The 57,671-nt window shown below is 70.0% G+C and carries 47 protein-coding genes; 29 read left to right on the forward strand and 18 right to left on the reverse strand.

The genetic code is table 11. From position 1 onward, the window contains the following. Positions 1-1,098: 1,098 nt before the first annotated feature. Positions 1,099-2,157: a DUF6215 domain-containing protein gene (locus ACZ7M3_RS05545; protein ID WP_472061062.1), complete on the forward strand. Its 1,059-nt coding sequence runs from the start codon at positions 1,099-1,101 to the stop codon at positions 2,155-2,157. A gap of 104 nt (positions 2,158-2,261) precedes the next feature. On the opposite strand, the gene ACZ7M3_RS05550 is transcribed toward ACZ7M3_RS05545, so the two are convergent. The 3 genes from ACZ7M3_RS05550 to ACZ7M3_RS05560 all read right to left on the reverse strand — a co-directional run bounded on the left by ACZ7M3_RS05550 (position 2,262) and on the right by ACZ7M3_RS05560 (position 3,454). Then, positions 2,262-2,471, reverse strand: coding sequence for a hypothetical protein (locus ACZ7M3_RS05550; protein ID WP_472061064.1), 210 nt, complete (start codon positions 2,469-2,471; stop codon positions 2,262-2,264). Positions 2,472-3,059: 588 nt separating this feature from the next. Then, a complete protein-coding gene (locus ACZ7M3_RS05555) occupies positions 3,060-3,206 on the reverse strand; it encodes a hypothetical protein (protein ID WP_472061066.1) in 147 nt (48 codons plus the stop codon). Next, positions 3,203-3,454 (reverse strand): hypothetical protein, encoded by a 252-nt coding sequence (locus ACZ7M3_RS05560; RefSeq protein WP_472061068.1) that lies wholly within the window; start codon positions 3,452-3,454, stop codon positions 3,203-3,205. Before ACZ7M3_RS05560 ends, ACZ7M3_RS05555 begins: the two co-directional genes overlap by 4 nt. 657 nt (positions 3,455-4,111) lie before the next feature. Between ACZ7M3_RS05560 and ACZ7M3_RS05565 the strand changes: the two genes are divergently transcribed. Then, positions 4,112-4,876, forward strand: a complete 765-nt coding sequence (locus ACZ7M3_RS05565) for a hypothetical protein (RefSeq protein ID WP_472061070.1) — start codon at positions 4,112-4,114, stop codon at positions 4,874-4,876. A gap of 180 nt (positions 4,877-5,056) precedes the next feature. Here ACZ7M3_RS05565 and ACZ7M3_RS05570 read toward each other — a convergent pair whose 3' ends face one another. Both ACZ7M3_RS05570 and ACZ7M3_RS05575 read right to left on the reverse strand, forming a co-directional pair. Beyond that, on the reverse strand, positions 5,057-5,440 hold the full coding sequence (locus ACZ7M3_RS05570) for a CAP domain-containing protein (protein WP_472061072.1): 384 nt from the start codon (positions 5,438-5,440) through the stop codon (positions 5,057-5,059). A gap of 499 nt (positions 5,441-5,939) precedes the next feature. Beyond that, positions 5,940-6,779, reverse strand: coding sequence for a patatin-like phospholipase family protein (locus ACZ7M3_RS05575; protein WP_472061074.1), 840 nt, complete (start codon positions 6,777-6,779; stop codon positions 5,940-5,942). 219 nt (positions 6,780-6,998) lie between these two features. On the opposite strand from ACZ7M3_RS05575, the gene ACZ7M3_RS05580 reads away from it, so the two are divergent. The 8 genes from ACZ7M3_RS05580 (at position 6,999) to ACZ7M3_RS05615 (ending at position 23,024) form a co-directional block, all read left to right on the forward strand. Next, a complete protein-coding gene (locus tag ACZ7M3_RS05580; protein WP_472061076.1) occupies positions 6,999-8,639 on the forward strand; it encodes a M1 family metallopeptidase in 1,641 nt (546 codons plus the stop codon). Positions 8,640-9,005: 366 nt separating this feature from the next. Then, complete coding sequence (locus ACZ7M3_RS05585; RefSeq protein ID WP_472061078.1) at positions 9,006-10,964, forward strand: N-acetylmuramoyl-L-alanine amidase; 1,959 nt, start codon at positions 9,006-9,008, stop codon at positions 10,962-10,964. 749 nt (positions 10,965-11,713) lie between these two features. Then, positions 11,714-14,296, forward strand: coding sequence for a Pls/PosA family non-ribosomal peptide synthetase (locus ACZ7M3_RS05590; RefSeq protein WP_472061080.1), 2,583 nt, complete (start codon positions 11,714-11,716; stop codon positions 14,294-14,296). After that, the gene (locus ACZ7M3_RS05595; RefSeq protein WP_472061082.1) at positions 14,293-17,541 is read left to right on the forward strand and encodes a non-ribosomal peptide synthetase; all 3,249 of its coding nucleotides are present in this window, start codon (positions 14,293-14,295) and stop codon (positions 17,539-17,541) included. The genes ACZ7M3_RS05590 and ACZ7M3_RS05595 overlap by 4 nt, the downstream gene beginning before the upstream one ends. A 120-nt stretch (positions 17,542-17,661) precedes the next feature. Beyond that, entirely contained in the window at positions 17,662-18,666 is a 1,005-nt protein-coding gene (locus ACZ7M3_RS05600) for a TauD/TfdA family dioxygenase (RefSeq protein WP_472061084.1), read from the forward strand. Continuing rightward, a complete protein-coding gene (sbnB, locus tag ACZ7M3_RS05605) occupies positions 18,663-19,745 on the forward strand; it encodes a 2,3-diaminopropionate biosynthesis protein SbnB (RefSeq protein ID WP_472061086.1) in 1,083 nt (360 codons plus the stop codon). Before ACZ7M3_RS05600 ends, sbnB begins: the two co-directional genes overlap by 4 nt. 157 nt (positions 19,746-19,902) lie before the next feature. Then, complete coding sequence (gene sbnA, locus ACZ7M3_RS05610; RefSeq protein ID WP_472061088.1) at positions 19,903-21,003, forward strand: 2,3-diaminopropionate biosynthesis protein SbnA; 1,101 nt, start codon at positions 19,903-19,905, stop codon at positions 21,001-21,003. A gap of 260 nt (positions 21,004-21,263) precedes the next feature. Beyond that, positions 21,264-23,024, forward strand: coding sequence for a beta-ketoacyl-[acyl-carrier-protein] synthase family protein (locus tag ACZ7M3_RS05615; protein ID WP_472061090.1), 1,761 nt, complete (start codon positions 21,264-21,266; stop codon positions 23,022-23,024). A 62-nt stretch (positions 23,025-23,086) separates the two neighbouring features. On the opposite strand, the gene ku is transcribed toward ACZ7M3_RS05615, so the two are convergent. Further along, entirely contained in the window at positions 23,087-24,181 is a 1,095-nt protein-coding gene (gene ku / locus ACZ7M3_RS05620; protein WP_472061092.1) for a non-homologous end joining protein Ku, read from the reverse strand. A gap of 214 nt (positions 24,182-24,395) precedes the next feature. Between ku and ligD the strand changes: the two genes are divergently transcribed. Next, positions 24,396-25,262, forward strand: a complete 867-nt coding sequence (gene ligD / locus ACZ7M3_RS05625) for a non-homologous end-joining DNA ligase (protein ID WP_472061094.1) — start codon at positions 24,396-24,398, stop codon at positions 25,260-25,262. Positions 25,263-25,617: 355 nt separating this feature from the next. Here ligD and ACZ7M3_RS05630 read toward each other — a convergent pair whose 3' ends face one another. Continuing rightward, positions 25,618-26,421, reverse strand: a complete 804-nt coding sequence (locus tag ACZ7M3_RS05630) for a nuclease-related domain-containing protein (RefSeq protein ID WP_472061096.1) — start codon at positions 26,419-26,421, stop codon at positions 25,618-25,620. Positions 26,422-26,518: 97 nt separating this feature from the next. On the opposite strand from ACZ7M3_RS05630, the gene ACZ7M3_RS05635 reads away from it, so the two are divergent. From ACZ7M3_RS05635 to ACZ7M3_RS05670, 8 genes are all read left to right on the forward strand, one after another. Continuing rightward, positions 26,519-27,025, forward strand: a complete 507-nt coding sequence (locus ACZ7M3_RS05635; RefSeq protein ID WP_452963681.1) for a protein-tyrosine phosphatase family protein — start codon at positions 26,519-26,521, stop codon at positions 27,023-27,025. 175 nt (positions 27,026-27,200) lie between these two features. Next, a complete protein-coding gene (locus tag ACZ7M3_RS05640; RefSeq protein WP_472061098.1) occupies positions 27,201-28,031 on the forward strand; it encodes a hypothetical protein in 831 nt (276 codons plus the stop codon). Continuing rightward, the gene (locus ACZ7M3_RS05645) at positions 28,028-29,365 is read left to right on the forward strand and encodes an ATP-binding protein (protein WP_472061100.1); all 1,338 of its coding nucleotides are present in this window, start codon (positions 28,028-28,030) and stop codon (positions 29,363-29,365) included. The genes ACZ7M3_RS05640 and ACZ7M3_RS05645 overlap by 4 nt, the downstream gene beginning before the upstream one ends. A gap of 101 nt (positions 29,366-29,466) precedes the next feature. Further along, a complete protein-coding gene (locus ACZ7M3_RS05650; protein ID WP_472061102.1) occupies positions 29,467-29,988 on the forward strand; it encodes an SH3 domain-containing protein in 522 nt (173 codons plus the stop codon). An 80-nt stretch (positions 29,989-30,068) separates the two neighbouring features. Further along, positions 30,069-31,463: an FtsW/RodA/SpoVE family cell cycle protein gene (locus tag ACZ7M3_RS05655; protein ID WP_472061104.1), complete on the forward strand. Its 1,395-nt coding sequence runs from the start codon at positions 30,069-30,071 to the stop codon at positions 31,461-31,463. Next, complete coding sequence (locus ACZ7M3_RS05660; RefSeq protein WP_472061106.1) at positions 31,460-32,914, forward strand: penicillin-binding transpeptidase domain-containing protein; 1,455 nt, start codon at positions 31,460-31,462, stop codon at positions 32,912-32,914. Before ACZ7M3_RS05655 ends, ACZ7M3_RS05660 begins: the two co-directional genes overlap by 4 nt. A 131-nt stretch (positions 32,915-33,045) precedes the next feature. Further along, positions 33,046-34,116 carry a permease gene (locus ACZ7M3_RS05665; RefSeq protein ID WP_452963586.1) on the forward strand — a complete coding sequence of 357 codons (1,071 nt, stop codon included), beginning with the start codon at positions 33,046-33,048 and terminating at the stop codon, positions 34,114-34,116. Then, positions 34,113-34,838 (forward strand): TIGR03943 family putative permease subunit, encoded by a 726-nt coding sequence (locus ACZ7M3_RS05670; protein ID WP_355308585.1) that lies wholly within the window; start codon positions 34,113-34,115, stop codon positions 34,836-34,838. The genes ACZ7M3_RS05665 and ACZ7M3_RS05670 overlap by 4 nt, the downstream gene beginning before the upstream one ends. An 18-nt stretch (positions 34,839-34,856) precedes the next feature. Here ACZ7M3_RS05670 and ACZ7M3_RS05675 read toward each other — a convergent pair whose 3' ends face one another. Both ACZ7M3_RS05675 and ACZ7M3_RS05680 read right to left on the reverse strand, forming a co-directional pair. Beyond that, positions 34,857-35,765, reverse strand: a complete 909-nt coding sequence (locus ACZ7M3_RS05675) for an ADP-ribosylglycohydrolase family protein (protein ID WP_472061108.1) — start codon at positions 35,763-35,765, stop codon at positions 34,857-34,859. A 69-nt stretch (positions 35,766-35,834) separates the two neighbouring features. Then, complete coding sequence (locus tag ACZ7M3_RS05680; RefSeq protein ID WP_472061110.1) at positions 35,835-36,941, reverse strand: ferritin-like domain-containing protein; 1,107 nt, start codon at positions 36,939-36,941, stop codon at positions 35,835-35,837. A 150-nt stretch (positions 36,942-37,091) separates the two neighbouring features. Here ACZ7M3_RS05680 and ACZ7M3_RS05685 point away from each other — a divergent pair, with 150 nt between their 5' ends. The 4 genes from ACZ7M3_RS05685 (at position 37,092) to ACZ7M3_RS05700 (ending at position 40,480) form a co-directional block, all read left to right on the forward strand. After that, positions 37,092-38,021, forward strand: a complete 930-nt coding sequence (locus tag ACZ7M3_RS05685; RefSeq protein ID WP_472062157.1) for an AurF N-oxygenase family protein — start codon at positions 37,092-37,094, stop codon at positions 38,019-38,021. A 208-nt stretch (positions 38,022-38,229) separates the two neighbouring features. Further along, positions 38,230-38,955, forward strand: a complete 726-nt coding sequence (locus tag ACZ7M3_RS05690; protein ID WP_472061112.1) for a TetR/AcrR family transcriptional regulator — start codon at positions 38,230-38,232, stop codon at positions 38,953-38,955. A 25-nt stretch (positions 38,956-38,980) separates the two neighbouring features. Further along, positions 38,981-39,289, forward strand: coding sequence for a hypothetical protein (locus ACZ7M3_RS05695; protein ID WP_472061114.1), 309 nt, complete (start codon positions 38,981-38,983; stop codon positions 39,287-39,289). Positions 39,290-39,391: 102 nt separating this feature from the next. Next, positions 39,392-40,480, forward strand: a complete 1,089-nt coding sequence (locus tag ACZ7M3_RS05700) for a C40 family peptidase (RefSeq protein ID WP_472061116.1) — start codon at positions 39,392-39,394, stop codon at positions 40,478-40,480. A gap of 69 nt (positions 40,481-40,549) precedes the next feature. Here the strand turns inward: ACZ7M3_RS05700 and ACZ7M3_RS05705 are convergent, their stop codons facing one another. From ACZ7M3_RS05705 to ACZ7M3_RS05725, 5 genes are read right to left on the reverse strand one after another with little or no spacing between them, the layout of a single operon-like run. After that, positions 40,550-41,803, reverse strand: a complete 1,254-nt coding sequence (locus ACZ7M3_RS05705) for a styrene monooxygenase/indole monooxygenase family protein (protein ID WP_472061118.1) — start codon at positions 41,801-41,803, stop codon at positions 40,550-40,552. A 24-nt stretch (positions 41,804-41,827) separates the two neighbouring features. Next, the gene (locus ACZ7M3_RS05710; protein WP_079174117.1) at positions 41,828-42,502 is read right to left on the reverse strand and encodes a GTP-binding protein; all 675 of its coding nucleotides are present in this window, start codon (positions 42,500-42,502) and stop codon (positions 41,828-41,830) included. Then, positions 42,483-42,890, reverse strand: coding sequence for a DUF742 domain-containing protein (locus ACZ7M3_RS05715; protein WP_261688515.1), 408 nt, complete (start codon positions 42,888-42,890; stop codon positions 42,483-42,485). Before ACZ7M3_RS05715 ends, ACZ7M3_RS05710 begins: the two co-directional genes overlap by 20 nt. Beyond that, a complete protein-coding gene (locus ACZ7M3_RS05720; RefSeq protein ID WP_054236699.1) occupies positions 42,887-43,390 on the reverse strand; it encodes a roadblock/LC7 domain-containing protein in 504 nt (167 codons plus the stop codon). The genes ACZ7M3_RS05715 and ACZ7M3_RS05720 overlap by 4 nt, the downstream gene beginning before the upstream one ends. Then, positions 43,387-46,218, reverse strand: a complete 2,832-nt coding sequence (locus ACZ7M3_RS05725; protein WP_472061120.1) for a sensor histidine kinase — start codon at positions 46,216-46,218, stop codon at positions 43,387-43,389. Before ACZ7M3_RS05725 ends, ACZ7M3_RS05720 begins: the two co-directional genes overlap by 4 nt. A 393-nt stretch (positions 46,219-46,611) precedes the next feature. Between ACZ7M3_RS05725 and ACZ7M3_RS05730 the strand changes: the two genes are divergently transcribed. Beyond that, entirely contained in the window at positions 46,612-47,400 is a 789-nt protein-coding gene (locus ACZ7M3_RS05730; RefSeq protein ID WP_472061122.1) for a protein phosphatase 2C domain-containing protein, read from the forward strand. A gap of 36 nt (positions 47,401-47,436) precedes the next feature. On the opposite strand, the gene ACZ7M3_RS05735 is transcribed toward ACZ7M3_RS05730, so the two are convergent. Both ACZ7M3_RS05735 and ACZ7M3_RS05740 read right to left on the reverse strand, forming a co-directional pair. Then, positions 47,437-47,868 (reverse strand): MarR family winged helix-turn-helix transcriptional regulator, encoded by a 432-nt coding sequence (locus ACZ7M3_RS05735; RefSeq protein WP_095852635.1) that lies wholly within the window; start codon positions 47,866-47,868, stop codon positions 47,437-47,439. A 12-nt stretch (positions 47,869-47,880) separates the two neighbouring features. Beyond that, positions 47,881-48,399, reverse strand: coding sequence for a MarR family winged helix-turn-helix transcriptional regulator (locus ACZ7M3_RS05740; protein WP_472061124.1), 519 nt, complete (start codon positions 48,397-48,399; stop codon positions 47,881-47,883). 289 nt (positions 48,400-48,688) lie between these two features. Here ACZ7M3_RS05740 and ACZ7M3_RS05745 point away from each other — a divergent pair, with 289 nt between their 5' ends. After that, complete coding sequence (locus ACZ7M3_RS05745) at positions 48,689-49,516, forward strand: lysozyme (protein ID WP_472061126.1); 828 nt, start codon at positions 48,689-48,691, stop codon at positions 49,514-49,516. A gap of 186 nt (positions 49,517-49,702) precedes the next feature. Here the strand turns inward: ACZ7M3_RS05745 and lon are convergent, their stop codons facing one another. Together lon and ACZ7M3_RS05755 are read right to left on the reverse strand one after the other, a co-directional pair. Further along, a complete protein-coding gene (gene lon / locus ACZ7M3_RS05750) occupies positions 49,703-52,120 on the reverse strand; it encodes an endopeptidase La (RefSeq protein WP_393012451.1) in 2,418 nt (805 codons plus the stop codon). Between the two features lie 669 nt (positions 52,121-52,789). Then, positions 52,790-53,722, reverse strand: a complete 933-nt coding sequence (locus ACZ7M3_RS05755; protein ID WP_472061128.1) for a rhomboid-like protein — start codon at positions 53,720-53,722, stop codon at positions 52,790-52,792. 155 nt (positions 53,723-53,877) lie between these two features. Between ACZ7M3_RS05755 and ACZ7M3_RS05760 the strand changes: the two genes are divergently transcribed. The 4 genes from ACZ7M3_RS05760 (at position 53,878) to ACZ7M3_RS05775 (ending at position 57,641) form a co-directional block, all read left to right on the forward strand. Then, the gene (locus ACZ7M3_RS05760) at positions 53,878-54,204 is read left to right on the forward strand and encodes an MFS transporter (RefSeq protein ID WP_472061129.1); all 327 of its coding nucleotides are present in this window, start codon (positions 53,878-53,880) and stop codon (positions 54,202-54,204) included. A gap of 197 nt (positions 54,205-54,401) precedes the next feature. Next, the gene (locus ACZ7M3_RS05765) at positions 54,402-56,057 is read left to right on the forward strand and encodes a glycoside hydrolase family 3 protein (protein WP_472061131.1); all 1,656 of its coding nucleotides are present in this window, start codon (positions 54,402-54,404) and stop codon (positions 56,055-56,057) included. A 55-nt stretch (positions 56,058-56,112) separates the two neighbouring features. Continuing rightward, positions 56,113-56,790, forward strand: coding sequence for a spermine/spermidine synthase domain-containing protein (locus ACZ7M3_RS05770; RefSeq protein ID WP_472061133.1), 678 nt, complete (start codon positions 56,113-56,115; stop codon positions 56,788-56,790). A gap of 113 nt (positions 56,791-56,903) precedes the next feature. Further along, positions 56,904-57,641 (forward strand): response regulator transcription factor, encoded by a 738-nt coding sequence (locus tag ACZ7M3_RS05775; protein WP_054236710.1) that lies wholly within the window; start codon positions 56,904-56,906, stop codon positions 57,639-57,641. The last annotated feature ends 30 nt before the right edge of the window (positions 57,642-57,671 follow it).

Consider the following 57,671-nt stretch of genomic DNA (forward strand, 5'->3'; position numbering starts at 1 on the left):
CGATGGTGTACCGGGGCGGCCGCAGACGGATCGGCGAGCGACCAGCGGGCCCCGTTCTGGCACACGGCACCGTGCTGCGAGCGAACTTACAAGGCAGATGTCTCCGCAATGCACGAGCGCCCTCCCGGACCGTCCTGGGGCCGTGGAGGAGCACTCAACGATGGCCGACGTCGACAACTGCCAACAGCTCAGCAGCAGGTCAGAGCATAGACATGCCAAGCGCCCCGCCCTGGCGAGCTTCCTTCGAGTGCGACGTCCAGTTTGCATAGATCCGGCGCAGGTTCACCGCATGCAGTGATTTCACCCTGCGCGTACAGGGGACTGCTGCTTGTCGTGTGAAAAGGCTCAGACTGGGAGAACTTCGCGCGGCGACTTGCTGACGCCCACCACGACCTCACTTTTGCCGTCAGGACGAGCGTCCGCGACAGCGAGGCCGGTTGCACCCAAGGAAAGAACAGTGGCGGCGACAGCAGCGAATACGCTCCTGTTTAATCGATGCACTGATACCCCTCCACGCCTCTGTGGCAAGTCGCGACTTGCGACTTATCGTGACGTCATCATTTCCGCAGCGAGATAGAGCTATGCGGGAACCGAGCATGACTGTGATCACGATCCGTTGATGGAATCTTTACTGAGCGTGATACATCTGAGTAGAGATGATGGCCGTGTCTGGCATCGGGTAGAGCCCGCTTCCGCACTTGTTTGTTAACCCCCACCCGCGCCAGCCCCATGGCCTGCAACAACAGGATGGAAAGTTTGGGGTCGGTTTTCGCGCCAGTGGTCCGGAGTTGCATCACGAACCGAAGGGCGAGCCTCGCAGGGCCCCGACATGCCTCCGACACACTCCATGTCGCTCGCGCCCCTTGACGGGCTCCGCGGGCGTGCCGTGGGTGTCCGAGCCCAGGGCAGTGAAGCTCAGGGCAGTGGAGTGGTCCAGAACATCAGGCAGCTTTGGCTCAGCCCTTGCACCCGCTGTCGTCCCGACAGCCGATCCCGGGATCGTCGGCTTGGCGTCTCTTGCTTCGGCAGGCCCTGCTCGTGCCCGGAACTGTGGCTTCCATCATGGCGGATGTGATCTTGTCCTGGTGAGATCGGCGGATGCTCGGTTTCCTCCTCCGTCTCCTGCCGTTCTGGGTCCGCGAGCCCCTGCTCATCGCGGTGGGGTCTGTTCTCGGCGTACGCATCATGTATCTCGCCGTCCGCGATCACGATCGGGTCGCGGCCGGTCTCGGCGTGGTGTTCCTCGTGTTCACCGCAATACGCGTCTACGCGGTGATCCGGGCCCTGCGCGCACGCCGGAACCCGAGTGCGGCAGCCTCCGCAGACGGGGCGGCGGTCGATGCTGCCGCCCAGCTCCAGCCTCAGCCACAGGCCCAGGCCCAAGCCCAGCCTCAGCCACAGGCCCAAGCCCAGGCCCAGGCCGGAACCGGGCCGCGTCCCGGCCCGGGCACTCCGGAGAAGGATCACAACGCATGGGGCCAGGCCTTCGCGGCCGTGGCCGTGTTCGGGGCGCTCGCGGCCGCGCTGTGGCTGGCCCCACGCTTCACGCCGTCCGACGACAACACCGCCCGGCCCGCCTCGTGTTCGGGCGGGGCACACGAGGAGCTTCCGAAGGCCTACAAGGACACGCCCCGGCCTGTGACCGGTGAAGAGCTGTGCAAGGCGCTCAACCGGCCAGAGCTGGCCAAGCTCCTTGGAACGCCCGAAGAGACCGCGACCACTGCTTCCAGCAGCAACAACACCGCTCCTCTGACTGATGGGAAGGTCGCCGAACCGGAGGCCGAGGTCAAGTTCGACACGTACACCGTGAATTTCTCGGCCACTTACAACAAGCTGTCGATCGACCAGTACGTGAAGCTGATGAAGTTCGGGGATGAGAGGGACATCAAGGCGCTTACGGTTCTCGGTCGGCGCGCGGTCCTCGCCTCGGATCACACCATGAAACTCGAGATCAATCTCGGGAGTGGCGGATCCGGCGGACCGGTCGAAGAAGGCCCCCTCGCCAGAACGCTGTCCGTGGCCCTGGACCGTAATGACCGAGGCGGCTACTGCGAAATCACCGTGTGGAGCACGTCCGGAGCCCTCCCGAACGACAGTGCTCTCCTCGACATCGCCGAGAAGGTTCTTCCGAGGATCCCCGAACGACCTGTCCGATGAGACGCCGAAAGCATCTCGGCGAAAAGATCGGTCCAGTCGCGCCGCCGGCGACGGCATCAGTCCAGTTCAGCTGCGCGGCCTCGAGATCGAAAGGAATCGGGGGCTTACCTCTTGGTGATGCAGGTATGCCGCAGGTCGTACGGCCGCCGGCCGAGCGGGGAAGCCGCCTTGTCCGGGGGGAGAACGATCGGCCGGGCCTTCTGCCAGACGCGCCAGTAGCTGGAAATTCCGAGCACGTCTCCGCGCTCGTTCTGGAAGATCCTGCCGTCCTTGGCCTTGCCGAACTCCTTGATATGCGCGCGAAGGATTGCCACCAGCAGGGGCCGTGCGGGGGCCGGTCTATCTGAGTTGACCTCGCGGGCTTTCAAGCCCCGCTTGTCGTGGCGCTTCCCCAAGTCGGTCCACCTCTTGGCGGACAGTCCCACCAGCGGTGCGGAGTTGGGCACCTTGCGCCTGATTGACCAGGACTCTGGGGTCCACCCCATCATTGCCCTTTGCGCCGCTGCGTTTCTCTCCCGCCAGTGGATTCGCGTCCAGGTAGCCCGCCTCGATCACTGTGTTGAAACCCCGGCGGCGACGCTTGTACGTCTCTGACGCTGCTGGCGTGTCGTCCAGCTTGAAGGAGAGCCGGTGTTGAACGTCTCGCGCCACTTTCGGGTCCGTCAGGGACGACAGCGTCCATGAGCGGGCCGAAAGCCATGTGCAGGCGGCTTGCAGTTCGGGCGGCGGCTCTTCACCCTGTTGACCTTCCACACGCGTACATCGGTGGAGAGGACGCAGCTTGGCTTCCCGGCCGCGGACGGACGTCCACGGCCGTGGGCGCCTGGGACCTCGCTGAGCTTGCGGCTCACACGGCATCCTTCAGAGACGAAATCCATCGCTCTGGTTCCGAGCGGCGGAGGTCAGTTCCTTCCATGCTGGTCAACAGTGAGCGAGGGGCCGGGCAGCTCGGACACCTCCGGGGTGCCCTGTGTCTGGGTTCGGGTGTCCGGGTAGTAGCGGCCGCCGGCGTCTTCGATGAGCCGGCCTGCCTCGGTGTGGTCGGTCACGGGGCCGTCCAGCAAGTGCCGGGCGCCGGAGGCGGTTGGCATCTGAGGGCGTATTCAGCTTCGTCGCCGTCGCGGCCGGTGACGTGCAGGATGCCGTCCGCCTGCCCGCGCAGCCCGGCGGGCGCCTGCTGGCTTCCCAGGAGCTTGCGCCAGGACTTGCCGACCTTGGGCGGTCCGGCGAGCAGGCTGACGTCTTCGGCGAGGATGCCGGACACGGGCCATTTCGGCTCAGGGAAGTCCGCGGCCATGAGCTGATCAGCCGTCCACGCGAACGAGCCCTCGCCTACCTGACAACCGGCACGGCCTACCAACTCACCCTGCACGACGAGAACACGCGCTACGTCCTCGTGGCCTACCCGCCGGGAGCGACCCCCTGAACGGATACACCCGCGGCTCCTGGTGCGAATGCTGGACCGAAGACCTCACCAAGACAGAGCGGCCGCTGGATGGCGATCGCACTGCGCACCATCACACCAGCACTGGACTGCAGGGCTTCCGACGAGTCCTGGGAGTGGCTGTACGAGGGCCGCATCGAGACGAGAAGAGTTCTCCTGTACTCGGATGCTCGCAGCCCTGCACGGTCACGATCAACCAGGGCATCACGCACATCACTTGGACGACCCGACGCGTGCTCCTCCTACCCATAGCGCACCCGCGAAGTCTTGAACTTCCCTCCTGCGCATACGACTTCACGCCCCGGCTGCGCTCCGCTCCGGCTGCTCCCCTCCCGAACGCCATCGACCCCGGCATGGTCAGTAACGCGTACGGTTCCACTTGACGCCGAACTGCTCCCCCGAGATGCACCAGAGTTGCCGAAGTGAGATTCTGATGGCACGGGGCCGTCAAATGCCCTCGCCAGCGATGCGAAGCCCACCGAGTGGCTTCAAGATCCGCGAGGTGTCGACATGAAAAATGGACACGTCATAGCGGCCGCAGTTCTATTGGCTCCCATCCCGTTCGTGGGTATGACGGAGCCTGCTGCGGCAAATGCGATTCACACTGTCGTCGTCAAAGGAACTGTTCGCGCATACGACGGCGGGCCAGTCTTCGGCGGCTCCCACAACGTTACTAAAACCATCAGCAGAACAGTCGACCTTAAACATGGGGGACAAGACCGACACTTGCGGTTCACGGCGTGCGCAGGCGGTGAGACCAGGGCTGATCTGATCGTCGACTTGCGGCTCAACAGCGCGGAACAGATCGTTGCCGACTCGACGCTGTACCTCTTCGAAGGGTCGTCGTGCAACTCCGACGATCAGGACGGGTCTCAGAGCGTCAGAAATCCCAAACCGATTTCCATAGATCAATCTCGACACCGGTTCCTCAAAGTTTTCAACAACGAGTTCCAGTCGTTCGACTTCGTTACGGCAGACTTCACCGTGACCCATAACGTCCAACCACCGAAGGAGCCCTCGGGTCTGGTCGCCACTCATGTCCAGGGGGACATGCACACCATTCACCTGGCGTGGGAGGACAACGCTACCGATGAAACCGGGTATGAAGTCCGCAATACCACCACCGGCGCAACCGCTCGCATAGCGCCAAATAGAACAACAATTGCATGGCCTAGCCCCCTGAGGTTCAAGCAGTGCTTCCAAGTCCGGGCGCTCGGCAACCCGGCGCCATCGAACTGGTCACCCGCAAACCCCCAAGCAGCGTGTGGAATTTGATCAACAGCACGCTCAGGGTGCCGCGGCGGCCCTTCTCTCCGGCGGTGGCTTCGCCAGTCCGATCCTGCTGAACCTCGTTGGAAACGGCCGAGGGCCGCGTATCAGGGACGCGGCCCTCGGGCTCCTGTCCGAGGCACTGGACTGCTTCCCGGCCGCCGGCCACAACCGCGTGGACACCCCCTATGGTTCACCGACGCCCCGCTCTGCTGCGCCATAGACACGTGCGTTCACGACCGCCGCACGCAACGTCAGGGGGCGTACTGGCGCACCGTGATCGAACCGGTGGGAACCCATCGCCCCGTGGTGCAGGCTGCCGCCCGCGGTGGATGCCGGGTCGTCGGCCCAGGCCTGGGCCGCCTTGGCGAGCGAGCCGTCCCAGGTCAATGGCGACTGGCCGGCCTGCCGGCGCACGCTGTTGGTCCGGGAGACGACGGCGTGTTGATCGGAGGGGCCGGCCTCGGAGACGGTCGCGGAAGCGCCCGTCGTCAGTATCGTGCCACCGGTCGACAGCGCCGCCGCGACGATGGTCGCGGCGCGACGGTGCAGCAGAGTGGGGTTCTCCATTGCGACTCCCTGGTCGCACGGAAAACAGCAGTGGCGAGAAAGCCTGCTGGGGAGTTTCGGCGTGGAGCACGGCTGCCACGGAAGCGAGCCGGACCGCCGACTCATGCCGTGGCCAGACGGCCATCGGCGACAAAGTGGTCTCGTCGGCGGCCGCGAGGCCGCATGCCCGCATGCCCGCATGCCCGCATGCCCGCATTCGGTACGACCCACCTATGCCCGGGGTGCCTGTGCAGCGACCGGAGACTCAGCCGCACGGGGCCGGGGATCGTCGGTTCACATGCCGCCGTGGCGAGGGGGCAGGGGTCACCGCCGTAGGGGAGGTAGGGAGGCAGGGAGGTGTGGCGAAGTGGCCGCGGTGGTAACTCCGGTGTGGTTGCCGTTAGTTCAGCGGTCACAGAGTTCAGTCGGGCTGTCGCGTCACGCAATCGTCTCGTCCCGTACCCCAGTTGGCATCGAGTGATCGCAGTCTCCCGACCCTGATCTGGAACTCGGTCGAAGGTCAGCCGTGCCAGATGGCTCGGACCTCTTCGGCGTACTCGACCGCTTGGCGCAGGCCTGCCTGGGCCGCGCCCGGAATGCGGGACGCGTCCAGCGCGTTGCGGCCGAACGCGCGGCGGGCCGCTCGGTCCGGGACCAGCAGGGCGGCCCGGGTACCGCCCGCCTCGAGGGAGGCCACCTGATCGAAGGCGCTCGGGGTCGCGCCCGGCACGTCGGGGATCGGGGCCAGGACCACAACCCGTCGGCAGTCGTCCGCCAAGTCGGCGTTGGTCGTGGAGCGTACGCCCCCGTCCATCCAGCGGCCCGCCCCGATCGTGATCGGCGGGAACAGCGGTGGCAGTGCGCACGTGGCCGACATCGCCGTCACCAGGTCGACGCCGCTGTCGGCGCTGAAGCCGGTCGGTTCGCCGGTGAGCGCATCCACCGCGAACAGCCGCACGGGCCGCTCCGGCCACTCCTGAACCGGCAGTTGGGGGCGGATCGCGTCGAGCACGTCGGCCTCCCTCACGTCGCGCACGTTCAGGGAGAGCCGCCCCAGCCGCTTGACCACGGTCGCCGGATCGCGCGAACCGAGCGCGGCCCACAGGTACTTGACCGTCATGAAGAAGGTGAAGTCCACCTCCATCATGGCTCGCTTCCGGGCGACCTGTACCTCGTACAAGTCGGCGGGCGCCGCTCCTGCGGCCAGTTCCACGGCGAGCAGCGAGCCGGCCGACGTGCCGGCGAGCACGTCGGCGTCGCCGAGGTGCAGCCCCGCGTCGGCCAGCCCCGCCAGCATCCCGACCTGCCATGCGTACGCGGTCAGGCCGCCCCCGCCCAACACCAGCGCCGTGTCGGCCACGTCCACCCTCCCCACCAACGGGGACCCATCCCCGTTTCTCGCCCTGACGCTAGCATGCAACCGGGGAGCAATCCCCGTTTCTGCGCAGGACCCAATCGCAGCACCCAATCGCAGTAACCAGTCGCCGTACCCGCACGAGGTGGCCGAGCGTGAAGCGACCGACACGGATGCGCCCCGAAATAACCGGTTATGGGCTGATCCTGCTGACATAGTGCGGCCATGGAGATCCACGACCCCCGGCAGCCGAGTCAGTTCCGTGGCCTGTGCGGCCTCCGCCGCCTCCGTGGTCTCCGTGGTCTCCGTGGTTTCCTGGGCCTCCGTGGTCTCCCGCGCCCCCGTACCCGCCGTACCGCCCTCCTCCTCACCCTCACCGGCGTCGTCGGGATCGGCGGTGCCGTCGTCCTCGTCGGCGCCCTCCCCCACGGAGACCACCCCTCCCCCGCCCGCCCAGGCACCCTCGCCACCACCGCCCCCTCCAGCACCACCGCCCCCGCCGGATCACCCGGCGCGGCCCCCTCCCCCGGTGCCCCGGGTATCGGCGACCCGCTTCTGCCGCTCGACGGCAACGGGGGGTACACGGTCAGCCGCTACACGCTCGCCTTCGACTGGCGGGCGCCCAGGACGCGCTTCGACGCCAGTACGACCATCAGCGCGAGCGCCACGCAGGCCCTGTCCCGCTTCGACCTCGACTTCGCGGGCAACACGCTGCACTCGGTCACCGTGGACGACGTACCGGCGAGGACCACGCGCGACGGTGACGAGCTCGTCGTCACGCCCGCGAAACCGATCTCCCAGGGCAGCGCGTTCACCGTGCGGGTCGCCTACACCGCCGACCCGACACAGCAAAGGCACCGCGGCGACGCGATCGGAGACTACGGCTGGGTGCCCACGCCCGACGGCACCGTGCTCTATCCGCAGCCCGACGGCGCCAAGATGATCTTCCCGGCGAACGACCATCCGAGCCTGCGGGCGCCGGTCACCTTCCTCATCACCACTCCACCGGGTGTCAGCGCGGTGGCCAACGGGCGGCTCGTCGAGCGCGCCCCGCGGCCCGACGGACGGGTCCTGTGGACGTACGACTCCGAGCAGCCGGTCGCGGCGCAGTTGGTGCAGATGGCGATCGGGAAGTTCACGTTCGTCGAGAGCACCGGTCCGCACGGGCTGCCCGTCCGGGACGCGGTCCCCGGTGACCTGGTCAACGGGACCAAGGCCTATCGCTCACTCACGCCCGAACACCTGGCCTGGCTGGAACAACGGCTCGGCCCGTACCCCTTTCGCCGTTACGGCGTGCTGGTGGGGGACACCGACCTGCCGGTGGCGCTGGAGTCGCAGTCGCTGTCCCTTGTGCCGAAGGGCGACCTGCAGGGTGACCGGGTCGACGCCGAGCGCGACCTCGTACACGAGCTGACCCATCAGTGGACCGGCGACAGCGTGGCCATCCGGCGGTGGTCCGACCTGTGGCTGAGTGAGGGGCACGCCCGTTTCTACGAGCGTCTCTACTCCGAGGCGCACGGCGGCGACAGCATCGAGTCCGCGATGCGGGCGGCGTACGAGCAGCACGACCAGTGGCGTCACGACGAAGGGGCGCCCGCCGAACCCCGCACCGAGGCAGCCCTGTTCAAGCAGGTGCGGTACGACGGCTCGGCGCTCGTGCTCTACGCCCTCCGGGAGAAGCTCGGCGAGGGGGCCTTCGAGAGGATCGAGCGGTCCTGGGTGACGAAGTACCAGGGGCGGGCGGCCGGTACCCAGGACTTCGTCGCGCTCGCGTCCGAGGTCGCGGGCGAGGACCTGAAGCCGTTCCTGACGCCGTGGCTGTACGGGGACCGCACCCCGCCCATGCCGGGACACCCCGACTGGTAGGTGGACCCGGTCCAGGACTGAGCCGTCGTCACCTCCGTCGTACGACGGGACTCCCGCGCACCCCGTACGACGGCACTCCCGCGCGTCCGCACGACGGCACTCCCGCGCGCCGCGGCGGGCTCGCGCCGACTCCCCGCCGTGGCGGACGTTCTGCCGCCGACCGGGTGGCCTCTGCCGGGTGGCTGGGCCACACCAGTGACGCTTGGCGCGACGGGGCGTGTCGAGCACGGAAACGTACGGGGGGTGATGCAGAGGGCAACTCCTTTGTCCTGATTGCGACGAGCATGATTGGAGACCCTTGCGATGAGAAGACGTGTCGCCCCCCGTGTCCCCAACTCCCCCCGTGAGCACCGCCGTACAGTCCGCATGACCGCCTCCGCGGCGCTCCTGATGCCGCTGCTGGCCGGCCCGGCGGCGTGCGCCGGAGGGACATCGGCCGACCGCCACCTTCAGAACGTCTTCACGGACGCCGCGAACGAATACCACGTGCCGCGCAGTGTGCTTCTGGGCGTGTCCTATCTGCAGTCACGATGGGACGCCCGGCCGGGCACCCCGAGCGTCGTCGGCGGCTACGGGCCGATGCACCTGGTCGACGCCCGCCAGGCCAAGGGCAAGTCTCCGACACCGCCTCCGTCGCCGTCGCACCGCGAAGGTGCCCAGCCGCCCGCGGCCGCGGCGGGGCCCTCGGCCTCGCCCGAGGCGGGCTCCCCGGGCGGACACTCCGCGCAGCCCGCGGACCTGCGCCGGGCCGCCGGTCTGATCGGAGCCCCGGTGGCGCGACTGCGCACCGATGCCGCCGCCAACGTACGCGGAGGTGCGGCGCTTCTCGCGGAGACACAACGACAGCTCGGCAAGCCGCTCAGCGCCAACCCGGCGGACTGGTGGGAGGCCGTGGCGCGCTTCCCGGGGACGGGCGACACCGCGTCGGCGGCCGAGTACGCGAACAACGTCTTCGCGGTGATCCGCAAGGGCGCGCACCGCACTACCGACTCCGGACAGCAGGTCACCCTCCCCGCCAGCCCGGGCGTACACCCCCGCACCTCTCACTCCGAGGCGGCACGGCGGCCCAAGGAGGTCGAGTGTCCCGCGGGGCTGACCTGCGACTGGCTCGCCGCGCCGTACGTCGAGTACAACGACAACGGCGACTACGGCAATCACGACCTGGCCGACCGGCCCAGGGACCAGAAGATCGAGTACATCGTCATCCACGACACGGAGGCGGACCTGCCGTCCATGCGTCAGACCGTGCAGGATCCGACGGAGGCGTCCTGGCACTACTCGATCCGCTCCAAGGACGGCCATGTCACCCAGCACATCAGGACCAAGGACGTGGCCTGGCACTCCGGGAACCAGTTCGTGAATGCCCGTTCGATCGGCATCGAGCACGAGGGGTTCCTCAGAAAGCCCGACGCCTGGTACACGGAGCAGATGTACCAGGCCTCGGCCAAACTGGTGCGTTACCTGGCGAAGAAGTACGACATCCCGCTCGATCGTCAGCACATCTTCGGGCATGACAACGTCGCGTCGCCGACCGCCTCGAGCATCCCCGACATGCACGACGACCCCGGCCCCTTCTGGGACTGGCGGCACTACTTCGACCTCCTCGGCGCGCCCCTGCGTGCGACGGCCGGGCCCGACAGCGACCTGGTGACCGTGCTGCCGGACTTCGGCACCCACAAGCCGGTGTTCACGGGGTGCACCAAGAGCGGTGTGAAGTGCGCGCCGCACGGCTCCAGCGCCGTCCGCCTGCACACCGAGCCGGACGAGCACGCGCCACTGATCCAGGACCCGGGCCGGCGCCCCGACGGCGAGGACTCCACGGAGGACGTCAACGACCTGGGGTCGCGGGTCTCCGCCGGCCAGACCTACGCGGTCGCCGGACGCAGTGGCGACTGGACGGCGATCTGGTATCTGGGTCACAAGGCGTGGTTCAAGAACCCGAAGAACCATCCGACGGCCGTCGGCGCGAGCGGCCGGTTCGTGACTCCGAAGGAAGGCTTGAGCGAGATCCCGGTGTTCGGGCGTGCCCTGCCGGAGGAGGAGGCCTACCCGGAGGGGGTGGAACAGCAGTCCGAGTCCCCGCTCCCGTACAGCCTTCTCGCGGGCCAGCGGTACGTGGCACAGTCCCGGCCCGTCGGTTCCTACATCGACAGGTCGACCTTCAGCGACACACCGAGCCTTGTGGTGACGGGGCGCGAGGAGTACTACGAGATCCAGTTCGGCCACCGGATCGCCTACGTCCGCGCGAGCGACGTCGACCTGGTGCGTGTATCCGGCACGGAGAAGTCGCCGTCAGGACACGCGGCGCCCCCTGCCGGGCGGTAACGGGGTCCCGGTCCGAGTCGAGCCGAGCCGGAGGCGTCCACGCGACCGCGTGGACGCCTCCGGCTCAGGCATGCATGGGGTGCCGGACGGCTCGGGCGTGATGGGGTGCCCGGCGGCAGTTCTCTTCGTGGACGCCCCCGCGCCCTCTCCTCGCGCCCGTGTGCGGCCGGAGGCCCGGCCGCGCGCCGCGCCTCTCCTCAAGGTCTCCACAGATCTCCGGGTCTCCAGGTCTCCACGTCTCCACAGATCTCCGCGTCCCCACAGATCTCCACGGCCCCACAGATCTCCACGTCCCCGCAGATCTCCGCCTGCCCAGAGTCCTCCACGTCCGCGTCCGCGACCCCGTCGGTGGCGTCCGCCCGCCCGTCCGAAATCAGGTACGCGCCACTCGTACGCAGTAAGGCGAATCCCGTGCGCAACCCCTCGCCGGCCCGTCGAACGGGATCGTGGACGAGGAGTGAAAACGGGTGGCGACCGCTCTGTGCCGCGGGCATCGGGCGTCAGCAGCGAGAACCCCCTGACGCCGTCGAAGGACAGTGCCATACCGACACGATCCGGTTCGAGTGGCAGCCCCACGGATGGGCGGATAAGACTGAGGCAACGGTCTTGTGACCGGGCCGGTTTCGTAACCGGAGAACAGATCCCGACCTCATGGCTTCCGGATTACTCGCTCCGGCCATCGAAAGGCGCGCGTGCAGGGCGTCGACCGTATTGGCAGGCGGCGTTCGAAAGTTCCTCAAGGAGCTCGTATGGAGGAGAAGTCCGTCGAAGTCCTGACGCCTGGTCCGAGTGAACCCACACTCGACAAGCGTGGGTACACCGGACCGAACAGCGGCATCGAGAAGGAGCTCGCCGACGTGTTGGCCGTCGTCATCGACGTCGAACGAGTGTCGGTCGAGAGTCACTTCTTCAACGACCTCGGCGCCAACTCATTGGTGATGGCCCAATTCTGCGCACGAATCAGGAAGCGGCCGGATCTCCCCTCGGCGTCGATGAAGGACATCTACCGGCACCCGACGATCCGAAGCCTGGCGACGGGCCTCGCGGACGCCGAACCGCTTCTGACCGAGTCGCCGATTCCGGCGCCGGCCGCGGTGGTGACACGGGCCGGTACGGCGCGGTACGTCCTCTGTGGAGCCCTTCAGTTCCTGTTCTTCATGGGATATTCATTCCTCGCCGGAATTGCCGCCGACCGAGGATATGGATGGGTTTCCGCAGGCTCGAACGTGATCGAAATCTACCTGCGATCGCTCGCCTTCGGCTCCATCGGTTTCGTCGCTCTGTGCACTTTCCCGATCGCGGCCAAATGGATTCTCGTCGGCCGGTGGAAACCGCGTGAATTCCCGATCTGGGGACTGACATATCTGCGCTTCTGGACGGTCAAGGCGCTGATCCACGCAAACCCGATGATCTTCTTCGTCGGCAATCCCCTGTACGTGCTGTACCTGCGCGCCCTGGGCGCCCGGATCGGCAAGGGGGTCACGATCCTCTCCCGCCAGACTCCGGCCTGCCCCGACCTGCTCACGATCGGCGCCGGAACGGTGATCCGCAAGGACTCGTCCTTCCACTGCTACCGGGCGCACGCAGGACGTATCCAGACCGGCCGGGTCACCCTGGGCCGGGACGTGTTCATCGGCGAGAAGACCGTGCTCGACATCGACACGTCGATGGGCGACGGGGCGCAGCTTGGCCACACGTCCACGCTGTACAGCGGCCAGACGGTCCCGGACGGCCAGCAGTGGCACGGATCGCCGGCACAGCCCACCGAGCACGACTACGTGCGGATCGAGTCGGCAGCGTGCGGCACACTGCGCCGGGTCGGCTTCGGATTCGTCACCCTGCTTCAGGTGTTCTTCGTCTACGTGCCGCTGATGGTCGGGGGCGCGTACATGCTGATCGACCTGGTGCCGGCGCTGCACAACCGGTTGGGCCCGGGTTCGGTGGGGTTCACCTCACCGGGTCTCTACGCCGACGCGCTGGCCCTGTCCTTCGTGCTGTTCTTCGGCTTCGTCGTCTTCGGCGTGGTCGTGCTGTTCACCGTTCCGCGCCTGCTGAACCTGGTCATCCAGCCGGACAAGGTCTATCCGCTGTACGGCTTCCACTACTCGACGTTCCGCGCGATCGGGCGCATGACCAACATCAAGTTCTTCAAATGGCTGCTCGGTGACAGCTCCTACATCGTCTACTATCTGCGCGGCCTCGGATACGACTTGTCCCGGATCGAACAGACCGGGTCGAACTTCGGCACGGAAGTGCAGCACGAGAGCCCGTATCTGTGCTCGGTGGGCAGCGGCACGATGGTCGCCGACGGTCTCTCCATCGTCAACGCGGACTATTCGAGCTCCTCTTTCCGGGTGTCCAAGGCCTCGATCGGACCGCGCAACTTCATCGGGAACAACATCGCCTATCCGTCGGGAGCCAGGACGGGCGAGAACTGCCTCCTCGCGACGAAGGTGATGATTCCGCTCGAAGGCGAAGTGCGCGAGGGGGTGGGCCTGTTGGGCTCACCGTGTTTCGAGATTCCCCGGACGGTCGAGCGCGACTCACGGTTCGACCATCTCCGCAGCGGCGAGGAGTTCCGCCGCAGTCTCGCCGCGAAGAATCGTTACAACATCCGCTCGATGGTCCTGTTCCTGACGGTGCGGTGGATCTACTTCTTCGTCCTCACGGTGGTCGCTCTCGCTGATGTCGATCTGTACGACTCCTACGGGCATGTACTGATCGCCGCGTTCCTGGTGTTCAGCCTTGCTTTCACGCCGTTCTACTTCGTGCTGGTGGAGCGCTGCATCGCCGCATTCCGCGGGCTGCAACCGCAGTTGTGTTCCATCTACGATCCGTACTTCTGGTGGCACGAGCGCCTCTGGAAGGTGCCCGAGAACTACCTCAACATCTTCAACGGGACCCCTTTCAAGAGCCTGATCTGGCGGATGCTGGGCGTTCAGATCGGCAGCAGGGTCTTCGACGACGGCTGCCACCTGACGGAGCGGATGCTCACCACCATCGGGAGCGACTGCACGCTCAATGCGGGAAGCAAGATCCAGTGCCATTCGCAGGAGGACGGCACCTTCAAGTCCGACCGCAGCACGATCGGCGCCGGCTCCACGCTCGGTGTCGGCGCCCACGTCCACTACGGCGTGACGATGGGCGACGGCGCGGAACTCGCTCCCGACTCCTTCCTCATGAAGGGCGAGGAGGTCCCGGAGCGCGCCCGGTGGGGCGGAAATCCGGCGGCCGAAACGCGCGAGGCCCCCTATCAGCCTGTCGCACTGGCGTACGAGGCACAGCGTGACCGCTCCGGCCTGCAGGCCCAGTCAAACGGGAAGATGCGATGAGAGTGCAAGTGGAAGCCGATCGGGAGTTCTGGCGCGGTCAGCTCGTGGCCGGTGGGTTCACCGCGGTGCCGCGGTGGACGCCCCAGCCGGTGGCGGGCGTCGCCGTCTACGAGACGACGGTCCCGGAGGACGTCGCGGGACCGCTGCGCGGGCTGGCGCAGGACCTGGCCGTACCGCTCGACTCGGTGCTGCTGGCCGCGCACGCCAAGGTGCTCGCCGCGCTGTCCGGTGAGCGCGAGATCGTGTCCGGCTACGTCCCCGCCGACGGCGGCCGGCCGTTGCCCTGCCGCCTGACGACCGAACCCCCGACGTGGCGGACGCTGCTGCTGAACGCCCATCAGGCCGCGTCGGAGCTGTTGTCGCACAAGGACTTCCCGGTCGACGACCTCAGGCGCGAACTGGGCCTGACCGAGCCGCCGTTCGAGGCCGTCTTCGATCCGGGCGGTGTGGGCGGCGACCTGCCCGAGGACACCGTGGTGTGGATCGGGTTCTCGTGGCGGGACGGCCGGCTCGTGCTGCGGCTGCGGTACCGGACCGACGTACTCGACGCGGACTGCGCCGCCCGGATCTCCGGTTACCACGTCACCGCGCTCGCCCTGATCGCCGTCGGCCCGGATGCCGAGCACGGACGGCAGGGCCTGCTCTCCGCCGAGGAACTCCGCTTCCAGTTCGAAGGGCTCGCCGGACCCCGCCGGGAGCTGCCCGATCGCCGGATGCACGAGTTGTTCGAACAGCGGGTGCGGGAACACCCGGACGCCGTCGCGGCCGTACACGGTGAACGGCGGTGGACCTACCGCGAGCTCAACGCCCGGGCCAACCGGCTGGCACGCGCGCTGCTGGCACGCGGGCTGCGCCGGGAGGGCGTGGTCGCGGTGGTGACCGAACGCAACCTGGACTGGCCGGCCGCCGTGCTGGCGGTCTTCAAGGCCGGGGGCGTGTACCTGCCCATCGAGCCGCACTTCCCGGCCGGCCGCATCGCCACCACCCTCACTCGCGCCGGGTGCGCCCTCGTGCTGACCGAGCACGGCAGCACCACCACCCTCGACCAGGCCCTGGAGTCCCTGTCCGGGATCGGGAAGGTCCTCATCGACGCGGCCTACGCGGAGGACCACGCCGACGACGATCCGGGCGTGCCCGTCGCACCGGACCAACTCGCCTACATCTACTTCACTTCCGGCTCCACGGGTGAGCCGAAGGGCGCGATGTGCGAGCACGCGGGGATGCTCAATCACCTCTACGCCAAGATCGACGACCTGGGGCTCGGCAAGGGACAGGTGGTCGCGCAGACCGCGCCCCAGTGCTTCGACATCTCGCTGTGGCAACTGGTGTCCGGGCTCCTGGTCGGCGGGCAGACCCTGTTGGTGGAGCAGGAGGTGATCCTGGACGTCCAGCGGTTCGTCGACAAGATCGTCGAGGGCCGGGTCGCCGTGCTCCAGGTCGTGCCCTCGTACCTGGACGTCGTCGTGTCCTGTCTGCGGCAGCACCCCCGCGAGCTGCCGGACCTGCGATGTGTGTCGGTCACCGGCGAGGCGTTGAAGAAGGAGCTCACGGAGCGCTGGTTCGCCGTCCAGCCCGGGATCAAGCTGGTCAACGCCTACGGGCTGACCGAGACCTCGGACGACACCAACCACGAGGTCATGGACCGGGCGCCGGACCGCATCCTGCTCGGCCGCGCGGTCAACAACGTGCGCGTCTACGTCGTCGACGAACACCTCGCCCTGGTGCCGCTCGGTGCCCCCGGTCTGATCGTGTTCTCCGGCGTCTGCGTCGGCCGCGGCTACATCAACGACCCCGAGCGCACCCGGCAGGCCTATCTGGCCGATCCACACCGTGAGGGCGCCCGGCTCTACCGGGGTGGCGACTACGGCCGCTGGCAGCCCGGGGGCAAGCTGGAGTTCCTCGGCCGCCGGGACACCCAGGTCAAGATCCGTGGCTTCCGGATCGAGATCGGCGAGATCGAGAACACCCTGCTGCGGGTGCCGGGGGTGCGCGACGGCGCGGTGGTCGTCGCCGAGCGGGCCGATCAGAGCAAGCACCTGGTCGCGTTCTACTCGGGCCCGCGGGCCCTCGACGGCGACGTCCTGCCGGCCCGGCTCGCCGAGTCGCTGCCCGAGTACATGGTCCCGTCGGCCTTCCACTGGCGCGAAAGCCTGCCGCTGACCGCCAACAGCAAGATCGACAGGAAGACCCTGCAGGCACTCGCCGGAGAACTCGACGACGTCCAGGACGACTACGACGCGCCGAGCACACAGACCGAACACCGGCTGGCGGCCGCCTGGGCGAAGGTCCTCGGCGTCCCGCAGGACCGGATCGGACGCCGCGACCACTTCTTCGACCGCGGCGGCACCTCCCTCTCGGCGGTGAAGCTCGCCATCACCCTGGACCGTGCGGTGTCCCTCAAGGACGTCACCCGTCACCCGGTCCTCGCCGACCTGGCCGCGCTGATCGACGGCAGGTCCGAGCGGCGCCCCGGGCTGCTGCACCCGCTGTCGGAATCGGACGATGCGCGGGCCGGGGCCCTGGTGTGCTTCCCGTACGCCGGCGGCAACGCGGTGAACTTCCAGCCGCTGGCCAGGGCGCTGCCGCCCGGGGGGCCCGCCGTCTACGCCGTCGAGCTGCCCGGTCACGACATGGCCGCCGACAGCGAACCGTTCGCACCGATGACACAGGTGGTCGAACAGGTCGTCGACGAGATCGTCCGCCGCGGACTGACCAGGATCCTGCTGTGGGGCCACTCCTCGGGCGCCGCGCCGGCCGTGGAGACGGCCAGAAGGCTCCAGGAGCGCGGGGTGGACGTCCAGCGGGTGTTCCTCGGCGCGCAACTGCTCGGCGACGCCGCCCGCCGACGTGCCGCCATCGACGAGCTGACGGAACTGAGCGACGCCGAGATCGCCGCGCAGCTGAGCGCGGCCGGCGGGTACACCGAACTCGGCGAGCTGGACGCCCGGCACGCCGAGCACGTGGGTGCCGCCTACCGGCACGACTGCGTGTCCGCACACCGCTGTTTCGCCGACCTCCTGGACAACCCGCCGACACCGAAGCTGTCCGCTCCGGTCACCGTGGTCGTCGCCGCCGACGACCCGAGCACGGCGGACCACCCGTACCGCTGTCGCGACTGGGAGCTCCTGGCCGAACAGGTCGATCTGCACGAGCTCGCCGACGGCGGCCACTACTTCCCGCGCACCCGTCCGGCCGAAGCGGCACAGGCCGTTCTGCGCGCCGCCGAACTGTTCGCTCCTTCCTGAGCGACAACTGACCAGTGACAACCGACGACTGACAACTGACGGATGACAACCAACGAATGACACCGACGAGTGACTGACCCGAGTGACAACCGACTGAGTGGCTACGGAAAGGAAACCGAGATGTCGTCCACTTCCACGGCGTCGATCGTCGACGTGGAACTGCAGCCCGGCAGACCTCCGCTCCTGCGGGCAGAGGTCACCGGTGGCGCGGCGGGCTGGGCAGCCGCGCACCGGGACGCGCTGCGCGCCGCCGTCGCCGAGCACGGCTGCGTCCTGATCCGCGGTCTCGGGCTGCGCGACGCGGCCGAGACCGGTGCCGTCTTCTCGAAGCTCGCCACCGGTCTGATGACCGAGAAAGAGGTCTTCGCACCCCGACGGACCTACTCCGACGGCGTGTACTCCTCGACGAAGTGGCCGCCGAACCAGCCGATGTGCATGCACCACGAACTGAGCTACACGCTCGAGTTCCCCGGCCTGATGATGTTCGCCTGTCTGAGCGCGCCCACCGACGGCGGGGCGACCGCGGTGGCCGACGCGCCGACCGTGCTCGACGCGCTGCCCGCCGAGTTGACCGGGCGGTTCGAGCGCGAGGGCTGGCTGCTCACCCGCAGCTACAACGACGAGATCGGGGCGACCGTGGCCGAGGCGTTCGGCACCGAGGACCGTGCCGCCGTCGAGAGCTACTGCCGCGCCAACGCGATCGCGTTCGAGTGGCAGCCGGACGGTGGGCTGCGCACCCGACAGCGCCGCAGCGCCGTGGTGCGTCACCCGGTCACCGGCCGCCGCTGCTGGTTCAACCAGATCGCGTTCCTCAACGAGTGGACGATGGCCCCCGAGGTGCGCGAGTACCTGATGGACGTCTACGGGGCCGACGGGCTGCCGTTCAACACCCGCTTCGGCAACGGCGACCCGATCGGCGAGGACGTCGTGGAGCTGCTCAACAGCGTCTACGAGGCCCACACCGCACGCGAGCCGTGGCAGGCCGGCGACCTCATGCTCGTCGACAACATCCGCACCGCGCACAGCAGGGAGCCCTTCGAGGGACCACGCGAAGTGCTCGTCGCCCTGGCCGACCCGGTGCGCCTGACCGACTGCTCCCCGACCGTCGAGGTGACCGCGTCATGACCACCACCCGTTCCACCACGTCGCAATCCGCGCCGAAGTCCGCTCCGGCCGCGCCGGTCACCGTGCCGCCGTTCGCGGTGATCCCCGGCGCCCAGGTCCAGCGCGCGCTGCGCGGACGCGAGAAGCAGATCGTGGAGCTGGTCGAGGCCACCTACCGGGTGCACGGCGCCGGTGACTCGGTGAACCCGCCGTCGTACTTCCTGCGGTTCCCCGACCGTCCGTCCTCCCGGATCATCGCGCTGCCCGCCTCGATCGGCGGGGAGGTGCGGGTGGACGGCCTGAAGTGGATCTCCAGCTTTCCGGAGAACGTGGCGGCCGGTGTCCCCCGGGCCTCGGCCGTACTGATCCTCAACGACCATGACACCGGCTACCCGTTCGCCTGTCTGGAGAGCTCGATCATCAGCGCCACCAGGACGGCCGCGTCAGCCGCGGCGGCCGCCGACCGGCTCAGCCGTGACCGGCCGCGACCGGCGCGGGTCGGCTTCTTCGGGGTGGGCCTGATCGCCCGGTACATCCACACGTTCCTGAACGGCACCGGCTGGTCGTTCGACGAGATCGGTGTGCACGACCTGTCCCCCGACAGCGCGGCGGGGTTCCGGTGCTACCTGGAGCAGTCGGGCGCCACCGGCCGGATCACCGTGCACGACAACGCCGAGCAGCTGATCCGCAACAGCGACCTGGTGGTCTTCGCGACTGTCGCCGGGAAGCCGCACGTCAGCGATTTGTCCTGGTTCGAACACAACCCTGTGGTGCTGCATGTGTCGCTGCGCGACCTCGCGCCGGAGATCCTGCTCGCCTCGACCAACATCGTCGACGACATCGAGCACTGTCTGAAGGCCGACACCTCGCCGCATCTGGTCGAGCAGCTCACGGGCAACCGGGACTTCGTGCACGGCACGTTGGACGACGTGATGGCCGGGCGGGTGACCGTGCCGGCGGACCGGCCGGTGGTGTTCTCACCCTTCGGCCTCGGGGTGCTCGACCTCGCGGTCGGCAAGTACGTCTACGACGAAGTGGCCCGCGGCGGTGAACTGCACGTCGTCGACGACTTCTTCCACGAACTGAGCCGGTACGGATGAGCCGGCCTCGAACCCGGGCCGCAGCAGACAGCGGCCCCTGACGCAGGGCCCTGTCCGACCCGGATGGACACGGCCTCCCGCCCGAAGAAGCGAAGAAGCCCGCCCACGGTCGGACGGACATTCCGAAAGTGCTCTGCTCCAGATTGAGGAGACCGTCGTGCCCGTCATTTCCGTTCCCCAGGCCTACAACGAAGAGGATCTCTATGTCGACCTCCGGGCGATCATCGGGCACTCGCTCTTCCTGAAGTGCGAGGGCTTCAACTTCGCCGGCTCGATCAAGCTGAAGGCCGCCATCGAGATGGTGGAGGCCGCCGAGCGGGACGGAGTTCTGAAGTCGAATTCGATCCTGGTCGAATCCTCGTCCGGGAACCTCGGCGTGGCGCTGAGCATGATCGCGGCGAGCAAGGGATACCGATTCCTGTGCGTGACGGACTCCCGCGGCAACCTGTCGACCAGGATGATGATGGAGGCCCTGGGCAGTCAGGTACACATGATCGCCGGTCAGCAGGAGAGCAACGGCGGCTATCTCGGCGCGCGGATCGAATACGTGCGTGCGCTGTGCGCCTCCGACGACCGGTATGTGTGGCTCAGTCAGTACACCAACCCGAGCAACTGGAAGGCGCACTACCGCAGGACGGCGCCGGAGATCGCCCGTCAGTTCCCGCAGCTGGACGTGCTGTTCGTCGGGGCCGGCACCACCGGCACCCTGATGGGCTGCGCGCGCTACTTCCGGGAGTGGCACCGTCCGGTGCGGGTCGTCGCGGTGGACAGCGTGGGCTCGGTGTCCTTCGGTGGTCCGCCCGGCCGCCGAATGATTCCGGGCCTCGGAATGAGCATGCGCCCGCCCCTGCTCGACGAGTCCTACGTGGACGAAGTGATACGAGTCGAGGAGAGGGACACCGTCCGTACCTGCCACCGGCTGGCCAGGAGAGGGTTCGTGTTCGGCGGCTCCACCGGCACGGTGGTCAGCGGCGCGACGGACTGGTTGAGCCGGCACGACGCACGCGAACTCACCGCCGTGGCCATCGGTCCGGACCTCGGCGAGCGCTACCTCGACACCATCTACCAGGCCAGCTGGCTGCGGGATCTCTACGGCGACAACGTGCTCAACTCCGAAGAGATCACCGCCGATTCCTGGGCGCCCTCCCCCACGCCATCGACACGGTGGAGCCGGGCGGTCGACCTCCAGAACGGCGAGCTCCAGAACGGCGAGCGCAACAACAACCAACGCCCTCAACTCCAGGACCGTAAGAGCTAGGGCCTGTCTTCACAGGTGGGCGGGGTCCGGTACGTGCCGGGCCCCGCGGCCCGGCCGCCCACACCGGGACGATAATGCGACGAACTCGGCGGCCACGGGATTCGGTTGTCCGACCAGGGGCGGTATTGGAGGTACGGGAGCGAAATACTGATCACTGTTTTCGGTGACGTTGCCCACTATGTGGTGGGGACATCTAGGCAATTCGTACTTTGTCACCGAAAGTTGGGGACGGAAATCCCCACAGAAAGCAATCGCTCCCCATGCGCAGTTCGCCCGACGTTCCCGTACAGCCCCACGCCGTCACCGTCGCCGAAGTGATCCCTGGTGATCTGGTCTCCCTGTCCGAACAGGATGTGGTGGAGAACACCTGGTACGTGGTGATGCACACCCTGCCCGAGACCCCCCACACCATTCGCCTGACATTGCGGCCGCCACTCGGCGGAATTGATCACGACGAGGTATTCGAACGCGGTCACCAAGTGACCACGGCCTGCCGTCGAATGGATGTCGGGGCAATTCCCGAGATCACCTCCACCGACCTCGGTCCGGTGGAATTCCGGGACGGCGACCGCATCACCTCACTGCGCGCCGTGGACCCCCGGGCCGTCGAGGAGTCGTACACCCGCAGGTGGGGTCACTGGTACCGGGACCTGGACCGCCGGGGCGAGGATCCCGTCCCGGACGAGGAACTGCGGAACGTGGCCGAACAAGTCACCCGAACAGGACATGTCGTACGACATCACCCGCGTCCGAAACGGGTCGCCGAGGTGTACGCACCCCGCCGGGTCGTCGTCACCGGGCTCGGTGCCGTGACGCCGCTCGGTGTCGGGGTCGAGGAGCTGTGGCGGGGGCTGGTCGAGGGCCGGTGCGGGATAAGCGAGTTGGAGGGCGAGGAGTTCGCCGAACTGCCCGTGCGGGTCGCGGGCAGCGTGCCCGTGGACCCCGTCGGTCTGCTGCCCCGGCCGCAGGCGCGGCGGATGAACCGGTCCGCCCAGTTCGCGGTGCTCGCCGCCCGGGAGGCCTGGCAGGACGCCGGGCTGGACCCGGCCGGCACGACGGAGAGCGGGCTGGCGCCCGAGCGGGTCGGCGTCTCGGTCGGGGCCATCCTCGGTGACGCCTCCGTGCTCGTCGGCGGCGACCGCAAGCTGCGGGACAAGGGCCCGCGCGCGGTGTCCCCGCTCACCACTCCGATGACCGTGCCCTCGCAGGCCGCCTCCCAGGTGTCGCTCGCGCTGCACATCACCGGCGAGGCCCGCACCGTGACCAGCGCGTGCGCCTCCGGCACCGAAGCCATCGGACAGGCCATCGACCGCATCCGGTACGGCCGGGTGGACGTCGCCCTCGCCGGGGGCGCCGAAGCCGTCGTCACCCCCGCGATCATGGCCTCGTTCGCCGCCATGCGCGCGCTCTCCACCCACGAGCTCGGATCCACCAGCCCCTCCCGGCCGTTCGCCAGCGACCGCGACGGCTTCGTGAACGGCGAGGGCGCGGGCTTCCTGCTCCTGGAGGCCGAGGAGCACGCCCGGGCACGCGGCGCGCGCATCTACTGCGAGGCCGCGGGCTGGGGACTGTCCGCCGACGCCCACCACATGGCCGCGCCCGACCCGTCCGGCAGCGGCGTGGCGCTGGCACTGCGCCGGGCCGTCCACGACGCCGGTGCCCATGTCGTGGACGTCGTCCACGTCAACGCCCATGCCACCGCCACCGTCGACGGCGACCTCGCCGAGGCGAGCGCGCTGCACGCCGTGCTCGGCGGGAGCGTGCCCGTGACCGCACTGAAGGGCCACCTCGGCCATCTCCAGGGAGCCGCGGGCGGTGTGGAGGCCGTCGCCACGGTGCTCACCCTCCACCACGGCCTCATCCCACCCACCATCGGCTGCGACGACCAGGACGAAGCGATCGACCTGGACGTGGTGACCAAGAGGCCCCGCCGGCTGCCCGCGCTCGGCGACCTCGCCCTGAGCAACTCGTTCGGGTTCGGCGGGCACAATGCGGTGCTGGCCCTGCGGCGTACGGGGTGAGCCGGACGAGGTGAGCCGTACGAGGTGACGGGGCTCCGGCGCTCGCGGGTGCCCCGGAGCGGTCAGGCCGAGGCTCGGCCCCGCGGGGTGGCCTTCTTCGCGGCCGTCTTCTTCCCCGTCGCCTTCTTGGCGGTCGTCTTCTTGGCCGCCGTCTTCTTCGCGGTGGACTTGGTGGCCGCCGCCTTGCCGGCCGCCTGGTCCTTCGACTTCGCCGTGGACTTCGCGACCGTCTTCTTCGCCGCCGTCTTCCTCGCGGTCGACGTGGACTTCTTCCCGCCGACCTCCTTGGGCGCCGTACGGGCCGACCTGCGGGAGGGCAGCGGGGTGACCTCGGCGGATTCGCCGGTCCGCGCCCCGGCTTCCTCGCCCGTCTCCTCGCCCCGGGACACCTTGGCCGCGCGCACGCTCTTCTCCAGGGCGGCCATCAGGTCGAGCACCTTGCCGCCGGCCCGCTCCCCGGCGGGGGGCGCGGCCGGGAGTTCGCCGGAGGCCTTGGCGGCGATGAGTTCCTCGACGGCCTCGCGGTAGTCGTCGTGCAGTTCGGTGAGCTCGACCTCGCCGAGGGTGTCCATGAGGGCGTCGGCCAGGTCGAGTTCCTTGTCCCGTACGGTCACGCTCGCGTCCGGGGCGACCTCCTGCGTGGACCGGATCTCGTCCGGCCACAGCAGCCCGTGCATGGCGATCACGTCGTCCACCACGCGCAGCATGCCGAGTCGCTCCCGCCCGCGCAGTGCGAACTTCGCGACGGCGACCTTCTGGCTGCGCTTGAGCGCCTCGCGCAGCAGGACGTACGGCTTTGTGGCGGGGACGCCGTTCGCGGCCAGGTAGTACGCCGTGTCCATCTGGAGCGGGTCGATCCGCTCGGCCGGCACGAACGCCACGATCTCGATCGTCCTCGCGGTGGGGATCGGCAGCGCGGCCAGCTCCTCGTCCGTGATCGGGATCAGCGTGCCGTCCGCGTCCTCGTACGCCTTGCCGATCTCACCGGTGGTGACCTCGCGGTCCTCCAGTTCGCAGAACTTGCGGTACCGGATGCGGCCGCCGTCGTCCAGGTGGACCTGGCGGAAGGAGATCGAGTGGCTCTCCGTCGCGTTCACGACCTTGATCGGGATGCTGACCAGACCGAAGGAGATGGCGCCGTTCCAGATGGATCGCACGTGCGGCACCTTCCTGGTGGTTCCTGCTGACGCGGGTTCTTGGTGACGCGGGTTCTCGCTGACGCGGGTTCTTGGTGACGCGGGTTCTCGCTGACACGGGCTCGCGGGGTGCGGTTGAAAGCCAGGCTAGACGGGTGGGCGCGACCTCACATCCGCAAGGGAGCGGCGGGGCGATCTCGGCGCCTTGATGGCGATTTCATGCGACTCTCGTCGTATGACGCCGATCACGGAAGTGGCGGGACGGCGGCTCGCGCTCACGAATCTGGACAAGGTGCTGTACCCCGCGACCGGCTTCACCAAGGGTGAGGTCCTGCACTACTACGCGACGGTCGCGGAACCCCTGCTGGCGCACCTCCACGACCGGCCGGTCTCCTTCCTCCGCTACCCCGACGGGCCGGACGGGCAGGTCTTCTTCACCAAGAACGTGCCGCCCGGCGCCCCCGCCTGGGTCCGCACCGCCGAGGTCCCCCGGACGGAGGGCCCCGCCCGGATGGTGCTGGTCCAGGACCTGCCCTCGCTGATGTGGGCGGCGAACCTCGTCACCGAGTTCCACACGCCGCAGTGGCGGGTGGACGCGCCCGGTCTGGCCGACCGGATCGTGTTCGACCTCGACCCGGGGGCGCCGGCGACGGTCGTCGAGTGCTGCGAGGTCGCGTTGTGGCTGCGGGAGCGGTTGGCTGTGGACGGGATCGAGGCGTACGCGAAGACGTCCGGATCGAAGGGGCTGCATCTGCTGGCGACGGTGGTGCGGGTGCCGTCCTCGGACGTCAGCGCGTATGCGAGGGAGCTGGCTGTGGAGGCGGAGCGGGCGTTGCCGGCGCTCGTCACGCACCGGATGACCAAGAGTCTGCGGCCGGGGAAGGTGTTCGTCGACCACAGTCAGAACGCGGCGCGGAAGACGACGGCTACGCCGTACACGTTGCGTGCGCGGGCCGCGCCCACCGTGTCCGCCCCCGTCACCTGGGACGAGGTCGCGTCCTGCGGGGACCCGTCCCGGCTCGTGTTCCACGCCGACGACATCGCTGCGCGCCTGCAGCGACACGGCGACCTCCTCTCCCCCCTCCTCACCCCGTCCTCCTGACCAAGCGGGCCGGGGTGGGTGGGGCATCGGCCTCCGACCTCGTCCTCTAGCGCTGGACGGGCTGAAGACACGCGCCGGGGTGGGTGGGTCGCGGCCTCACACGCCGGACGGGCCGGAGACTGCGGGCCCGGGTTGGTTTGGCAGAACCTCACCCTCGAACGCCGACCGAGCCAAGGCTTTCAGGGACGCGAGGAACTGCGCGACCAGCCCCCACCGGCCCGCAGCCAAAGCACTTCCAGCGGACGGGGGATCCGGGGCGCAGCCCCGACCCCAGGGGCGCGGGGAACTGCGCGACCAGCCCCCACCCGCCCGCAGCCACACAGATACCGGCACGCAGCGATCCAGGGCTACGAAGTCACGTTCGTAGCCATGTGTGGCGGTCGCGGGCCATCGCGTGCAGTGCCTCCACGTCCGCCGGCTTCAGGACACCCCCGAGGCGGGCCAGCGAGGACAGGTCGGTGTCCCGCAGGACACGGACCTCGCGGAGGGGGGCGAGGACATCGAGGTCGGCGGGGCCGGCCACGGCCAGGACGGCGTGGACCTCGGCGGTCAGTGCGTACGAGGCCCGGTCGGCGTCGGCACGGACCCGGCGCAGCAGCGGATACGGCTCCCGGCGGCCGACGGTCACCATGGGGTCGGCGACGAGAACCCGCTGCTTGCGGGCGTACAGGGAGCGCAGGGCGAAGATGCCGCCGGGGCCGATCAGCAAGTGGTGGACGCGATCGCCGCCAGGGAGCGGGATGGAGTGGAGGCTGTGCCAGCCCGCGCCCTCCAGATGGTCCAGTGCCTCCCCGACCGCCTGCTCGGCGGCGAGCGCACGGCGCCGCGGGTCGGGCCGCAGGCGGCGCGCCGGGCCCGGGTCGCGGTCGAGGTCGATCGCCAGCGCCTCGCCGGGCCGGTTCGGCGCGAGGTCGTCGTCCGGGTGGAGGGTCAGTCGGGCCAGTTCCGCGGGGGTCGGGACGGGTGGAGGCCCCACCGTCACGGGGCCGGTCAGGAACGGGCCGAGCGCGTCGAGCACGTCCTCCCGGCGCTCCTCACTGAGCAGATTGACGCGGGCTGCGTCACGGTCGTACCAGGCGACGTTCCTCCCGTCGGTCAGGCACACGTACAGGCGCTCCTGCCCGTGGCGCCAGGTCGGTATCACGCGCAGTCCGTTCATGCACCATCACCCCATGACCATGGGAACAGGCGGGGTGCTCCAGGGGCAAGAACCCGGTTACCTTTGTGAGCAGTTGGGGGAGTTGTGGGAGGCGCTGTTGCGGACTCGCAGAAAGCAACCCGATGTGCCCGCTCCGGACAGCCCGTGGAGCGAGATCGTGCCTGGCCTGTGGATGGGCGGACACGCGTTCGCCGGGCGTGCCGGCGAGCCGGAATTCGCGGTCGTGAGGGATGAGTTCGACCTCGTCCTGACGCTGCTGCGGCTGCCGGGGCACGGCCCCGACCCGGGCGTCGAGCACCATGTGTGGCCGATTCCGGACGGTCCCCTGGACGGGACACAGCTCGCCGGGGTGATCCGGCTCGCGCGGGCCGCGGACGACGCGCTGGAGGACGGGCGCCGGGTCCTGGTGCGCTGCTACCACGGCTACAACCGCTCGGGGCTCGTGGTCGCGCACGCGCTGGTCCTCGCGGGACACAGCTCCGACGAGGCGATCCGCCTGATCCGCAGCCGCCGCTCGCCCTGGGCCCTGCACAACGACCTGTTCGTGGAGTACCTGCGCGCCGGTCTGCCCACGGCCCGCCTCCTGGAGGAACTGGCGGAATAGCCCCCCGGCCCCGCGGCCCTACGCCCTCACCAGCCCCACCGAACCCACCCGCGAACAAAAAGGACTTCCCTACGAATATGGTGTACGGCGTCGGTTACGTCGATTTCACGCCGACCTCGCGCACCGAGCCGTCCCCCTGGCCCCGGATCGAGGCCGGCCCGGACGCAGGAGCGCAGTGACCCCCACCCGGCCCAGCCGTCTCGTGCTCGCAGCCCTCGTCGCCCTGCTGGCGGCGGCCGTGGCGGGCTGTGGCGACTCCGGTGCCCTGCGGGGCGCGGGGGCGACGCCCACCGCCGTCGGCCCGGCCCGGCTCTGGCCCGAGCTGCCGCCCGCGTCGACGGCCGCCCTCGACTACGGCGAGGCGGACACCGAGACAGTGACGGGCATCACGGCGCCGGGCGACGACATCCACAAGGTGGACCCGATCGCCGTGTTCCGTGCCGAGGTCGGCCGCCACCCGGACGAGTACAGCGCCGTCCACGCCCCGTACCGTGAGACGGCCCAGCAGCTCAAGTACTGCACCGGCAAGGACACGCTCGGCGGGAAGTGCCCGATCCTCCAGGCGTACTACCGTGATCTCACGGGTGACCGGAAGGACGACCTGGTGCTCGGCATCCGCTTTCCGCAGAAGCAGCTGGCGGTGCGTGTGTACACCTTCGAGCACCACAAGCTGGTCCAGATCATGGGCACCGTGGACAGCACAATCAGCGTCGAGGTCGCGGGCCGTGACGTGATCATCCGCTCGCCCTCGACCCTGCCGGGCTACGAGTACCGCACGGTGTGGACCTGGGACCCGCACCAGCACGCGATGCTGGCGACCCGGGACGAGATCCTCCGGGTGGGCACGCCCAGCCCCACCAGGCGCGGCACCACCGCGCCCGTCCCCTCGGCACCCCCCGCCCCACCGGTCTGGCCCTCAGCCTCTCCCGCGGCCTCTCCGTCGGCCTCGCACTTCGTCTCCCCCTCCGCCTCCCCCGCGCCGTCGACCGCCGCGAGCACCCCATGAGGCTGCCCTCGCGCCGCTTCCGGCCGCCCCGCCGTCTCCCCCACTGGGCCGCCACCCTCACCTGGAAGGCCGCCGCCTTCATCACGGTGATGTGCTGCGGTCTCGCCGCCCTGCTCGGCGTCCTCGTACATGTCTCGGTGACCAATCAGACCGTCGGCGAGGCCCGCGGCCGGGCGCTCGACCGGCTGGCGGAGGTGACGGCGGCCTACGAGGCGGGCGACCGGCTGCCGCCGGGCGCGGGGATGGATCTCCCGGGTCTGCCGGCGCCGCTGCGCGAGCTGGCGACGGACGGGCACCGCGGCACGATGGTCGGGGACAACGACCCGCACCCCACCATGTGGGCGGCCGGACCCGCGGGCGGCGGGCGGGCGCTCGCCGTGCAGTTCGACTACTCGCAGGGCGCGCACGCCATCGACGCCCTGGACCGGTCGATCGTGTGGTCCTCGGCGCTGGCGATCGGCGCGACGCTGCTGGTGGGAGCGTTCGCGGTGACGCGGGTGACCCGTCGGCTGCACGCGACGGCGCAGGTGGCCCGGCGGATCAGCGCGGGCGACCTGGACGCGCGCGTCAACGATCCCCGTACGGCCGTGGACCCCCGTACGCGGTACCCGGCCGGCCCCCAGGACGAGGTGGCCGCGGTCGCCGGGGCCCTCGACACGATGGCGTCCTCGCTGCAGAGCAAGCTGATGAGCGAGCAGCGCTTCACCGCGGACGTGGCGCACGAGCTGCGCACCCCGCTGACCGGGCTGCACGCGGCGGCGGAGCTGCTGCCGCCGGGCCGGCCGACGGAGCTGGTCCGCGACCGGGTGGCCACGCTGCGGACGCTCACCGAGGACCTGCTGGAGATCTCCCGGCTGGACGCCGGGTGGGAGTTGCTGGAGCTGGACTCGGAGCCGCTGGCCCCGTTGGCCGAGCGGGTGGTGCGGGCGTCGGGCACCGAGACCGAGGTGCGGGTCGTGGGTGACGTCCGGGTGGAGACCGACCGACGCCGTCTGGAGCGGGTGCTCGGCAATCTGGTGGCCAACGCGCACAAGCACGGGGCGGGCCCGGTGGTGCTGACCGTCGACGGCCCGGTGGTGACGGTGCGGGACCACGGCGGCGGCTATCCGGAGTACCTGCTGGAGCACGGGCCGCAGCGGTTCCGAACGGAGGGCGGCTCGAAGGGCCATGGGCTGGGGTTGACGATCGCGCTCGGCCAGGCGGAGGTGCTGGGCGCGCGCTTGGTCTTCGCCAACGCTCCCGAGGGCGGTGCGATCGCGACGCTGACGCTTCCTCAGGACGAGCGGGGCGCGCCCGGCCCGACCGGTGGGGAAGGGCCGACCGGGGCACGCTGAGCGTCCTCGCGTCCCCGATGGCTCAGTGCGGCCTGCGCGCGTCCGAGCTCGCTCCTAATGTGGCGATTAGTCAGATTTACCACCTTTCCGGAGGAGCCCCCATGTCCCTGCGCCACACCCTTGCCCGCACCGGGATGGTGCTCGCCGTCGGCACCCTCATCTCGGCCGCGGGCGCCGGACCCGCCCTCGCCGCCGGCAAGCCCACCGCGACCACGGGCACCGGGCCCGGCTTCACCGACGACGCCGGGGCCTTTGCCCGCGACTGGGACAGCCGCGACTTGGACAGCGGCGCCTGGGACAGCGGCGACGACCCCTACTTCGACGAAGACGGGCTGGGCGAAGGCGGCTTCGGCGACCCGTACTACGACGGATGGGTCGACGACCACCGCCGCTCCGAGGGCCGGGTCGCCTCCCGCAACGGCCTCGCGCTGCACAACCGACCCGACCGTCGCAGCCGGATCCTCCGTATCGCGCCATACGGCGAGCGGGTCCACATCTACTGCAAGACCACGGGCGAGCCCGTCGGCGGCAACCCGATCTGGTACCTGGTCACCGACGGCACCTGGTCCTGGGGCCCGGCGCAGCACATCGACAACATCGGTTCGTCCCCGCGCTGGTGCTGACGCCGGATCGCGCCCGACGGATCCGCTCGTTCGCCCTCACCTAACGGGACATCAGGTTCGGCGCTTGCTACGTTCCGGACATGATTCAGCCCGGAATGCCCGGAATTCCCGGTACGCGGGGAACGACCGTGGCAGCGGACCCGCCCACCCCCGCTGTCCGCCTGCCCCGGCGCCGTGGCATCGAGTTCACCCTGATCGTCATGGCCGTACTGCTGTCCGTGTTCGGCTACTGCGCGGTCGGATACGCACGGCACGGCACCCTCCCGCCCGGCGCCGCGGTCTACGGCGCCGGGCTCGGCATGCTCGCCCTCCTCGCGCATGTCGCGGTGCGGCTGCGGGCGCCGTACGCCGATCCGCTGCTGCTGCCCATCGCCGTCCTGCTCAACGGCCTGGGCCTGGTGCTGATCTACCGCCTGGACCTGGAGACCCCGCGCGACCGGGCCGCCCCCGTCCAGCTCATCTGGTCGACGCTCGGCGTCGCGCTCTTCATCGCGGCCGTCCTCTTCCTGCGCGACCACCGCGTCCTGCAGCGCTACACCTACGTCTCGGTCGTCACGGCGCTGGGCCTGCTGGTCCTGCCCATCCTCTTCCCCGCCGTGAACGGCGCCCGGATCTGGATCCGGATCGCCGGGTTCTCCATCCAGCCGGGCGAGTTCGCGAAGGTGCTGCTCGCGGTCTTCTTCGCCGGCTACCTCGCGGCCAACCGCAACGCGCTCGCCTACGCGGGCCGCCCCGTCTGGCGGTTCAAGCGGCTCCAGCTCCCCACCGGCCGGGTCCTCGGCCCGATCGTCGCGATCTGGCTGCTGAGCGTGCTCGTCCTGGTCCTGGAGCGGGACCTCGGCACCTCGTTGCTGTTCTTCGGCCTCTTCGTGATCATGCTGTACGTCGCCACCGGCCGCACCGGCTGGATCGCCGTGGGCCTGCTGCTCGCCTGTGTGGGCGCGGTCGCCGTCGGCTGGCTGGAACCGCACGTCCACAACCGGGTGCAGGACTGGCTGCACCCCTTCGCGACGATCGAGGCGGGCCAGGGGCCGAACCAGCTCGCCCAGTCCCTGTTCGCGTTCGCAGCGGGCGGGATGCTGGGCACCGGCCTCGGGCTCGGCCACTCCATCCTCATCGGATTCGCCGCCAAGTCGGACTTCATCCTGGCCACCGCGGGCGAGGAACTGGGCCTCTTCGGACTCTGCGCGGTCTTCCTCCTCTACGGCCTCCTCGTGGAACGCGGCTACCGCGCCGGCCTGGCCCTGCGCGACCCCTTCGGACGGCTCCTCGCCATCGGCCTCGCCTCGATCGTGGCGCTCCAGGTCTTCGTGATCGCGGGCGGCGTGACCGGTCTGATCCCGCTGACCGGGATGGCGATGCCGTTCCTCGCCCAGGGCGGCTCCTCGGTCGTCACCAACTGGATCATCGTGGCGCTGCTGATCCGCGTCAGTGACTCGGCACGCAGCCAGTACGACGGGACGGCGGCGCCATGACCAAGTACATCCGCCGGGCCGCCGCGCTCTGCGCCGTGCTGCTGCTGGCGCTCCTCGTCAACGCCACCCGCGTCCAGGTCTTCCAGGCCGGGGCGTACGACGGCAACCCGGCCAACCGCCGCCAGACGATCGCCCGTTACGGCCAGCCGCGCGGTGACGTCCTGGTCGGGGGCCGATCGGTCACCGGCTCCAGGGACAGCGGCCAGCAGCTCCGTTACGAACGGACCTACACGGACGGCCCGTTGTACGCGCCCGTGACCGGCTTCGCCTCGCAGGTGTACGGGACGACGTTCCTGGAGAACTCCGAGGACGGCATCCTCTCCGGCAGCGACCCGCTGCTCTCGCCGTTCCCCCTGTGGAACGACGCCACCCACGCCCAGAACCCCGCCGGCAAGGTGGTCACGACGATCGACCCCGCCGCACAGCGCGCCGCGTACCGCGGTCTCGGTACCCGGCGCGGGGCCGTGGCCGCCATCGAGCCGTCCACCGGCAGGATCCTCGCGCTGGTCTCCACCCCGTCGTACGACCCCGGGGAGCTGTCCGGGACGGGCAGGGCGGTCACGCACGCCTGGGAGCGGCTGAACGGGGCGGCGGACAAGCCGATGCTCAACCGGGCGATCCGGCAGACCTATCCGCCCGGGTCGACGTTCAAGGTGGTGACGGCGGCGGCGGCCCTCGACGCGGGGGTGGTGACGAACCTCGACACGTCGACCACCTCCCCGGACCCGTACCGGCTGCCCGGCACCACGACCCGGCTGACGAACGAGCTCGATGGCTGCGAGGACGCCTCGCTGCGGTACGCCTTCGAGTGGTCCTGCAACACGGTCTTCGCCAAGCTGGGCGTGGACGTGGGACTGAGCGACATGACCCGCACGGCGGCGGACTTCGGTTTCAACGACCGTCTGCGGATTCCCTTCTCCGTCGCCCCCAGCAACTTCGACACGACACTCGACAAGGCGCAGCTCGCGCTCTCCTCCATCGGTCAGTTCAACACCCGGGCCACTCCCCTCCAGATGGCGATGATCTCGGCGGCCGTCGCGGGCGGCGGGTCCGTCAAGACGCCCTATCTGGTGGAGAAGGCGACCACCCGGAGCGGCAGCACGGTGTCGACGACCGGTCCCCGCACGCTCCACCAGGCGATGAACCCGGCGACCGCCCTGCGGATGCGCGAGCTGATGACGGACGTGGTGACGGAGGGCACCGGCACCAACGCCGCGATTCCCGGAGCGACGGTCGGCGGCAAGACCGGGACCGCCCAGCACGGCATCGACAACCTGGGGACGCCGTACGCCTGGTTCATCTCCTGGGCCCAGGCGGACGGCACGATGGAGCCCGCGGTGGCGGTCGCGGTCGTCGTCGAGGACGCGGCGGCCGACCGCGGGGACATCAGCGGGGGCGGCGACGCGGCGCCGATCGCGAAGGCGGTGATGGAGGCGGTCCTCGGGTTCTGAGACGGGAGTTGGCGGCGTCCCGCGGGAATGAACGCCCCCGCCTGAACGGACGTACCGATACGGGCGTATTTATGGGGAGGGGAACCCACCCACGAGATTCCAGCCCGTGCCCTGCCGGAGGTACCTCGCCCGTGAGCATCACCAAAGCGGCCCCGCCCGGGGCCGACCACCGCGACGCGGACGCACCGGACGGTCCACGGGAACAGACGGACGCACCGGACGGTCCAGGAGAGCAGGCGGCGGCATCCCAGGGCTGGCAGTTCAATTCGCCGCTCGTCCTGGTCATGGTGCTGCTCGTCCTGGTGGTGGCGCAGGGGCCGATCCGCCGGGCGCTGTCGGCGCCGGTGATGCAGAGCTGGATGACCGTGTTCGTCGCGGTGGTCTGCCAGGCGCTGCCCTTCCTCGTCCTCGGTGTGCTGCTGTCGGCGGTCATCGCGGTGTTCGTGCCGCCGACGTTCTTCGCCCGGGCGCTGCCGAAGCGGCCCGCGCTGGCCGTGCCGGTCGCCGGGATGGCCGGGGCGGTGCTGCCCGGTTGCGAGTGCGCGTCGGTGCCGGTGGCGGGGGCGCTGGTACGGCGGGGGGTCACGCCCGCGGCGGCGCTGGCGTTCCTGCTGTCGGCGCCCGCGATCAACCCGATCGTGCTGACGGCCACCGCCGTCGCGTTCCCCCGCAACCCCGAGATGGTCCTCGCCCGGTTCGTGGCGAGCCTGCTCGTGGCCTGCGTGATGGGGTGGCTGTGGCAGCGGCTGGGGCGGGCGGACTGGATGCGGCCGCCGGCCCGGCCCTCGCACGAGGGGCTCGGCAAGGGCGCCGCGTTCTGGGATTCCGTACGGCACGACGTGATGCACGCCGGCGGGTTCCTCGTCATCGGGGCGATGGCGGCGGCCACGCTGAAGGCTGTCGTCCCGGCGACCTGGTTGCACGCCGCGGCCGCCAACCCGGTGGTGGCGATCCTCGCCCTCGCGGTCCTCGCCGTGCTGCTGTCCATCTGCTCCGAGGCCGACGCGTTCGTCGTCTCCTCGCTGACCCAGTTCTCGCTGACCGCGCGGCTGGCCTTCCTCGTGGTGGGACCGATGATCGACCTGAAACTCTTCGCCATGCAGGCGGGCACGTTCGGCCGCGGGTTCGCCCTGCGGTTCGCGCCCGCCACCTTCGCCCTGGCCATCCTCGGCTCGGTCCTCGTCGGGACGGTGCTGCTGTGAACCGGCAGGCACAGGCGGCGGTCCTGTTCCTCGTCGGCGCGGCGGTCCTGCACGCCGGGCTCACCGACCTCTATCTGCGCTACGTCAAGGCGGGGTTGCGGCCGTTGCTGCTGGCCGCCGGGGTCGTGCTGATCATGGCGGCGGTGGCGACGGTCTGGTACGAGCGACGGGGCCGGGGTGAAGCCGACGACGGCGACGGGCACGGGCACGTCCACCGCGAACCCCGTGTCGCCTGGCTCCTCGTCCTCCCCCTCCTCGCCCTGATCCTGGTCTCCCCGCCCGCGCTGGGCTCCTACAGCGCCATGCACGCCGGTACGGCCCTGCAGGCGCCCCTCGCCTACCCGTCCCTGCCGGCCACCGACCCGCTCCCGCTCGGCGTCGTCGACTACGCGGGCCGCGCCGCCTACGACCACGGCCGCACCCTGGCCCACCGGCGGGTCGAAGTCACCGGCTTCGTCGCCCTCGCCAAGGACGGCACCCCGTACCTGGTCCGGATGGCCCTCAACTGCTGTGCCGCCGACGCCCAACCGGTCAAGATCGGACTGACCGGCAACATCCCGCCGGTCCTTCAGCCCGACACCTGGCTCCAGGTCACCGGCACCTACACCGCCAAGCAGACCAAGGACCCCGTCAACGACGGCCGCATCCCGTTCCTCGACGTCACCGCGGCCAAACCGGTCCCGACCCCGCACGACCCGTACGACGAGAGCTGGAACAACTGAGGCAGTACCCGGCGCGGCCTAGGCGGCGCCCGGCACCGCCTCGCGGCGGCTCAGCCATTCCTGGGGTACGTGCCCCACTCCTGTCCGGGCGCCCACGATGCCGCCCGTGATGGCGCAGGTCGTGTCGACGTCGCCGAAGCCCTCCGCCGTGCTCCACAGGGCCGAGGTCAGGTCGTCGGGGTGACGGGCGGCGCACCAGACGGCGAAGGGAACGGTGTCGTCGGCGCGGACACGTTGGCCGTTGCCGAGGATGTCCGCGGCCTTCCAGGGTTCGGTGGTGAAGGGGAGGCTCCCGGCACGCCGCAGCCCCTCGCGTACGGCGCTGTCGGGCGTGGCCTCCACCACCGTGTGGATATTCAGGTCCCGACGGGTGGACAGCGCCGCCGCGACGGCCACCGCCACCGCGCCCGCGATGCCCTCCGCGTGGGCGTGGGTCACCTCCGCCGACAGCGTCGCCTGTGCGATCACCAGCCGCAGGTCGCGCCGGAACCAGGCGCCCAACGGAGCCACCCGCATCGCCGCGCCGTTACCGAGGCTGCCCTCGCCGTCGAAGAGTCCGCGCGCCAGTTCCGCCCAGCGGTCCGGCTCCTGGAGGAGGCGCGGGAGCAGTTGGTGCATGCCGTAGCCGTAGCCCCGGGCCGGGTCGGCGTCGTAGCCGAGGGCGAAGGCCTGGGCCAGTTCCGGTTGCCGGATCTCACCGTGTTCGTCGAGGACACGGAGGATGCCTAGTGCCATCGCCGTGTCATCCGTCCAGTGCCAGTCGGGTTCCTCGGGGGTGCGCCGGGCGCGGATCTCCTCGTACGCCTGAGGGCGGTCCCGGAAGAGGGGGAACCAGCGTTCGCCGAAGGCGTCGCCCAGGGCCAGGCCCTCCAGGCTCCGGCGGGCCAGGACGTGCGGGGAGAAACCGGGGTTCGGGGTGGCTGTCATGGTGTGAGCATGACGGTCGGGGTGGGCCCGCGCACGCGTGTTTGAGCGGGCCGTTTCCGGCGGTCCGCCTTACGAGCCCTCGCCCTTCTCGATCATCTCCTCCACCTCCGCCACCCGTTCCTTCTCCTCCGCCGCGAACCGCTCCGCGTCCAACCGCTCGGCCACCTCCTCGTCCTGGGCCATCAGCAGGTCGAGGTTGGAGTCGCCCATCTCGAAGACGCCCATGTCGACGTAGGCCCGCTGGAGGCGTTCGCCCCACAGGCCGATGTCCTTGACGCACGGGACGATGCGACTGAACAGCAACTGGCGGAAGAGGCGCAGGAATTCGGACTGCTCGCTGTATTCCTCGGCCTCGACCTTCGGGATGCCGAAATTCTCCAGGACCTCGACGCCGCGCAGCCGGTCCCGCATCAAGTAGCAGCCCTCGATGACGAATTCCTCGCGCTCGCGGAGTTCGGCGTCGGAGAGTTGCGTGTAGTAGTCGCGCAGCGCCATCCGGCCGAAGGCGACATGGCGGGCCTCGTCCTGCATCACGTACGCGAGGATCTGCTTGGGGAGGGGCTTGTCGGTGGTGTCCCTGATCATGCCGAAGGCCGCCAGGGCCAGACCCTCTATGAGGACCTGCATCCCGAGGTACGGCATGTCCCAGCGGGAGTCCCGGAGGGTGTCGCCGAGGAGGGACTGCAGGTTGTCGTTGATCGGGTAGAGCATCCCGATCTTCTCCTGCAGGAAGCGGGCGTAGATCTCGGCGTGGCGGGCCTCGTCCATGGTCTGGGTGGCCGAGTAGAACTTCGCGTCGAGGTCGGGGACCGACTCGACGATGCGCGCGGCGCAGACCATGGCCCCCTGCTCACCGTGCAGGAACTGGCTGAACTGCCAGGACGCGTAGTGCTTGCGCAGCTCACCCTTGTCCCGGTCGGTCATCTTCGCCCAGTGCGGGGTCCCGTAGAGGGTCATCGACTCGTCGGGGGTACCGAGGGGGTCGTAGGGGTCGACCTCCAGGTCCCAGTCGATTCTCTTCTGGCCGTCCCACTGTTTGTCCTTGCCCTTCTGGTACAGGGCGAGGAGTCGGTCGCGACCGTCGTCGTACTCCCAGCTGAAGCGTGCCGCCCCTGAGGCCGGTACCTGCCAGAGGGGGTCTCCCGGGTCCTTGGCGTACAGCTCGTGCGTCGGCATACATCGCAGGCTCACACGAGGTAGACGCGTCGTCAACAAGTCGCGCGCAAGGGATTGACGAGCTTGCTGACAAGCAGTCTCATAAGTCGTGACCGTCGGTAACCCGGATGGATGCCGTACTGGATCCCGTACGACGAGGTGGGAACAGCCATGACGACCGTGACGGAAGTGGATGCGCTGCGCGATGCGCTCGGTCTGCTCAAGGACCGGGAGCAGGTCGCCGAGCGGCTGCTCGACTCCTCCGCCAAGCACTCCTTCGACCCGGACAAGGAGCTGGACTGGGACGCGCCGTTCGAGGAGGGCAAGTGGTTCTGGCCGCCGGAGCTGGTGTCGCTGTACGACACCCCGCTGTGGAAGCGGATGGGCGAGGAGCAGCGGATTCTGCTCTCGCACCACGAGTCCGCCGCGCTGGCTTCGCTGGGGATCTGGTTCGAGATCATCCTGATGCAGTTGCTGGTGCGGCACATTTACGACAAGGCGGCGACGAGTGCGCATGTGCGCTATGCGCTGACCGAGATCGAGGACGAGTGCCGGCACTCGAAGATGTTCGCCCGGCTGATCTCGCGCGGTGGAACGCCGTACTACCCGGTGAGCCGGACGCATCTGAATCTGGGGCGGGTCTTCAAGACCATCTCGACCACGCCCGGGTCCTTCACGGCGACTCTGCTCGGCGAGGAGATCCTCGACTGGATGCAGCGGCTGACCTTTCCGGACGAGCGGGTGCAGAGCCTGGTCCGGGGGGTCACGCGCATCCACGTGGTGGAGGAGGCGCGGCACGTGCGGTACGCGCGGGAGGAGCTGCGGCGGCAGATGGTGACGGCGCCGCGGTGGTCGCAGGAGTTCACTCGGGTGACGTCGGGGGAGTTCGCCCGGATCTTCTCCGTCGCCTTCGTCAATCCCGAGGTCTACACGAACGTCGGCCTCGACCAGCGGGAGGCCGTGGCGCAGGTGCGGGCGAGCGGGCACCGGCGGGAGGTCATGCAGACCGGCGCCAAGCGACTGACGGACTTCCTGGACGACATCGGGGTGCTGCGGGGGGTCGGGCGGCGGCTGTGGAAGGCGTCGGGGCTGCTGGCCTGAGGGCGGGACGCCTGCGGGATCGGGGGTGGGTCGGGGCCGTGGCGGTACGTCGAGCCCGTCGCCGCCGGATCAGACGTGGGCCGGGCAAGGGAGCCGCTGCTCGATCCGAACGTAAGCGACGGGCTTGCGACGTACCGCCACGGCCCCTTGCGCAGTCCGGCGGCTGCGGGTGAGCGGGGGCTCGTGTCCTGGCCGTTACGCTGCCGATATGACCTCGCAGGCTCCCACCCCCGCATACCGCCGGCTGAGTGTCGAGGAGCGACGCTCGCAGCTCCTCGAAGCGGCACTGTCCCTCTTCGCGCACCGGGCACCCGAGGAGGTCTCGCTCGACGACGTGGCGGAGGCGGCGGGCGTCTCACGGCCTCTTGTGTACCGGTACTTCCCGGGCGGCAAGCAGCAGCTGTACGAGGCTGCCCTGCGGTCCGCCGCGGAGGATCTGGAGCACTGCTTCGCGGAGCCCCCCGAGGGGCCGTTGAGCGAGCGGCTGGCCCGGGCTCTGGATCGGTACCTGGCGTTCGTGGACCAGCACGACGCCGGGTTCACCGCCCTGCTTCAGGGAGGCAGTGTCGTCGAGACCTCCAGGACGACGGCCATAGTGGACGGCGTGCGGCGGGCGGCGGCGGAGCACATTCTGGATCATCTGGGCGTGAAGGATCCGGGGCGACGGCTGCGGATGACCGTGCGGATGTGGATCACGGCGGTGGAGGGCGCCTCGCTGAGCTGGCTGGACGGGGGCAAGGAGCCGCCGTTGGACGAGCTGCGGGACTGGCTCGTGGAGCAGTTCGTGGCGATGCTCGTGGCCAGTGCCGGACGTGATCCGCAGACCGCCGGCGTGGTGCGGGCCGCGCTCGTCCTGGAGGGGCGGGAAGGGGCCCTGGGGAAGCTGGCCCGGGCGGTTCTTCCGGTGATCGGTGACGCCGCGCGGCTGCTGTGACACGTGCGTTTGTGACACTGGTGCCGTGAAGAGCGAAGACACCCCCTTCGAGGGCGGCCCGCTGGACGGGCGTGTGCTGCCCGTCCTGCTCGGTCTGACCGGACACCCGCCGAAGGTGTACCGGATTCCGGTTCCGGATGCCGACGGCGGCCCGCCGACCGTGCTCGTCTACCGGCGGGTCCAGGCGCGGGTGAGCAGACGACTGGGGCTGCATCAGGCGTGGAAGTACGCGTACGACCCCTCGGGTGACGCGGGGAGCGGGCGCAGGTGGCCCTGGTCCAAGCCCGGCGACAGGAGTACGGGAGCCACGCCGGAGTCCCACGCCGACGAGTGAGATTCTTGGGCCGAACCGGTCAGTGGGCGCGCACTCGGGATGCGCCTCCCTGATCCTGCCGGTGCGAGGTGGAGGTACCACCTCGGCACCGGAGGTGATGACGTGTCAGGAAGGCTTGTGCGTCTGGCTTGTACGGCCGCGATGGCGTCGGGGGTACTGCTGGCCGCCGCGCCGGCGGTGGTTGCCGTGCCGGATCCCGGGGCCGAAAAGCGGTCCGTGACCCGGTTGCTGACGGATCTTCAGCAGCTTTACCAGGACGCCGAGCGCGCCACCGAGACGTACAACGCCACGGCGGAGAAGCTGAAGAAACAGAAGGCCGAGGTCGCCCGGCTCGACGGAAACCTCGCCAAGTCCCGCATCTCGCTGCACGACAGCCGCGCGGCGGCGGGGCGGCTCGCCCGGCAGCAGTATCAGAACAGCGGCGAGATCTCGTCGTACGTACGGCTGCTGCTCGCCCGTGATCCGCAGCACGCCCTGGACGAGGGACACGTGATCGGGCAGCTGGCGCAGGAGCGGGTCGAGACCGTCGACCGGCTGCAGGGGACGGAGCGCAGGACCGACGCTCTCGCACGGAAGGCGCGCAAGGCGCTCGACGATCAACTCGCCCTCGCCGAACGGCAGAAGAAGGAGCGCGACGAGGTGCGGGGGCGGCTCAAGGACGTCGAGGTGCTGCTCGCCTCGCTCAGCACCGGCCAGATCGCCGAGCTCGCCCAACTGGAGAAGTCGGGAGTCACCGAGGCGCAGCAGAAGTTCGTGGCGTCAGGGGCGCTCAGCAGTGCGCGGCCGCCCACGCGGGAGGGCGAGAAGGCGGCGCGCTACGCCGTGGAGCAGATCGGGAAGCCGTACGTGTGGGGGGCCGCGGGTCCCGGGGCGTACGACTGCTCGGGGCTCACTTCGCAGGCCTGGGAGCACGCCGGGCGGACCATCCCCCGGACCAGCCAGGAGCAATGGGCCCAGTTGCCCCACATTCCGCTGAGCGAGCTTCGCCCCGGGGATCTGGTGATCTACTTCCCCGAGGCCACCCATGTCGCCCTGTATCTGGGGGACGGCCTGGTCGTGCAGGCCCCGAGACCGGGAACCGACGTCAAGGTCTCCCCCATCGCCGCCAACCCGTTGCTCGGAGCCGTCCGCCCGGACCCGGACGGAAAGACCCTGCGGCACTACACACCGCCGAAGCTCGCGTCCCGATAGGGGCGCCCCCTGAGGGGCGCGGGGAACCGCGCGACCAGCCACGGACCCCCCGCACCCGGAAGGAGAGGCTCAGGCCCCCGTCACGGAAGCCAGGTACGCCTGCGTCTTCTCCGGCTCATAGAAGAAGTTCTCGAAGTCCGCCGGGTCGTTGAACCCATTGGCGAAACGATGCGCCACCGCCGGAATCTGCCCCCCGGCCCCGATCAGATTGAGGACGTGCTCCGGCGGCACGCCCAGCATGGCGTTCGTCCACTTCGTCACGTGCTGGGCCGTGTCCCAGTACCGGTCGAACGCGGACCGCATCCACGCCTCGTCGAACTCCTTGTCCTCGTGCTCGAGGATCGCGCCGAGGTACGCCGCCGCGCACTTGGAGGCGGAGTTGGAGCCCTGGCCGGTGATCGGGTCGTTGGCGACGACCACGTCGGCGACGCCCAGGACCAGGCCGCCGCCGGGGAGGCGGCCGATCGGGTTGCGGACGGTGGGGGCGTACCGTCCGGACAGTGTTCCGTTGGCGTCGGTGAGTTCGACCTTGGTGGCCCGGGCGTACTCCCACGGCACGAACTTCTCCATGAGTTCCAGGGTCAGGGAGAGGTGTTCGGCAGGGTCCTTGATGCCGTTGAAGGCGTCGACCGGGCCGCCGGGTATGCCCTCCCAGAAGAGGATGTCCGCACGGCCGGTGGTGGTGAGGGTCGGCATGACGAAGAGCTCGCCGACGCCGGGGACCAGGTTGCAGCGGACCGCGTCGTAGTCGGGGTGCTCGGGGCGCGGGCCCAGACCGTGGACGTAGGCGACGGCGAGGGCGCGCTGCGGCTGCGCGTACGGGGAACGGGCGGCGTCCCGGCCGAACATGGAGACCAGCTCGCCCTTGCCCGCCGACACCAGGACCAGGTCGTACGTACGGGCGAAGTAGTCCAGGTCGGAGACCGCCGCGCCATGGATGACCAGTTGGCCGCCGCGCTGCGCGAACGTCTCCATCCAGCCGGCCATCTTCACCCGCTGGTCGACCGACTGCGCGTAGCCGTCGAGCCGGCCCACCCAGTCGATGGCCCGCTGGGTCGGACCGGGGTCGTGCGAGCCGGGGGCGGCGACCGAGACGCCGAGTCCTTCGATCTTCGGGGCCTGGGACTCCCAGAAGTTCAGCTGGAGATCGCGCTCGTGCTGGAGTGCCGTGTGGAACATGCACTGCGTCGACATGACGCGGCCGGTGCGGATCTCGTCCGCCGTCCGGTTCGACATCAGGGTGACCTCGTACCCGTGCGACTGGAGGCCGAGGGCAAGCTGGAGTCCGGACTGACCGGCTCCGACGACGAGTATCTTCCGCATGCGCGTCCTCACTCCGTGTACGTCTTATTCGGGGCTCGCGTCGAGCGCGTGCCCCACCAGCGCGAGCAGGGTCTCGACGACCGAGATCCGGCGCCTGGCGTCCATGATCATGACAGGTATGTGTGGGGGCACCGTGAGGGCGTCGCGCACATCGTCGGCGTCGAACCGCTCGCTGCCGTCGAAGTGGTTGACCGCGACGACGTACGGCAGTCCGCAGCTCTCGAAGTAGTCGAGCGCCGGGAAGCAGTCCTTGAGGCGGCGGGTGTCGGCGAGGACCACGGCGCCGATCGCGCCGCGCACCAGGTCGTCCCACATGAACCAGAACCGCTGCTGGCCCGGCGTCCCGAAGAGGTACAGGACCAGGTCGTCGTCGAGTGTGATGCGGCCGAAGTCCATGGCCACGGTCGTGGTCACCTTGTCCGGGGTGCCGGTGAGGTCGTCCGTCTCCTCGCTGGCCTGGGTCATCAGCGCCTCCGTCTGGAGGGGCGTGATCTCGGAGACCGCGGTCACCAGCGTGGTCTTGCCCACGCCGAAGCCGCCCGCCACCACGATCTTCGTCGCGATCGGGGCGCGGGTGCGGTCGGTCTGCCAGGCCTGGAGGTTCTCGTCGGACTCGGGCAGCGGCACCGGGGCCAGAGGCATCGGAGCCGAGGCGGGGGAGGCCGTTCTCGGCGCACCCTCAGAGACGACGGAGTCCATTCAGCACCCTTTCCAGCAGAGCGCGGTCCGGCTGTCCCGGGCCGTGACCTGTTCCGTACACACGGATCTTTCCCTGGTCCGCCAGGTCGCTCAGGAGGACGCGGACCACGCCCAGCGGCATCCTGAGGAGGGCGGCGATCTCGGCCACCGTACGCATCCGGCGGCAGAGTTCGACGATGGCCTGCATCTCGGGCATCACCCGGGTCGCGAGGGAGCCGTTGGTCAGCTCCTTGCGCTCCTCGGGGGCCTCGATCGCCGCCACGAACGTCTCGACCAGCAGCACGTGCCCGAAACGGGTACGGCCGCCGGTGAGCGAGTACGGGCGCACTCGGGCCGGTTTGCGGTCCCCGCCGCGTATGGGGAGCTTGGGCGCGGAGGAAGAACTCACTGGGCACTCCCCGTCGGCTTGGCTTCGAGTGACTGGCGTAGCTCGCTGCGGAGTTCGGGCGTCAGGACGTGCCCGGCGCGGCCGACGAACAGCGCCATGTGGTACGCCACCACGCTCATGTCGCAGTCCGGGGCGCCGTGCACCCCGAGCAGCGAGCCGTCGCTGATCGACATGACGAAGAGGCTGCCCTCGTCCATCGCGACCATCGTCTGTTTCACCCCGCCCGCGTCCATCAGCTTGGCGGCGCCGATGGTGAGGCTGCCGATGCCGGAGACGATGGTGGCGAGGTCCGCGGAGGATCCCTTGGGGCCGGTGGGGCGCGCCTCCGCCCCGGTGCGGGCCTCCGCGTTCCTCCCGGGGTCGGAGGAGAGCAGCAGCAGACCGTCGGAGGAGACGACCGCGACCGACTGGAGGCCCGGCACCTCCTCGACGAGGTTCGTCAGCAGCCAGTGCAGATTGCGGGCTTCACTGCTCAGGCCGAAGGTACTGGGCGCGGTCAACTGCTTGCCTCCTCGACTGTGCCCCCCGATGCGTCTACTGCGTCCTGCTGTCGCACCGCGTCCTGCGCTTGGTCCTGCGCGGTGTTCCGTGCGGTGTGGTGCGGGGTGGGCGTCTGGGCCGTCTGTTCGGCGATCTCGGCCTCCACGTCGCGGCGGCCCTCCGTCGCGCCCCGGTGGAAGCCGCCGAGCCTGCGCCGCAGCGCCTCGGCGTCCACACCACCGACGCGCGGCCGGGGAACCGGTGCGGGCGCCGAGATCTTCGGCGTCCGCTTGGGCAGTCCCTTGTCGGTGACCCGCTCCGTCTCCTCGTCCGACACCCGTTCGTGGGAGTCGGGGCCTATGGCGTAGGGGTCGGGAGTGGCGGAGGGCACCGCGGGCTGGTGGGCCGGGGCCACCGGCTCGTCCGGCGGGACCAGCGGTGCCAGCAGCTCCATGGTGGTCTCGGAGGGCGTCGGCTCGGGGACGTAGGCCACCTCCTCCGCGGCGGCGTCCGCTCGTACGGCCTCCTCCGCGGCGGCGATCAGCGGGTCCTCGTCACCGACGGGAGCGGTGGGAACGGCCGGGCTCGCCTGGCCCCGTGCCGTGAGGGCCGAACGGCCGCGCAGCACGTTCGAGTTGGCCTCCGCGTCGGCGCCCGGGAGGACGACCGAGGGGGCGGCTCCGGCGACCGGGGAGGCCGAGGGGACCGTGCCGGCGGGGGCGGTCGCGAACAGCGTCTTGGGGAGGACGACCACGGCCGCGGTGCCGCCCTGCTTCTGCTCCCGCAGCTGTACGCGGACGCCGTGCCGGTGGGCGAGCCGGGCCACCACGTACAGGCCGAGTCCGAGTCCCTCGCCGCTCTCCTGGTCGTAGGCGTCCTCCGGGTCGAACTCGGAGAGGCGGGCGTTGAGCTGGGCCATCCGGTCGGCGGCCATGCCGATGCCCTCGTCCTGCACGGAGAGCATCACCTCGCCGTTCTCCAGCAGCCAGCCGGAGACCTCGACGGGCAGGTCGGGTGGCGAGAACGAGGAGGCGTTCTCCAGGAGTTCGGCCACCAGGTGCGAGAGGTCGTCCGCGGCGAACCCGGCGAGGTGCGCATGCGGCGGCAGCACGGCGATACGGACGCGCTCGTACCGCTCGATCTCGCTGACCGCGGCCCGTACGACGTCGACCAGCGGGACGGGGCCCGCGTGGTGCTGGACGTGCTCGTGGCCGGCGAGGACGAGCAGGTTCTCGCTGTGGCGCCGCATGACGGTCGCGAAGTGGTCCAGCTTGAAGAGCGTGCCCAGGCGGTCCGGGTCCTGCTCGCGCTCCTCCAGTCCCTCGATGACCCCGAGCTGCCGCTCGACCAGGCCGAGGGTGCGCAGCGCGAGGTTGACGAAGGTGCCGTGGATGGTGCCGCGCACCTGCTCCAGGTGGGCCGCGGCGTCGGCGAGTTCCGCGCGCAGCCTGTCGCGCTCGTCGGCCATCAGCTGGCGCTGCCCGATGAGGTGCTTGCGGTCCGCTTCGAGGGTGGTCAGCCGTTCGTGGAGCGCGGCGGCGTGCGCGTGCAGCGCGTTGACGGACCGGACCACCTGGGCGAACTCGTCGTTGCGGCCGGTGAACTTCACCGGCTCCTGCGCTCCCGGGTCGGCGGCGAGGCGGGCCGAGCCCCGGCGCAGTACGGACAGCGGGCGGGTGAGCGTACGGGCCATGGCCATCGAGACGCCTACCGCGACCAGCAGCAGGGTGCCGATGAGGGCGATCCGGATCTCCAGCGCGGTGACGTCGTCGTCCCGCAGCCGCTCCAGGTCCTTGGTGCGGTGGTCGTAGAACGAGGCCTCGGCGCCGCGCATCAGCTCGACGCGGGCGGAGAGCGCCGCGTCCACCTTGTTCGTGCTGGAGTCCAGCTCGGAGTCGGAGAGCGTCGGCTGGTCGGTGAGCTCGGTGAGGTACTTGTCCGCGGTCGTGACGTCGGGTCCGGTGACCGTGGAGTCGTACGAGGCCTTGGCGTCCTTGGGGGCCGTCTCGCGGAAGTCCGCGAGGGCCGCGTCCGAGCGGAGCCGGGCCTGCTGGGCGGCGGCGCTGAGCGCGTCGCGCTGCTTGGTGTCGGCGGGGGACGAGCCGCTGATGGTGGACGCCAGGCCGGTGACGGGGTTGACGACCGTCTGGGTGGTGCGCGGGATGTCGAGGGCCGCGAGGAGCAGTCCGCGGGCGGCGGCGGACTGCTGGACCGCGGAGTCCAGCTCGGCGAGGGCGTGGGCGCCGGAGCCCGCGCGGGTCGGCAGCTGCTCGGCCAGGTCCTCGGCGAGGGCGTGGAGTTCGGTGATGACGTCGGAGTACGCCTCGTGCGCTTCGAGAGCGGTGCTCTTGCCGGTGAGCGCCGCTCTGCGGGCGGTGCCGATGCCGTCCAGGTCCTTCAGGAGGACGGCGGGCGCGTCCTCGTCCGCCCGCACCTCGTCGACCTGCCGGTCGACCCGGGCGCTGCGCTGCTCGGAGGGCGCCTTGGACTTCGACCGGCCCGCGGCGATGTACGAGGTGACCTCGTCGCGCTCGTCGGCCAGCGCGTGGGCGAGCGTCAGCGCCTGCTGGGTCCGCCCGGCGAGCGTCACCAGGTTCTGGGAGTCGTTCAGCTGCTCGGAGGCCGCGAGGACCGTGGGGGCTCCGGCGCCGGCGATGGCGGCCGCGACGACCGCGACGGCGACGATCAGCCGATTGCGCACGTGAGCGGAGCGGCCCTTGCCCGCAGGGGTCTGCCCCGCGGCACCCGGCGTGCGCTCCGCGCCCCCTTCGGAGGCCGACTGCCCGGCTCCGGAAGCCGCCTGCTTACCTGTGCGCCGAGACCGCATCTTCTGCACCGGTGCTCGCATTCCTGACTCGTGTACCCCAAGGGCCCGGGTGACGTTCCGTCAACTGGGCGTCCGCCCTCCCCAAGCTCTCGACTTCGCTCGAGCAGGGGGTGTCCCATCGGCTCCCGACCCTCCCAGTGCCGGTGGGCAGTGGTCCCGCATCGTCCGGCCCGCCACCCGAAGGAGTGAACCCCGGACGGGAGTTGGCGGGCAAGTTCCTCTGGCGCGTGCGGCCCCCTTGCGCGGCGGGCCGGTTGGACGTCCGCGGCGCGCTTTGGCAGTATTCGCCGCCACGCCTTGCCGGAGTCGATCATTCCATGCCAAACCCGGCGGCTGAGCTGCTGGTCCGCACCGGTCATGCGACCGTTGCCAGCCTTTCGTGTCCCTTGTGAAGGGCTCGTGCAGACTGGCTGGATGCGTACCGAACTCGTATCCGAGCCGGGTGACCCGACCCGCCCCAATGAGGACTTCGCGTCGGTCGGCCTTCCGGCGTCAGGACAAGGAGGATCACTGGTCGTCCTCGACGGCGTGACTCCCCCGCCGGGCGACGACGGCTGTCTGCATTCCGTCCACTGGTTCTCCGCACGCCTCGGCGGGGCCCTGACCGAACTGTCCGTTTCCCGCCGGGATCTGACCTTGCCGGAGATCCTTTCCCGGTCCATCCGGCGCACGTCCGAGGCCCACTCCGGCACCTGTGACCTTTCTCACCCGCGCACGCCCCAGGCAACCGTGGTCCTCGCCCGCTGGTCGGCCGACCTCGTCGAGTACCTGGTCCTCTCGGACTCGGCCCTTTTGCTGGAGTCCCCCGCGGGCGAGGTGACACCGGTCCTGGACGACCGCCTCGCCCGTGTCCCCCGCGCCTCTCTCGCCTCGGACGCGATCGCCGACGCGACCGTCCGCAACAAGGAGGGGGGCTTCTTCACGGCCGCCGCCGATCCGTCGGTCGCGGCCCGGGCGGTGACGGGGACCGTGTCCCGGGCCGAGGTCCGTGCCCTGGCCGCCCTGACGGACGGCGCGACCCGATGGGTGGAGAAGTTCGGGGAGGGCGACTGGGGCGGTCTGTTCACCGTCGTCCGCAAGGAGGGCGCCCAGTCCCTCGTGGACCGCGTACGGACGCTGGAACGGGCCGACGCCGAGGCACGGGTACGGCTGAGGCGGAGCAAGACGCACGACGACGCGACGGTGGTCTTCGTGGAGTGGTGAGTCCTCGTGGAGTGGTGAGTGGGGCGGATCGGAGTGTTACTTCTCCATGACCCGGTTCAGCTGGTGGAGCAACCGGGCCAGTTCGGCGACCTCGTGCGGGTCCCAGCCCGCGAGTTCACGGACGTACCGTGCCCGGCGCGCCTCCCGCACCGTACGGAACCGGTGCCGGCCCTCGTCCGTGAGACGGACGAGCCAGGCACGCCCGTCGACGGGGTCGGGCTCACGGGCGACCAGACCGAGCTCCTCCAGGGCATGGAGCTGACGGGACATCGTGGCCTTGCCCACGCCGATGTACGCGGCCAGCTCGGTGGCGCGCTGGCGGCCGCACTCGTCGAGGCGGAAGAGGAGCCCGTACGCGGAGGACTCCAGGTCGGGGTGGACCTCGCGGGCCATCTCGCCGGAACTGGCCCGGGCGCGCCGCAGCAGCAGGGTCAGCTCCCGCTCCAGCGCGGGGAATTCCTGGTCCACGCCCGCCTCCTCCTACTTCTCCATGCCGAGGTTCAGCTGGTGCAGCAGCCGCGCCAGCTCCGCGACCTCGCGAGGATCCCAGTGGGCGAGCTCGTTCACGTACCGGGCGCGCCGCGCCTCACGCACCTGGCCGACCCGGCCGCGGCCCCCCTCGGTGAGGTGGACGAGCCAGGCACGGCCGTCGGCGGGGTCGGGCTCACGGGCGACGAGGCCGAGCTCCTCCAGGGCGCGCAGCTGGCGGGACATGGTGGCCTTGCCCACGCCGATGTAGGCGGCGAGCTCCGTCGCACGCTGGCGACCGCACTCGTCGAGGCGTACGAGGAGTCCGTACGCGGCGGACTCCAGGTCCGGATGGACCTCGCGGGCCATCTCGCCCTGGTTGGCGCGGGCACGGCGCAGGAACACGGTCAACTCGCGCTCCAGGGAGAGGAACTCCGGGTCCGGGCCGCCGTGCGCGGCGGGCTGGTCCACACCCCGGCCCGACCCGTCGAGGCCGGCCGGACGCCGGCCTCCGTTCCTGTCCTCGCGCACGTCTGCCCCTCACCCGGTTTCCCGACTCTGAAAGTTTCCGCCAAAGGTGGCCATAGCCACAGCTCCGTCAGTATTTCTCAGGCGTAGACCAACGGCAGCCCACGGCCCCTCTTCCCAGCGCGTTCTCCCCGTGCGTAGCTTCGTGAACAGGCACCCAGTGGCATGCCCACGCCGCCAGGTCGACGAGGACCTGACCCCCACTCACGGCGCGCATGCCCGCACCACACACGGCACGCATGTCCGCACCATTCCCCCCACCTGGCTCCATCGAGCCCTTCGGAGGCACGTCATGCCCGTGCACAGATCCGGAACGCCCCACCGCCTGCGCCTGCTCGCGCTGGGAACCCTGCTCGCCGCCTTCTCCCTCTTCTCCGCCTTCTCCGCCCCACCCTCCTCCGCCGCCGACACACCCTCCCGGGGCTCCGCCCGCATGGGCATCGGCGTCCTCGCGCACGACGGCCAGGCCGGCACACCCAACACCGGTGACGCCACCCAGACAGAAGGCGTCGACGTCAGCGGCCACCAGGGCAACGTCGCCTGGTCGACCCTGTGGAGCAGCGGGGTCAAGTGGGCCTACACCAAGGCCACCGAGGGGACGTACTACACGAACCCCTACTTCGCCCAGCAGTACAACGGCTCGTACAACGTCGGCATGATCCGCGGCGCGTACCACTTCGCGACCCCCGACACGACGAGCGGCGCCACCCAGGCCAACTACTTCGTGGACCACGGCGGCGGCTGGTCCGGCGACGGCAGGACACTGCCGGGCACGCTCGACATCGAGTGGAACCCGTATGGGGCCGCCTGCTACGGCAAGACGCAGAGCGCGATGGTCAGCTGGATCAGCAGCTTCCTGGCCCAGTACAAGGCGCGCACCGGCCGGGACGCCGTGATCTACACGGCCACCAGCTGGTGGAGCGACTGCACCGGCAACTACGGCGGCTTCGCCTCCGCCAACCCGCTGTGGATCGCGCGGTATGCGTCCGATCCGGGGACGCTGCCTTCCGGGTGGTCGTATTACACCATTTGGCAGTACACGTCGTCCGGGCCGACGGTCGGTGACCACGACAAGTTCAACGGCGGGCTGGACCGGGTGCGGGCACTGGCCAACGGATGACGGGTGACGGGTGACGGATGGCGGCTGGCATCTGACGGCTGACAGATTTCAGATTTCAGACTTGAGATTTCAGACGACCAATGTCGGCCGACAGCCGACACAAACGGCTGACACAAACAGCTGACGGCACGGCGAAGGCCCGGGCCTCCCTCACGGGACCCGGGCCTTCCCTTCCGGCAGCGTCCGTCACGCCGCTACCGGAACCTCCGGCGTCGCGCCGTTCGTCGCCGGCGACAGCGCCAGTTCCAGGACCTGGCGGACGTCCGTGACGGCGTGGACGTCCAGCTTCTCCAGCACCTCGGCCGGGACGTCGTCCAGGTCGGCCTCGTTGCGCTTCGGGATGATGACCGTGGTGACACCCGCCCGGTGCGCGGCGAGCAGCTTCTGCTTCACCCCGCCGATGGGCAGGACACGGCCGGTCAGGGAGACCTCACCCGTCATCGCCACGTCCGTGCGGACCAGTCGGCCGGACAGGAGCGAGGCCAGCGCCGTCGTCATGGTGACGCCCGCGCTCGGACCGTCCTTGGGGACCGCGCCCGCCGGGAAGTGGATGTGCACGCCCCGGTCCTTCAGGTCGCCGACCGGCAGTTCCAGCTCGGCACCGTGCGAGCGGAGGAACGAGAGCGCGATCTGCGCCGACTCCTTCATCACGTCACCCAGCTGACCGGTCAGGGTCAGACCGGCCGCGCCCGTCTCCGGGTCGGCCAGCGACGCCTCCACGAAGAGAACGTCACCGCCCGCGCCCGTCACGGCCAGACCGGTGGCGACACCGGGCACCGCGGTACGGCGCTCGGCCGGGTCCTGGGCGGACTCGGGCACGTGGTGCGGCCGTCCGATGAGCCCGCGCAGATCGGCGTCGGTCACCGTGAAGGGCAGCTCCCGCTCGCCGAGTTCGTGCTGCGCCGCGACCTTGCGGAGCAGGCGTGCGACGGCCCGCTCCAGGTTGCGTACGCCCGCTTCCCGGGTGTACTCCCCGGCGAGCTTGCGCAGCGCGCTCTCGTCGAGCGCGACCTCCTCCTTCTCCAGACCGGCCCGCTCCAGCTGACGCGGCAGCAGGTGGTCACGGGCGATGACGACCTTCTCGTCCTCGGTGTACCCGTCGAGCCTGACCAGCTCCATACGGTCGAGCAGCGCCTCCGGGATGGCCTCGAGCACGTTGGCCGTCGCCAGGAACACCACGTCGCTGAGGTCGAGCTCGACCTCCAGGTAGTGGTCCCGGAAGGTGTGGTTCTGCGCGGGGTCGAGGACTTCGAGCAGCGCCGCGGCGGGGTCGCCGCGGAAGTCGGAGCCGACCTTGTCGATCTCGTCCAGCAGGACCACCGGGTTCATGGACCCGGCCTCCTTGATGGCGCGGACGATACGGCCGGGCAGCGCGCCGACGTACGTACGCCGGTGGCCGCGGATCTCGGCCTCGTCCCGTACGCCACCGAGCGCGACCCGGACGAACTTGCGGCCCATGGCGTGCGCGACGGACTCGCCGAGCGAGGTCTTGCCGACACCGGGCGGACCGACGAGCGCGAGCACGGCACCGCCGCGCCGCCCGCCGACGACGCCGAGACCACGCTCGGAACGCCGCTTGCGCACGGCCAGGTACTCGGTGATGCGCTCCTTCACGTCCTCCAGACCGGCGTGCTCGGCGTCCAGGATGCCCTTGGCGCCCTGGATGTCGTACTCGTCCTGGGTGCGCTCGTTCCACGGCAGTTCCAGGACGGTGTCGAGCCAGGTCCGGATCCAGCCGCCCTCGGGCGACTGGTCGCTGGACCGCTCCAGCTTGTCGACTTCCTTGAGCGCGGCCTCGCGGACGTTCTCGGGGAGGTCCGCGGCCTCGACGCGGGTCCGGTAGTCGTCGGACTCCTCGCCCTCCTTGGCGTCGCCGTTCAGCTCGCGCAGCTCCTTGCGGACGGCTTCGAGCTGGCGCCGCAGCAGGAACTCGCGCTGCTGCTTGTCGACGCCTTCCTGGACGTCCTTCGCGATGGACTCGGCGACATCCTGCTCGGCGAGGTGCTCACGCAGCTGCTCGGTGGCGAGCTTCAGCCGGGCGACCGGGTCGGCGGTCTCCAGCAGCGTGACCTTCTGCTCGGTGCTCAGGAACGGGGAGTAGCCAGAATTGTCGGCAAGGGTGGACACATCGTCGATGGCCTGTACGCGGTCCACGACCTGCCAGGCGCCGCGCTTGCGCAGCCAGCTGGTGGCGAGGGCCTTGTACTCCTTGACCAGTTCGGCGACGTGGCCGGGCAGCGGGTCGGGCACGGTCTCGTCGACCCGGGTGCCCTCGACCCACAGGGCGGCACCAGGACCGGTCGTCCCGGCGCCGATCTTCACGCGCCCACGGCCGCGGATCAGCGCGCCCGGGTCGCCGTCGGCCAGTCGGCCGACCTGCTCGACGGTGCCGAGCACGCCCGTGCTCGGGTACGCCCCGTCGATGCGTGGCACCAGCAGCACCTTCGGCTTGCCGGGCTCCGACCGCGCGGCTGCCTGGGCGGCCTCCACCGCGGCGCGTACATCGGCGTCGTTCAGGTCCAGCGGAACCACCATCCCGGGCAGCACGACCTCATCATCGAGCGGCAACACGGGCAGGGTGAGCGGTGTGGACGTCGAAGCCATTATCTCTCCCTAGGCAGTCAAGTTGAGCTATGCCGACTCAATGCACGTGAGCCCCGGATTGTTCCCCGGGGCCTGTTCGCTGTGAGCGATCGCTCTCCACGGAGACGTCAGTGCAGGTCAGCGGGGTATCCGCCACGCTTCTCTCTTGGCCGGCGCCGCTCCGCCGTACCTCCGCGGCGAACGCCTGTGGTGCGGTCAACGCCGTCGGCCCGCCGTCCCTTCCCGTGTCACACCGCAGGCTCATCCACAGGCTGTGGAACCACGCACGGGGAAACGGGGCACGACGTGGACGAGGGGCAGCAACAGGGGCGGGGTCGACTCGCCGCCGGGTGGTCGCGGGTGCCGCGGCGGCGGCCGTGGCGGCGCTCGGGGCGGTGGCGGTGCGGGCGGCCCGACATCCTAGGTCGTCGTCACCGACGCCCGGCCCAAGGAGACGGAGTGGGCGACGCCCGAGACCGTGACCGGCTCGGCGGGCACGGTGTGACCTTCGAGCGGGCGCACGTCAACGCGCCCTCAGGCTCCACGGGACGAGTGCGGAACAGAAGCGCCGCCCAGGCGTCCCGGAGCCGGCCCGACGGCTGACGGCGGCCCGGACCACCTGACCTGACCCGACCGAACTGGATTGGACCGAACTGGACTGGACTGGTCCGGCCCGGCCCGGACCCGCCCCTACCGCCCGGGATGCCAGGCGGCGACGGTGCCGGGCGTCTGAGCGGTGTGTACGGCGGCGGGGGCGGCAGGGCCGGAGACCGCCTGCGTACGGGCGCGGCGCCAGCCCCGGACCAGCGGCCAGGTCGACACCCCGATCGCCAGGGACATCACATGCCCCCAGTCCGTCATCGGGTCGGCGAATTCGAGCAGGTCCCCGACGACCATCGAGCCGAAGACGACCAGCAGCGGCCAGCGCAGCCAGGGCCGCAGCAGCCCGGCGAGCGCGCCGATGCTCGTGGCGACGCCGAAGCTGATGCCGTAGTCGAGGCGGTGCAGGGAGCTGTCGGGAAGGTCTCCCACCAGCACGGAAAGGCCGACAGGCACCTCGGTGGCCAGGGTGGCCAGGACGTGCCCGAGCAGGAAGACTCCGGCGGCCCGCAGGCCGCCTATCCGCCGCTCCAGCGCGGTCAGCACCAGCACGAACCCGATGGCGTACGGCGAAGTGATCCCGCCCGCCATCCACAGCGCGCTGGCCAGCAGCACCAGCACCGGTTCGCGTACGAGGTGCGCGACATCGGTGCTGGACCCCTGCTGCAAGGCGTGGACGAGGGAGGGGTCCGCGTGGTCGGTGACCATCGCGGTGACGGCGAGCACGGCCGCGTAGCCGAGGGTGAACGGCGTTCCGGTGGGGGTGGGCAGCAGCCGCCAGGCGCGGAGCGACCGGAGCCGGGCGAGGGCCCGGGAGACGGGTGGAGCGGGAGGAGCAAGTGCAGGAGATGTCGTCGCCGGGCGGGGGGCGGGCGGCACGGCCGTGGCGCCGCGTTGCCGCGGCACTCCGTCCAGGAGAAGCGTGCCCGTCTGTGGGTCCTTGAGCGCGGCATCGGCCGAGGAGGCCGTCGGGGCCGTGGTCGTCGCCACTGCCGTCTCCGTCGCGGTCGTGCTCCGGTCCAAGGTGAGGGGCTCCTTCCGTCCCGCTCCACCCTTGGGGGCTCGCGCCGCCGCTGTCTATGACCGACGCCACGTGGGAGGCGATTCATAGCAACCTGATAAGCGCATTCGGCGTCCGCGGTCGCCGTGTCCGCACACGCGTCGGCTCCTCGCTCGTCATGGCCCTCAGCCTGGCGCTGCTCGCCGCCGCGCAGTCCTTCGGGATGTACGTCGTCGCCGTGATCGTCTTCGGCCTCGGCGAGGGCCTCTACCTCTCCGTCGACCTGGCGCTCGCCGCCGCGGTGCTGCCCGATCCCGACGAGTCGGCCAAGGACATGGGCGTCCTCAACATCGGCAACGCCCTGCCCCAGTCCCTCGTCCCGATCGCCGCCCCCGCGCTCCTGGCGATCGGCGGGGGCGGCAACTACGCGGCGCTGTTCCTCTTCGGCGCGATCGCCGCCGTACTGGGCGCACTCGCCGTCCAGTTCGTCCGCTCCGTCAAGTAGCCCCCTCCAAACGGCCCCCTTCTTCAAGAAGCCCGTCACACAGCCGCCTCGAGCAAGAAGGAAACAAGGAAACCGGGATGCCCCCAGGGAAGACCACCGCCACGTGCCGCGATCCGCACCGCCCCGTCGACGAGCGCGTCGAGGACCTGCTCTCCCGCATGACGTGAGAGGAGAAGGCGGGTCAGCTGTTCCACTCCATGCTCTCCATGAACATGCTCTCCATGAACGCGGACGGCACCTTCGCCACCGACGGGCCCTTCGTGCACGCCCCCACCCCCGAGCTGATCGAGGGCAGGGCACTGACCCACTTCAACCTCATCGGCCAGTACGGCGTGCGCGAGACGGCCCAGCGGGTCAACCGGGTCCAGGAGCTGGCCGCGAGCACCCGTCTGGGCATCCCGGTCACCCTCTCCACCGACCCGCGCCACGCGTTCACCGACAACCCGGGCGCCTCCTTCAACTCCGGCGCCTTCTCGGCCTGGCCCGAGCCCCTGGGCCTGGCCGCGATCGGCGACCCGGCGCTGGTGGTGCGCTTCGGGGACACGGTCCGCCGCGAGTACCTGGCGGTGGGCTTCCGGGGCGCGCTGCACCCACAGATCGACCTGGCCACCGAACCGCGCTGGTCGCGCCAGAGCGGCACGTTCGGATCCAGCGCGGAGCTGACGAGCGAGCTGGTACGGGCGTACGTACGCGGTCTCCAGGGGGCGCGGCTCGGACCGGACTCCGTCGCCGCCATGGTCAAGCACTTCCCCGGCGGCGGACCGCAGAAGGACGGCGAGGACCCGCACTTCGCGCACGGCAAGGAGAGAGAGATCTATCCGGGCGGCATGCGTGAGTACCACCTCCAGCCCTTCAAGGCGGCCGTCGAGGCGGGCTGTTCCCAGGTGATGCCGTACTACGGGCAGCCGATCGGCACCGACTGGGAGGAGGTCGGCTTCGGCTTCAACCGCGATGTCCTCACCGGCCTCCTGCGCGAACGCCTCGGCTTCGACGGCATCGTCTGCACCGACTGGGGCCTGCTCACCGACGCGCCCGTGCTCGGCGAGCTGTTCCCCGCGCGGGCCTGGGGCGCCGAGTACCTGACCGTCGCCGAACGCGCGGCGAAGGCGCTGGACGCGGGCAGCGACCAGTTCGGCGGCGAGCAGTGCCCCGAGGTGATCGTGGAACTGGTCCGTTCGGGCCGCGTCACGGAGGAACGCGTCGACGAATCCGTACGTCGACTCCTGCGCGAGAAATTCACACCCGGCCTCTTCGAGAACCGCTACGTGGACCCCGACCGGGCGGAGGAGACCGTCGGGGCGGGCGAGTTCACCGCGCTCGGCGACGCCGCCCAGCGCCGCTCGCTGACCGTCCTGACCAACCACGGACTGCTGCCCCTCGAGGGCCGCCCGAACCTGTACGTGCGGGGAATCTCCGAGCAAGTGGCCGCCGCGTACGGCAATGTCGTCCCCGATCCCGTCGACGCGGACCTCGCGGTACTGCGCCTGCGCACGCCCCACGAGGAGCGCCCCGGGCTCTTCGAGTCCTTCTTCCACTCGAGGTCGCTGGCCTTCCCGGCGGACGAGCTCAAGGAGATCCTGCGGCTGCTGGACGCGGTGCCCACGCTGGTGTGCGTCAACCTCGAACGGCCCGCCGTCCTCCCCGAGATCGCCGCGAAGGCGGCCGCGCTGGTCGCCGACTACGGCGCGAGCGACACGGCACTCCTGGACGTAGCCTTCGGACGGGCGCGGGCCCAGGGACGACTGCCGTTCGAACTGCCGCGCTCCATGGCGGCGGTCGAGGCGTCACGGCCGGACGTCCCCGACGACACCGAAGACCCCGTGTTCCCTTACGGGCACGGACTGAACCTCTGACCCCCTGAGGATTAATTCGGCTGCCCATCCTGGTGAAAGTGCCAGGATGGGAGCCATGACTGCCTCGTACGACAACCCTGTGGTCATCGATCGCCGGGAAGGCACCCACGGCGAGGTCGTGTTGCGGCGCCACGGCGCGCTGCTGCAGATCATCGCCAACGGGTGCTTCCTGATGGACACCTCCGACGGCCGCTCGGAACGGCTGCTCGTCGACGCCGCGCTGGACGCCCTGGACGGGCGGGCGGAGCCCGAGGTGCTGATCGGGGGGCTCGGTGTCGGGTTCTCGCTGGCACACGCCGCCGCCGACCCGCGCTGGGGGCACATCACCGTCGTCGAACGCGAAGGGGCCATCATCGACTGGCACCGTGACGGACCGCTGGCGGAACTCTCCGCGGCGGCGCTCGCCGACCCCCGGACCGAGATCGTGAGATCCGATCTGCTCGCTCACGTCAATGAGACTTCCGACACGTACGACGCGCTGTGCCTCGACATCGACAACGGGCCCGACTGGACCGTCACCGAGGACAACACCGGGCTGTACGGACCGGCCGGACTGGCAAGCTGCGCAAGGGTGTTGAAGCCGGGCGGGGTGCTCGCCGTTTGGTCGGCGAAGCCCTCTCCGGAATTTGAAGGATCGCTGCGGAATGCCGGATTCCACCAGGTGCGTACCGAAGAGATCCCCGTTGCCCGGGGCGTTCCGGACGTCGTCCATCTCGCGGTCGGGCCTGGATAGCCGAGCGAAGGTGACTGCCCGTACCCTGCTTCCCTGGCGCAGATCATTCAAGCGTCAAGCGCAGTCATGGGATCACCCCACGGATTCCGGAAAGCACACCTCAGGGGCGGGCGATGGAGCAGACACACACCTCGCACAACGGCACGGCGGCCACGCCAGGCGCTCAGCGCCGGGTGCTGGTGGTCGAGGACGACCCGACGATCGTCGACGCCATCGCGGCCCGCCTGCGAGCCGAGGGATTCCTCGTGCAAACCGCGGGCGACGGACCGGCCGCCGTCGACACAGCAGAGGCCTGGCAGCCCGACCTGCTGATCCTCGACATCATGCTGCCCGGCTTCGACGGCCTGGAGGTCTGCCGGCGCGTGCAGGCCCAGCGCCCGGTGCCGGTGCTGATGCTCACCGCGCGCGACGACGAGACCGACATGCTGGTCGGGCTCGGCGTCGGCGCCGACGACTACATGACCAAGCCGTTCTCGATGCGCGAGCTGGCCGCGCGCGTGCACGTCCTGCTGCGCCGGGTCGAGCGGGCCGTGGTGGCCGCCTCGACGCCGCGCAGCGGGATCCTGCGCCTCGGCGAGCTGGAGATCGACCACGCGCAGCGCCGGGTACGGGTGCGCTCGGAGGACGTGCACCTCACGCCCACCGAATTCGACCTCCTGGTATGCCTCGCCAACACTCCGCGCGCGGTACTCTCCCGCGAGCAGTTGCTGGCCGAGGTCTGGGACTGGGCGGACGCCTCGGGCACTCGGACCGTGGACAGCCACATCAAGGCGCTGCGCCGGAAGATCGGTGCCGAGCGGATCCGCACCGTCCACGGCGTGGGCTACGCCTTGGAGACCCCGACTCCCTGAGCCGGGTCTCCGCAGGGACCAGGAACCTCA

It is taken from the genome of Streptomyces sp. NPDC111656, from assembly GCF_055656965.1.

Coding starts and splice junctions, on each gene's coding strand:
- ACZ7M3_RS05615 (WP_472061090.1), top strand. CDS start 21,264: ATGCGCAGTTCGCCCGACGTTCCCGTACAGCCCCACGCCGTCACCGTC.
- ACZ7M3_RS05630 (WP_472061096.1), bottom strand. CDS start 26,421: ATGAACGGACTGCGCGTGATACCGACCTGGCGCCACGGGCAGGAGCGC.
- ACZ7M3_RS05760 (WP_472061129.1), top strand. CDS start 53,878: ATGGCCCTCAGCCTGGCGCTGCTCGCCGCCGCGCAGTCCTTCGGGATG.
- ACZ7M3_RS05570 (WP_472061072.1), bottom strand. CDS start 5,440: ATGGAGAACCCCACTCTGCTGCACCGTCGCGCCGCGACCATCGTCGCG.
- ACZ7M3_RS05675 (WP_472061108.1), bottom strand. CDS start 35,765: ATGACAGCCACCCCGAACCCCGGTTTCTCCCCGCACGTCCTGGCCCGC.
- ACZ7M3_RS05775 (WP_054236710.1), top strand. CDS start 56,904: ATGGAGCAGACACACACCTCGCACAACGGCACGGCGGCCACGCCAGGC.
- ACZ7M3_RS05585 (WP_472061078.1), top strand. CDS start 9,006: ATGACCGCCTCCGCGGCGCTCCTGATGCCGCTGCTGGCCGGCCCGGCG.
- ACZ7M3_RS05730 (WP_472061122.1), top strand. CDS start 46,612: ATGCGTACCGAACTCGTATCCGAGCCGGGTGACCCGACCCGCCCCAAT.
- ACZ7M3_RS05770 (WP_472061133.1), top strand. CDS start 56,113: ATGACTGCCTCGTACGACAACCCTGTGGTCATCGATCGCCGGGAAGGC.
- ACZ7M3_RS05690 (WP_472061112.1), top strand. CDS start 38,230: ATGACCTCGCAGGCTCCCACCCCCGCATACCGCCGGCTGAGTGTCGAG.
- ACZ7M3_RS05560 (WP_472061068.1), bottom strand. CDS start 3,454: ATGGCCGCGGACTTCCCTGAGCCGAAATGGCCCGTGTCCGGCATCCTC.
- ACZ7M3_RS05725 (WP_472061120.1), bottom strand. CDS start 46,218: ATGCGAGCACCGGTGCAGAAGATGCGGTCTCGGCGCACAGGTAAGCAG.
- ACZ7M3_RS05680 (WP_472061110.1), bottom strand. CDS start 36,941: ATGCCGACGCACGAGCTGTACGCCAAGGACCCGGGAGACCCCCTCTGG.
- ACZ7M3_RS05650 (WP_472061102.1), top strand. CDS start 29,467: ATGTCCCTGCGCCACACCCTTGCCCGCACCGGGATGGTGCTCGCCGTC.
- ACZ7M3_RS05660 (WP_472061106.1), top strand. CDS start 31,460: ATGACCAAGTACATCCGCCGGGCCGCCGCGCTCTGCGCCGTGCTGCTG.
- ACZ7M3_RS05705 (WP_472061118.1), bottom strand. CDS start 41,803: ATGCGGAAGATACTCGTCGTCGGAGCCGGTCAGTCCGGACTCCAGCTT.
- ACZ7M3_RS05765 (WP_472061131.1), top strand. CDS start 54,402: ATGCTCTCCATGAACATGCTCTCCATGAACGCGGACGGCACCTTCGCC.
- ACZ7M3_RS05685 (WP_472062157.1), top strand. CDS start 37,092: ATGACGACCGTGACGGAAGTGGATGCGCTGCGCGATGCGCTCGGTCTG.
- sbnB (WP_472061086.1), top strand. CDS start 18,663: ATGACCACCACCCGTTCCACCACGTCGCAATCCGCGCCGAAGTCCGCT.
- ACZ7M3_RS05745 (WP_472061126.1), top strand. CDS start 48,689: ATGCCCGTGCACAGATCCGGAACGCCCCACCGCCTGCGCCTGCTCGCG.
- ACZ7M3_RS05655 (WP_472061104.1), top strand. CDS start 30,069: ATGATTCAGCCCGGAATGCCCGGAATTCCCGGTACGCGGGGAACGACC.
- ACZ7M3_RS05545 (WP_472061062.1), top strand. CDS start 1,099: ATGCTCGGTTTCCTCCTCCGTCTCCTGCCGTTCTGGGTCCGCGAGCCC.
- ACZ7M3_RS05710 (WP_079174117.1), bottom strand. CDS start 42,502: ATGGACTCCGTCGTCTCTGAGGGTGCGCCGAGAACGGCCTCCCCCGCC.
- ACZ7M3_RS05590 (WP_472061080.1), top strand. CDS start 11,714: ATGGAGGAGAAGTCCGTCGAAGTCCTGACGCCTGGTCCGAGTGAACCC.
- ACZ7M3_RS05595 (WP_472061082.1), top strand. CDS start 14,293: ATGAGAGTGCAAGTGGAAGCCGATCGGGAGTTCTGGCGCGGTCAGCTC.
- ligD (WP_472061094.1), top strand. CDS start 24,396: ATGACGCCGATCACGGAAGTGGCGGGACGGCGGCTCGCGCTCACGAAT.
- ACZ7M3_RS05645 (WP_472061100.1), top strand. CDS start 28,028: ATGAGGCTGCCCTCGCGCCGCTTCCGGCCGCCCCGCCGTCTCCCCCAC.
- ACZ7M3_RS05600 (WP_472061084.1), top strand. CDS start 17,662: ATGTCGTCCACTTCCACGGCGTCGATCGTCGACGTGGAACTGCAGCCC.
- ACZ7M3_RS05565 (WP_472061070.1), top strand. CDS start 4,112: ATGAAAAATGGACACGTCATAGCGGCCGCAGTTCTATTGGCTCCCATC.
- ACZ7M3_RS05580 (WP_472061076.1), top strand. CDS start 6,999: ATGGAGATCCACGACCCCCGGCAGCCGAGTCAGTTCCGTGGCCTGTGC.
- lon (WP_393012451.1), bottom strand. CDS start 52,120: ATGGCTTCGACGTCCACACCGCTCACCCTGCCCGTGTTGCCGCTCGAT.